We start from the raw sequence: 57671 nt of genomic DNA on the forward strand, positions 1-57671 counted from the left end.
AGCGAGCGAGGAACGAGCGAGACGAAACGCCCACGGTTCGCGATGCGGCTGAGGACGTTTCGTCTCGCAAGCTCGCTCAACGACCGGAATCGACGACCGCCGGCAAGGTGTGGCTCGTCGGCGCCGGACCCGGCGACGCCGGACTCCTCACCCTCAAGGGGCTGCGCGCCCTCGAGGCGGCCGACGTCATCGTGGCCGACCGCCTGGGCGCCCGCGCCGTGCTCGACGGCCTCGCCGCCGACGGCGTGGTGCTGCGCGGCGAGGTCGTCGACGTCGGCAAGCAGCCGGGTCACCACGCCGTGCCGCAGGACGCCATCAACGCCCTCCTCGTCCAGCTCGCCCAGGACGGCAAGACCGTCGTCCGCCTCAAGGGCGGCGACCCGTACGTGTTCGGCCGCGGCGGCGAGGAGCTCGCCGCCTGCCAGGAGGCAGGAATCGCCGTCGAGGTCGTCCCCGGCATCACCAGCGCCATCTCGGTGCCGGCGATCGCCGGCATCCCGCTCACCCACCGCGGCGTCGCGACCGCCTTCACCGTCGCGACCGCCCACGACCAGATCGCATCACTCAGCGGCGGCCGCGACCACACGGTGGTCCTGCTCATGGGGATCGCCACGCTCGCGAACTCCGCAATCATCCTCGCCCGCGGCGAGCGCGGCGGTGACTGCCCCGTCGCTGTCGTCGAGGACGGCTTCGGCCCGCGCCAGCGGGTGACGGTGGGAACGCTCGCCACCATCGCCCACCAGGCGGCGGCTCGCGGCATCCGCTCTCCTGCTGTCGTGGTCGTCGGCGATGTGGTGCGGCTCAGCCCGTACGCGCCCGCCGCGCTGGCGACCCTCGATCTCTCCTCGTACGACCCCCTCGCTCCCGAGCGCAGCCCGCGCGCCTGACCGGCCGCACGCGCGCTCCGTCCCACGACCCGAAAGAACCCCACTGTGACTTCTTCGAGCCTCCAAACCTTGCGCGTCGCGATCGTCGGCGCCGGCCCCGCCGGGATCTACGCCGGCAACATCCTCACCAACTCCCTTCGACAAGCTCAGGGACCGGATGCTGAGCCTGTCGAAGCACGCATCGACCTGTTCGAGTCGCTGCCGGCGCCGTACGGCCTCATCCGGTACGGCGTCGCCCCCGACCACCCCCGCATCAAGGGCATCGTCAACTCGCTGCACGAGATGCTGGATGCCGGCACCACGCGGTTCATCGGCAACGTCGAGGTCGGCCGCGACATCTCGCTCGCCGAGCTGCAGGAGCGCTATGACGCGGTGATCATCGCGACCGGAGCCATCCGCGACGCGGCGCTCGACATCCCCGGCATCGACCTGCCGGGCTCGTACGGCGCCGCCGACTTCGTGGCCTGGTTCGACGGCCACCCCGACGTACCGACCGAGTGGGCCCTCGATCAGCGCGAGGTCGCCGTCATCGGCAACGGCAACGTCGCGCTCGACGTCGCCCGGGTGCTCGCGAAGCACGCCGTGGACCTCCGCTCCACCGAGATCGCCGACAACGTGCTGGCCGGCCTCGAAGCATCCGCGGTCACCGACGTCCACGTCTTCGGCCGGCGCGGCCCCGCCGACATCAAGTTCACGCCCATCGAGCTGCGCGAGCTCGGCGAGGTGCCGAACGTCGACATCGTCGTGCACGACGAGGACTTCGTCGACGCCGACCCGGCGAACGCGGCCAACAACCAGCTGAAGGTCATGCTGCGCGTCCTGAACAGCTGGCGCACGCGCGAGTCGACCGGTGCGCCGCGGCGCCTGCACCTGCACTTCTACCACTCGCCCGTCGAGGTGCTCGGCGAGGACCGCGTCGAGGGTCTGCGCTTCGAGCGCAACGAGCCGACCGGCGACGGCCGTGTGCGGGGCACCGGCGAGTTCCGCGAGATCGCCGTGCAGCAGGTGTATCGCGCGGTCGGCTACTACGGCACGCCCGTCATCGACGCGCCGTTCGACGAGAGAGCCGGCGTCGTCTCGAACGTCGAGGGCCGGGTCAAGAACACGGCGACGACGGGCGACGACGACGCCCCGGTGATCCCGGGCCTCTACGCCACCGGCTGGATCAAGCGCGGCCCGGTCGGCCTCATCGGCCACACGAAGTCCGACGCGATGGAGACGATCGCCCATCTGGTGTCGGATGTCGAGGCCGGGCGGCTCTCGGCCCCGACCGTCGACGGCGACGTGCTCGACCTGCTCGACGAGCGCGAGGTCGCCTACACGACGTGGGACGGCTGGCTCGCCCTCGACGCGCACGAGCGCGACCTCGGCGCCAGCCACCTGCACACCCGCGAGCGCGTCAAGGTCGTCCCGCGTGACGAACAGGTCGGCATCTCACGGGGAGTGCTCGTCCGGTGACCTATGTGATCGCCCTGCCGTGCGTCGATGTGAAGGACCGCGCGTGCATCGACGAGTGCCCGGTGGACTGCATCTACGAGGGAGAGCGGTCGCTGTACATCCACCCCGACGAATGCGTCGACTGCGGCGCCTGCGAGCCGGTCTGCCCCGTCGAGGCGATCTACTACGAAGACGACCTGCCCGAGGAGTGGCAGGACTACTACAAGGCCAACGTCGAATTCTTCGATGACATCGGATCGCCGGGCGGCGCAGCCAAGACCGGCGTCATCGCGAAGGACCACCCTGTCATCGCGGCACTTCCCCCTCAAGGAGACGGCCATGACTGACACCCCTTCCGCGGCCGATCCGACGGTGCCGTCGAGCACCGAGGTCGACGTCGTCATCATCGGCGGCGGTCCCGCCGGGCTCTCCGCCGCCCTCAACCTCGGGCGCGCCCGTGCCTCGGTCGTGCTCGTCGACGCCGGGCGGCCGCGCAACGCCGCCACGCTGCGCTCGCACGGCTTCCTCACGCGTGACGGCGTCTCGCCGCTCGAGCTGCGAAAACTCGCCCGCGCCGAGCTGGGCGCCTACCCGAACGTGCGCGTGCTCGATCGCACCGTCGTCACGGCGCTCCTCGAGAACGACGGCGACGATGGGCTGCGCTTCATCGCCGCCCTGCAGGGCCGGGGATCCGGCATCCCGCCGGCCGTCGCGGCGCGATCCGTGCTCGTGGCGACCGGACTGCGGGAGACCCTGCCCGACATCCCGAGCCTGCGCGCGTTCTACGGCATGACGATCTTCAGCTGCGCCGCGTGCGACGCGTGGGAGCTGCGGGACCGCCCGCTCGCTCTCATCGGCGAGACGCCAGACCTCGCCACCCGCGCCCGGCTCATCGCGCGCTGGACCGACCGGCTGACCGTCTTCACCCACGGGTCGGACGCCATCGACACGGTCGAAGAGGCCGAGCTCGCGGCATCCGGAATCGTCGTCGAACGCCGCGCGATCGACGACCTCGAAGGCGACCGCGGCACCGTGTCGGCCGTGCGCCTCGTCGACGGGACGCGCGTCGAGATCGAGGGCGGGTTCGTACGGCCGCAGTGGCACCCGGCACTCGACTTCATCGGCGGCATCGAGCTCGACCGCGACGCGTTCGGCAATCTGGTCACCGATCGCTCGGGACGCACGTCGCTCGCGGGGCTGTACGCGGCAGGGGATGCCGCCTCCCCCGGTCCGCAGCAGCTCATCGTCGCCGCGGGCCAAGGGGCGCGGTCCGCTGCCGTCATGGTGCACGATCTCGTCGGCGTGCGCACCGCGCACTGAGCACGGCGTCGACCAGGGGCGGAGTGTCACCCGCCGTGGCACTCCAGACGGGTCCTCACCGACTCCTTACGAAGTCCTTTCGCGCTGATGGGAAGGCGCCCCGATCGGTGCGAGGGCTTCGCCGCGGACCTATCCTGACCACGTGAGCACGGTGCTGGTCGTCGACGACGATGAGGACGTCGGCGATGTCGTCGCCGCGTACCTCCGCAGCGCCGGTCACACCGTGCGGCGGGCCGCGGACGGGATCGACGCGCTCCGGTCCGTCGTCGCGGATCGTCCCGACATCGTCGTGCTCGACGTGATGCTTCCCGGCATCGACGGCCTCGAGGTCTGCCGCCGGCTGCGGCAGCGGTCGCCCGAGCTTCCGATCGTCATGCTGACCGCGCGGGGCGAAGAGGACGACCGCATCCGCGGGCTCGAGGTCGGCGCCGACGACTACGTCACCAAGCCCTTCAGTCCGCGGGAGCTGGTGCTGCGCGTGCAGTCGGTGCTGCGGCGCAGCGCCTCGCTCGACGCGGAGGTGTCCATCCCCGCTGAGCTGCCCGACGTCGCCGTCGACGGAGACCTGGTCCTCGACCGGAGAGCCCGCCGGGTGCTGCTGGCCGGGAGCGAGCTGCCGCTCACCGTGCGCGAGTTCGACCTCCTGTCGTGGCTGGTCGCCCACCCGGGCGACGCCCTGCGCCGCGACGACCTGATGCGCGACGTGTGGGGCTGGGACTTCGGCGACCCGTCGACCGTGACGGTGCACGTGAGCCGGCTGCGCGACAAGATCGAGCACGATCCTGCCGCGCCCCGCCGGCTCGTCACGGTGTTCGGCGTCGGATATCGATGGGATGCCGCACCATGAGCGTCTCGACGGACGCCCTGCTCTTCTCCGCCGGCGCCGCGGCGGCGACCGGCATCGTCGGCGCGGCGCTGGTGCTGGCGCTCGCGCGCGTGCGCGTGGCAGCGGCCGCCATCGTCGCCCCGCTCGTGGTCGTGCTGTCGATCGCGGTGGGCGTCGTCGTCGGCGCGGCGTCGATGCTGCTGACCGCCGGCGACATGACCGGCCTGCTCCTCGTGCTGCTCGCGAGCGTGCCGGCCGCCCTGGCCGCGGGCATCGTGATCGCCGCCCGCATCCAGTCGGCCGCACGCGCCGCCGAGCGGGCCGCCGCGGCGGCCGAGACCGAGCGCCGGGTCGAAGGACAGCGGCGCGACCTGGTCGCATGGATCTCGCACGATCTGCGCACGCCGCTCGCCGGCATCCGTGCGACCGCCGAGGGAATCCACGACGGGGTGCTCACCGACGCCGGCGCGGCGGCCGTCACGATTCAGCGGAACGCCCAGCGGATGAGCGACATGGTGGACGACCTCCTCACGCTCTCGCGGCTGCAGGCGCCGTCGGTCGTACTGGAACGCACCGACGTCGACGTCGGAGACCTCGTCTCCGACGTCGTGGCGTCCCTCCGCCCTCTCGCCGATGCCGGCGGTGTCACCCTGTCGGGGAGCGCCGAGACCGGGGCGCGTGCGCGGGTCGCCGCCCCCGAGCTGCGCCGGGCCGTGACGAATCTGGTGGCCAACGGCATCCGTCATTCTCCGCCCGGCTCCACGGTCGAGACGACCGTCGAGCTGCGCGACGGCTCGTTGCGGATCGCCGTCGCCGACGCCTGCGAAGGCATCGCCCCCGATGACCTGCCGTACGTCTTCGAGACCGGATGGCGTGGCAGTGCGGCGCGGCCGACAGATGCCGGGGCCGGACTGGGTCTCGCGATCGTCCGCGGCGTCGCCGACGCCCACGGGGGATCCGCCACCGTCCGCAACGCCACGCGCGGCTGCGTGTTCGAGGTGACGCTGCCGTTGCGCTCGGACCCGTGACCGGGGTTCGGCCGCCGTCGGGCCGTCAGACCTCTTCGGGCGTCAGGCTTCCTCGGGTGGCAGGGCGTCGCGGCCCGCGGCGAGCATCTCGCGCACCTGGTCGCCGTGCGTCGTGGCGGGGCTCACGGTGTCGGGCCACGACGCCAGGTGGGCCTCCGCCCACTCCGTCCAGGCGACGATGTGCTCGTAGTGGCCGACCATGAACGTGTTCGCGAGTGCGAAGAGGTGGCGCCGCTCCGGGAACGTGCCACCGGTCGTGCTGATGTACGCGGCGTAGCGTGCGAACACCTCGCGCTGTGCGAGCGCCTGCTCCCTCGTCCGCGCGAGCGTGGCGCGCAGGTCGTCGAGCGAGCCCTGGTCGGCCAGCAGCACGCGCACCATCCCTTCGAACTCGAGGGTCGGCGGCCGCACCGGAGTGCTGAGCCAGGTCGCGAGGGCCGCGCGCCCCGCCGGAGTGATCGCGTAGATCGTGCGGGCGCGCTTGCCGGTGTGCTCCTGCCGGGTCGCGACGAGGCCGTCGTCGCTGAGGCGATTGAGCAGCGCGTAGCGCCCCCGATCGGCCGACGGCCAGAGCTCCGCCACGCCGCGGCCGAGCTGCTCGGCGAGCTGATACGCCGACCAGTCGTGGTCGGCCAGGAGGCCCAGGATGAGATAGCCCGTGGTCGAGAGCTCACGGTCGGCCACGGCGTCCTCCTTCTTCGGGTCGGTGCGGTGCGCGTGGAACGTAAAAGAGTACCCCGACGGGACCGCATCGACTATATACTGCGAAATGCAGTATGCATGGGGGCGGAATCCGAGTGGGGACGAGGGACCGTCGCTGCAAGGCAGCCGAGTGCGGGGGTGCCGGTTGTCTCGCGGCGGGCGATCTGAGGATCGCCCGCCGCACATCCCGCCTCGCGCCGCTGCCGGCCACGATGGCCCTGCCGCAGCCACGTGAGGTCGCTCTCGTTGCGGTGAGGCAGGATGGGCTTCGATGTCACTGCCGACCGACCCTCCGCTCGACGAGCTGCGCGCACTGCGCGAGCGCGCCTACGGTCGCGATGCCGACATCCAGGACGACCCGCAGGCGCTCGCGCGCCTTCGTGAGCTCGAAGCCCAGTCAGCGCGGACCTCCTCTGCAGACGACACGACCCCGAGCGCGCCGGCGGGCGCGACGCCGTACGATTCCGGCGGTGCCGGCCGGACCGGCGGTCCCACCGCGACGGGTGCGGGGGACGACGAGCCCAGGCGGTTGCCGTACGGCGGTGGGGTGACGGATGCCGCCACCCTCCGCAGCGGCATCGCCCCGGTCGGCGTGGCCTCGGCCCTCGACGACGCCGCCGCCGGCGCGGCGGTGAGCTCCGACCTGCGCGCGGCGACCTCGGACGAAGACGCCCACCGAGCAACGAACCCGGTGGGCCTGAGCGCAGAGGCGGAACCAGCGTCGAGGAGAGACGCCGGCGCGGATGGCGCGGCCCTGCAGCCCGACCCCCTTCGCACCGACCCGCTCCCCACCGAACCCGCCGCCGCTGGCGACAGCGCGAGTGCGGCCACCGGCACCTCTTCACGCCGACCCTGGTGGCGCCGGCGCCGGGCGCTGCTCTGGGCCGCGTCCGTGGTCGCGGGGGTCGTGGTGGGCGTGAGTGCGACCTTGGCGATCCAGGCCGCCGGTGCCGGCAGGATCGCCACGCTTCAGGTGGACGCGGACGCCGCCTGGCCCGACGCGTTCTTCGGCGAGCGCCCCGAGGACGCCCAGGTGTTCGACGAGTTCTACGGCCTCACGGTGCTGGTCTTCTCACAGACATCGAGAGAAGCGGGAAAGCAGAACTGCCTCTACATCCTCGTCGCCGAGGACTCCTTCGGCGGAGGCAGCTGCTCTTCGGGCTCGTTCGCCGCCAACGCTTCGGTGCAGGTGCTGCCGCGGTCGCCCGCCGAGCTCCGCGAGCGCTTCCCCGCGGGCACGTCTCTGGGATTCGTGGTCGAGGGCTCCCAGGTGCGGGTCTACGCGCGCGAGCCGAGCATCCTCGAACCGACGCCCTGAGGGCGCACGCGTCGCGGCTCGCCGCGGGATCCGCCCGGCGGAAGCCTCCGTGCGATGCGCCGGGAGCGGGTCACGCCGTCGGGGCGGCGGCGTCTCCGACGTCGGTGCGGTGGAAGTTCTGGAACGAGCGGGATGCCGTCGGCCCCCGCTGCCCCTGGTACCGGTTGCCGTAGGTGCCGGAGCCGTAGGGGTTCTCGGCGGGTGAGGTCAGCCGGAAGTAGCAGACCTGTCCGATCTTCATGCCCGGCCACAGCTTGATCGGCAGGGTGGCGACGTTCGAGAGCTCGAGGGTGACGTGGCCGGTGAAGCCCGGGTCGATGAACCCGGCGGTGGAGTGCGTCAGCAGGCCGAGTCGGCCGAGGGACGACTTGCCCTCGAGCCGGGCGGCGATGTCATCGGGCAGCGAGATCTTCTCGAAGGTCGATCCCAGCGCGAACTCGCCGGGGTGCAGGATGAACGGCTCGCCGGGGTCGACCGCGATGAGGCGGGTGAGCTCGGGCTGGTCCTCGGCCGGGTCGATGAACGGGTACTTGTGGTTGTCGAAGAGGCGGAAGGAGCGGTCGAGCCGAACGTCCACGCTCGACGGCTGCACCATCGCCGGATCCCACGGGTCGAGCCCGATGCGCCCCGCGTCGATCTCGAGCCGGATGTCGCGGTCACTGAGCAGCACGCGGCCAGCCTATCGGGGCGGCATCCGTCCGGCTCGAACGTGACGTCCACCCGCCTCGGGACGACGACGGATGCAGCGGCAAGAGCACCGCATCGTGGCACGGAGAGCGGGCCGCGGCTGCGGCCGTCGAAGAGCGCGGCGATCGTCCCGTAGGTTGTCAGTGAACGTCAGCGTCGAGCGAACCGCGGAGGACCGAGCCCATGCCCGATCGCCGCGCGCTGTCGTCGGCGCGACTGCTGCGCCGCCGCAGCGGTGCGCGGGCGGGACTCCTCGCGAGCGGGGCGGCCACCGTCGCCGTCGCCGTCGCCACGGTGTCGGTCGTCCTGGCCTGGCTCGCGCGTGCCGTCACGGTCGCGGGCGACCCGCCGCCACCGGGGCTCGCACCCGACGAGGTGGCCGAGCAGGTGGAGGCCGGTGGCGTCGCCCTCGCCTCGGCCACTCCCGCGCTCGTGCTGATGGTCGCGATCCTTGCGGGCACGGCCGTCGCGCAGCTCGCACGACTCGTCGCCGCGGCGCGCGAGCACGAGACCTCGACCGTCCGTGCGCGCGGGTTCTCACGCGCACAGGCATGGACCGCCGATGCCGCGGAGGGCGCTGTCATCGGGCTCGCGGGCGTCGTGGTCGGCGCGGGCGCGGCAGCAGCGATCGCGTGGATCGTCGGCTGGGCGCCGGCGAGCGCACTCGCCGCGTGGCCATGGGCGCTCGCGACGGCCGCCGTGCTGGCCGTCGTCTTCGCCGTCGCACTCCGACGCGGCGAGCGCGCCCGCACCAGCACGCGCGCCGGGCGGGCGACGACGGCTGCCGTCGTCGTCGTGGTGCTCCTGGCCGGCGGCCTCGTCGTCTGGCAGCTGCCGTTCGCGCGGGGAGCAGGGTTCGATCCCATCGTCGCGGTCGCTCCCGCGGTTGTGCTCATGGCCGGCGCGCTGGTCGCGCTCGCGGTGTTCGGCGCGGCAGCGGTGGCCTGGTCGCGGCCGGCCGCCGCGTTCCCCTCGGTGCAGCCGGGCTATCCGGCGCGACAGGTGGCCCGCCGCATCCCGATCTACGCCGTCGCCGTGCTCCTCGTCGCCCTCACCGTCGCGCAGGCCGTCTTCGCCTCGGCATACAGCGCGACCTCGACGGCGATGGTCACCGATTCCGCCGCGGTGCGCGCGGGCGCCGATCTGAGCGTCGACATGTCGCCGCAGTCCGCCGACCCGGGCGACGTGGCGGCGGCAGCTGCGATCGACGGTGTCGACGCCGCGGCACCGGCCCTCGTCGAAGCGATCGAGATCGGCGACGCGGACGCGCAGCTCGTCGCCGTCCCGGCGTCCGCGATCGCCCCGGTCGTGACCTCGGCCGGCGGACTGATCGACAAGGCCGCGCTCGAGGCGCTGGCCGGGCCCACCCAGCCCGCGGGAACGGCCGCCGCTGATCCCCTGCCGCTCGGCGAGGGTGCCAGCGGACTGCGGGTCACTGCACGCGCCGAGTCGCTCGGCGAGCTGCTGCCCCGTCCCACCATCGCCGCCGTGCTGCTCGACGCCACCGGCGCACCCACCGTCCTCACCCTCGCCGGCGATTCGCGGCCGAACGCCGACGGCTCCGCGACGGTCGTGGCCGAGGCGGCGCTCCCGACCGGGACCGCGCCGTGGCGACTGCTCGCGATCGGCGCGGACCGCGGGCGATCCTTCAGCCGCGCGACGATGCAGCTGACGCTCGAGACGGTGGATGCCGTGGGCAGCGGCCCGCTCGACATCCACGCCGAGAGCGAGCTTCCCGGCAGCGGCGACCAGGTCGTCCTCTGGCTCGCCGACGACGGGCAGACGACCCCCGGCGAAGGTCCCGACGACGACGCGCCGCCCGTCGCGGCCGTGATCACCGACGGCCTGGCGCAGCACCTGGGCATCGGCGAAGGCGACGTGTTCGAGTTCCGGTATGCCGGGACGGGCCGCCACGGCGACGCGGTCGTCTCTTCCATCGCCGAGGTGGTGCCCGGCGCCTCCTCGCCGCTGGCCCTGTTCGCGCCGATGGAGAACCTGCTGGTGTCGCAGCTGCAGCGCGGCACGTCGATCGTCGCGCCGAACGCGGTGTGGGCGGCGGGCGACCCCGACGCCGACGCCGATCTGAGCGCCGCCCTGGGCGACCGCCCGGTCGCCACGGCGGCGCCGGGCGTAGCCGCCGGCGTGGTCGGCGCACTGGCGCCAGGATGGTGGATCGCGACGGCGGGGGCGATCGCGCTGTCGCTGGTCGCCGCGTTCGCCATCGTGCAGACCCTGGCGATCGCGCGGCGCCGGGAGCTCGGCGTGCTGCGGGCCCTCGGCATCGGTGCGGGCGCTCAGGGACGCATGCGCGCGGCCGAGCTGGGCGGCGTCTTCGGCGCCGCGCTGCTGCTGGGCGCGGTCGCCGGCGGGATGGCGTCGTGGCTGATCGTGCCCGAGCTGGTGCGGGCCGTGACCCCCGGCATCCTTCCCGTCGCGGGCGGGATCTCGTTCGACCCGGCGCCCCTCGTACTGGCCATCTCGGTCCTCGTCGCCGGGCTCGGGGCCATCGTCATCGGCGTGGCCGTGAGCGTCTCGCGCGCCGCACGCACTCAGACCGTGGGCGAGGAGTCCCGATGAGCCGCCGCGTCTCGACACGCGCCCTCGTCGCGCACCACGTGCGATCGCACGCCGGCGGCGGCGCCATCGTCGCGCTGCTCGTCTTCGTGCTCGCGGTCCTCGCGGCCGCTGCGCCGGTCGCGCTGAGCGCGCTCGGCGATGCGACCCTGCGCGATCGGCTCGACTCCCTGCCGGCCACGGTGCGCGACGTCGCATCCGACAACGTCGGGAGCAGCGCCTTTCCGCAGACCGGCACCGCCCCCTTCACCGAGCCCCGGACGACGGAGCAGGTGTGGGGGTCGTTCTCGGCATCCGTCGATCAGATCCGCGAGGACGCCGGCCAGCCGCTCCCCTCCGTGCTGGGGCCGGGACGCATGGTGACGCGAAGCCTCCAGAACCAGATCCTCGAGGGCGACGGCACTCGTGCGGCGACCATCGCCTTCGACCCGGCCTACGAGGACGAGATCCGCATCGTCGACGGACGGATGCCGCAGCCCGCCGCCACCTACCTCACCGGCGCATCGACCGGCGCGGGTGGCGCACCCCTCGGCAACCGCATCGAGGTCGTCCTGTCCGCCCCGTCGGCCGAGGACCTGGGATGGGCGGTCGGAGAGGTGCGCACCGTGGGCGACCCGCGGCGATTCCCCGTGGAACTGGAGCTCGTCGGCCTGTTCGAGGCCGTCGATCCCGCGTCGGAGTACTGGGACCACGTCACCTCGGTGCTCGAGCCGTTCGTGTTCGACGACGGCAACGAGCCGCGTCGCGTCACCGGCACGGCGTACGCCCACCCGGCATCGCTGGTCTCGGAGGGGCTGAGTGAGGAGTGGTCGACGCTCGTCTGGTACCCGACCGACACCGGGCGCATCGACGGCGGCAATGCCGAGGACGCCATCGCCGCGCTCCACAAGCTGACCGCCGTCTCGCACACCATCGGCACCATGGCCGATGGTCCCGGACTGCTCAGTCTCGGATTCGACGCCGACATCACGGCCACCATCGAGAACGCGCTCGCGCAGCAGCGCGCGACCGCCGGCGTCATCGCGATGCTCCTCGCAGGCCCGATCGGGGTGGCCGCCGCCGTGCTGGTGCTCGGCTGCCGGCTGATCCTCGAGGGCCGGCGCTCGAGCCTGCGGCTGCTGTCGGCGCGCGGCGCCTCGCTCGGGCAGCTGCGCACGCTGCTCGCCACGGAGGGAGCGCTCGTCGGCGTCGTGCCGGCGGTGATCGGGGCCGGCGCCGTGATCCTGACGGCGGCACTGGTCTTCCACACGGCTCCGAGCGCCGGGGGTGTGACGACCGCGGTCCTGGCGGGATTCGCCCCCGCGGTGATCCTGCTCGTCCTCGCCCCGTCGGTCGCCGAGCGGCAGGTGCGCGCCGACCTCGGCCGGCGCGGGTCGCGGCTGCGGCTCATCGCCGAGGCGGTCGTCGTGGGCCTCGCGGCGACCGCGCTCGCGCTCCTCCTGGTGCGCGGATACAGCGACGGCATCGACCTGCTGCTTGCAGCCACCCCGCTGCTGCTGGCGCTCGTGGCATGTCTCCTCACGATCCGGCTGTACCCGCTGCCGCTCGCGGTCGTGCACGACCGCGCTCGCGCCGGCGCGAACCTCGACGCCTTCGTCGGGTCGGCCCGCGCGCTCCGCGAACCCACGCTCGGCGTGACACCCGTGCTCGCGCTGGTGGTCGGGGTGTCGGTGGCGATGTCGTCGGGGGTGCTGCTGTCCACGCTGCAGTCCGGTGTCGACGAAGCCTCCCGGGCGCAGGTCGGCGCCGACATGCGGGCGCAGGGTTCCCTGTTCACGCAGGACCAGCTCGAGAGCGTGCAGCAGATCGACGGCGTCGAGCTCTCGACAGGCATCTCGGGCGCCGAGGTGGCGACGCTCGACATCGACGGCGTACGAGAAGGCACGTCGGTGTTCATCGTCGACGCCGCCGCGCTGCGCGCCGTGCAGGGGGACGGACCTGGGATGCTGCCGCCCGGCGTCTCGCTCGAGCCCGTCGCCTCCGGGCCGATGCCGATGCTCGCCTCGAGCGACGCCGCGGAGCTCATCGGCGACATCGAGAACCTGACGCTCGACGGCGTCGACGCCCAGCTGGTGGGCGTCTCGCGAGGCCCGGTCCCGATCGGCGGCCGCGAGAACTGGGTGGCGATCGATTCGTCGTACGCCGACGAGGTCCTCGGTCGCAACCAGAGCGCCGGCACCGTGCTCCTGACCCTCGATCCCGATGCCCGGACGGATGCTGTCGAGGACGCCCTGCACGAGGTGCTGGGTCAGACGGTGCGCATCGACACAGCCGAGCAGGTGGCCGCCGACATCCAGTCCGGGCCCGCCGTGCAGGGCGTGCGCTGGGCTCTGCTCCTCGCCACCGGCGTGGCGGCCCTCCTGAGCGCGCTCGCGATGGTGATGACGCTCAGCCTCGCCGCCGGATCGCGGGCCCGCGTGCTGGCCCTGCTCGGCACCCTCGGTGCCCCCCGACGCTCGTCGACCTCGCTCGCCGTCTGGGAGATCGGGCCGCCGGCCGCCGCCGCCGTGATCGCCGGAACGGTGTTCGGCGCCCTGGTGCCGCTCGTGGTCATGGTCGCCGTCGACCTGCGGCCGTTCACCGGATCGTCGGTGGCGCCGGCCTACGCGATCGATCCGACGATCCTGCTCCTCACCCTCGGCGGATTCGCCGTGCTCGCCGTCGTACTCACCGCGATCACCCTGCTCCTCTCGCGCCGTGTGCGCGCCGCGGGCGCACTGCGCACCGTGGAGGAAGGATAGAACCATGGCCGTTCGACAAGCTCACCGACCGGGAACGGCGCCGGACGCCGACATCCTGTGCACCGATCTCGTGCGCATCTTCAAGGTGCAGGCCGCGAACGGCGCCGGTGTCGAGGTGCAGGCGCTGCAGGGGCTCAACCTGCGCATCGACCAGGGCGAACTCGTCGCGGTCGTCGGCGCGTCGGGATCGGGGAAGTCCACCCTGCTGTCGATCCTGTCGAGCCTGGATCAGCCCACAGCGGGCGTCGCGTGGGTCGCCGGACACGACCTGCTCACCATGAAGGAGAAGGAACGCGTCGAGTTCCGCCGGCGCAGCGTGGGCTTCGTGTGGCAGCAGACCTCGCGCAATCTCCTCCCCTACCTCTCGGCGAGCGAGAACGTCGCCGCGGCACTCGCGATCACCGGCTCCTCGCGGGGGACCGCCGCCCGTCGGGCGCGGGTGACGGAGCTGCTCGACCTGCTCGAGGTCTCGCACTGCGCCGACCGGCGACCTGCCGAGATGTCCGGCGGCGAGCAGCAGCGCGTCGCCATCGCCGTCGGCATCGCGAACAGCCCGCGCGTGCTGCTGGCCGACGAGCCGACCGGCGAGCTCGACGATCTGACGAGCGCCCATGTGCTCGAGGCCATGCGCTCCGTGAATCGGGAGCTGGGCGTGACGACCCTCATCGTGACCCACGATCCGGCCGTGTCGGAGCACGTCGCCCGCACCGTGCAGATCCGCGACGGCCGCACCTCGACCGAGGTGCTGCGCTCGACACGCGTGGACGAGCACGGCGCCGAGGAGCATGTCGCCGAGGAGTACGCCGTGCTCGACCGCGTCGGCCGGCTGCAGCTGCCCGACGACTTCGTGAACGCGCTCGACCTCCGCGAGCGCGTCCGCCTGGCCCTCGAGCCGGACCACGTCGGCGTGTGGCCGGGGCAGCGCGCCGCGACGCCCGCCGGCGACGGCAGCTCCACGACGCCTGCCCCTGCACCGGACGGGGACCACCAGGTCGCCGCGCCCGCCGAGGCGCCCGTGCCCCCGGCATCCGTCGACCCGACCGAGGAGCCGTCATGACCCCTGCGCTGCGCGGCGAGAAGCTGACGCGAACCTTTTCATCGCCCGCGGGCGACGTGCACGCCTGCATCGACATCGACATCGAGGTCGCCGCGGGCGAGCTCGTGGTCGTGCGAGGCGCGTCGGGTGCCGGCAAGACGACGCTGCTGAACCTGCTCGGCGGACTCGATCGGCCGACGTCCGGCACCGTCTGGCTCGGTGACGTGGAGGCGACCTCCCTCGACGAGGACGCCCTCGCCGCCCTGCGCCGCGAGCGCCTAGGCTTCGTCTTCCAGTCGTTCGGCCTCATCCCGATCCTGTCGGCGGCAGAGAACGTCGAGCTGCCCCTGCGCATCGCGAAGACCCCGCCCGCCGAGCGCGATCAGCGCGTCGCCGAGGCGCTGCGATTGGTCGGCCTCGACGGCCACGCCGCCCAGCGCCCGGGAGAGCTGTCGGGCGGCCAGCAGCAGCGCGTGGGCATCGCGCGGGCGATCGCCGCCCGGCCGCACGTGCTGATCGCCGACGAGCCGACCGGTCAGCTCGACTCGCGCACCGCCGCGACGGTGATGGACCTCATCGGCGACCTGGTGCACTCACAGGGGCTGGCCGCGGTCGTCTCGACGCACGATCCCCTGCTGGTCGAACGCGCCGACCGCGTTATCGAGCTGCACGACGGGCGGCTCACGTCCATCGACGGGCGACCGGTTCCCCGGGTCGTGGCGGGGGCCGACGACCCGAGGTGATCCCCCGGCGGGCGACGCCTCCCGCGGGTGGGACCGCGGTCAGCTGCCGTCGCGCAGGTCTGCCGGCGGGTCCGCGGAGAACGTGATGGCGTCGAAGGTCGCCACGCACGTGTCGCCCTGGGGCGCCTGGGCAAGGAACCCGACCCGGAGGGGCCCGTCCCACTCGAGCCGGAACAAACGGACGAAGTCCCAGTGCTGTCCGTCCGCCGAGGAGTGGAACGCCCACGCCCGGTCGCTCAACCGCGACACCCGCAGGTGGACGTGAGGGTCGACGACCACCGTGGAGTTGCAGTCGTCCGACCAGACGTTCGTCACGACCGAGACGACCATGGCCTCGCCCTGCGGCGAGTACTCGAAGCAGATCTTGGCCCAGTGGTCCCGGTCACCCCAGATCGCGAGGGCTGCCGCGTCGAAGGTGGTGCGCGGCGCCGAGGCGACGCCGGCACGGGCTGACAGGGCGAAGCGTCCAGGCGCCTCGAATCCCAGCATCGCCGCCGCGTGCTGCGCCGGGCCGCCGAGGGCGTCGTTGGTCCAGTCCGTGCCGGCCGCGGCGGTGACCTCGAGGCTTCCGCCCGGGTGGAGCTCCACCCTGCCGGCGCCGACGGCCCAGTCGAGGGCGGGAAGGTCGGGCAGAACGGGCAGGGAGCGGTCGTCGGTCAGCACGCCGCCAGCCTAGCGGCGCGGCATCCCGGGCCCCCGACATCCGTCACCGCCGCAGCGCCGCCCTTCCGGCGTGCCCGGCGAGGGCATCGGCCGCTCGCACCAGGGCCAGGTGGGTCAGCGCCTGCGGGGTGTTGCCTGCCTGGCAGTGGCGGCCGACGTCGTACTCCTCCGAGAGCAGGCCCACGTCGTTGGCGAGTCCGACCAGATCGGCCATCAGGGCCTGGGCGTCGTCGACGCGCCCGCAGCTGGCGTACTGCTCGACCAGCCAGAACGAGCAGGCCAGGAAGGGGTTCTCATCGCCTGCGAGCCCGTCGACGTCCGCTTCCGTGCGGTAGCGCCGCACCAGCCCGTCGCGCAGCAGGGTCCGTTCGATCTCGGCCACCGTGCCGAGCATCCGCGGGTCGTCGTAACCGCAGAAGCCGACCTGCGGGATGAGGAGCAGCGACGCGTCGACCTCGGTGGAGCCGTAGTACTGCACGAAACAGCCCCGCTCGGCGTCGACGCCACGCGCTTCCACTTCGGCGCGAACACGATCGCGCAGCCTCTCCCACTGCTCGACGTCGCCGTCGAGGCCGAACTCGCGCACCGCACGCACACCGCGGTCCAGCGCCGCCCAGATCATGACGCGCGAGTGCGTGAACATGCGAGCCTCGGCACGGATCTCCCAAATGCCGTGGTCGGGCCGGTCGATCCACTCCACCACCTGGGCGAGCAGGGCCCGCTGCAGCGGCCACGAGAACGAGTCCTCCTCGACTCCTGCCATCCGAGTGGCCTCGAGCGCCACCATCACCTCGCCGATCACGTCAGCCTGGTACTGGCTGACCGCGCCGTTGCCGACGCGCACCGGCGTCGCACCTCCGTAACCCGGGAGGCTGTCGATCACCCGCTCGGCGAGATCGCGCTCGCCCGCCGCGCCGTACATGATCTGCACGTCCGCCGGGTCGCCGGCGATCGCCCGCAGCAGCCACCCTCGCCACCGCTGCGCGGCGAGGGTGAACCCATGCTCGATGAGCGTCTCAAGGGTCAGCGCGGCGTCCCGGAGCCACACGTACCGGTAGTCCCAGTTCCTGGTGCCGCCGAAGTCCTCGGGCAGGGATGTCGTCGCCGCCGCGACGACCCCGCCCGTGCTCTCGTGCGTGAGCGCCCGCAGCACCAGGAGCGACCGGACGACAGCGTCGTGATGCGGTCCGTGATGGTCGATGCGGTCCGCCCAGTCCTGCCACCACGCGCGCGTCGCGGCGAGGGAGACATCGACATCCAGCGGATCGGGCACCTCATGATGCGACTTGAACCAGGTGAGCGAGAGGTCGACCGTCGCGCCGGCGCCCACGGTGATCTGTCCCGAGTGGGTGTGGTCCACCGGCTGCAGGGCCGCGCCACGGAGCACCACCGCGTCGGGTCCCGCGATGCCGAGAATCGTGCGCGGCGTTCCAGGCAGCTTTCGCATCCAGGGCATCGCCCGGGCGTAGTCGAAACGCAGCCGTACCGTCTCCGTGAACTCGACCGTGCCCGAGATGCCGATGATCCGGCGCACGAGATCGACGCGGTCGCCGTCGACGGGCATGAAGTCGTGCACCTCAGCCACTCCCCCGGCTGTCTGCCAGCGAGTGACGAGGATGAAGGTGTCGCCGTCGTAGCGGCGGGTGCTGCGCGCCTCCGCGTCCTTCGGGCGCAGGATCCAGCATCCGTGGTCTTCATCGCCCAGGAGGGCTCCGAACACCGAGGGCGAGTCGAAACGTGGCACGCACAGCCAATCGATGCTGCCCTCGCGAGAGACCAGCGCCGCCGTGCGGCAGCTGCTGAGCAGCGCGTAGTCCTCGATCGGTGCCGGCATCCGTCGATTGTCGCAAACGGCGACGGCCGACCGGCAGCCCTGCCGCCCGCAGCGACCGCGGGGTGGGGTCACGCCTCGCGATTACCGGCGGCGAGGGTCGATCGGCGCGCGTCCACGCGAGCAGAGTAGGTATGCTGACATGTGGTGCGGGCAGTCGACGCACCACCCGAATATGCACCTTGATGGGTGCAGCGGGACGTGACAGGGATCCTCGATCTCTGTCTCTTCCCGGCCTCGGGGCTGTAGTTCAATGGCAGAACTTCTGCTTCCCAAGCAGACAGCGCGGGTTCGATTCCCGTCAGCCCCTCCGATGCAGAATGAGGCGCGGCCGCCGGCCGCGCCTCATTCTGCGTTGGAGGGGCTGATGTCGGAGCTGATCCGCCTCGGGGGGTCCCGCTCCGCCGGAGGCTCCGCGCGACGCGCCAGCGGCGCGTGGAGGGGCGGAGTGGCCGATTCCCGTCAGCCCCTCCGATGAAACCCCCTCTACGGAGGGGGTTTCGCCGTTCCCGCGGGGACGCCGGTGGCACGCCGATCCCGCCTGCGACGGGGATTCTGCCGGTCCGACGCGGCCGGCTCGAACCATACTGGGACATATGCCCGCCATCGCCGCCCACGAATACTCGCCCTGGGACTTCTGGCGCGAAGCCTCCGTCGATGACCGCGAGGCGCAGCTCGCGATCCAGCACGCGCTCGTCGACGGCCGCGCCGATCATTCGCTCGGCGAGCAGTGCTTCATCTCAGAGCTCGCTTCGATCGACAACGACTCGCTGCGGCTCGGCGACCGCACCTACGTGGCCGCCGGCGCCTACCTCACCGGCGACCTCCTCACCGGCGCGGACTGCAGCATCAACCCGTACACCGTCATCCGTGGGCGCGTCACGATGGGCGATGGCGTGCGGATCGGCGCGCACACGTCGATCCTCGGGTTCAACCACTCGATGGAGTCCGGCACGCCGGTGTTCCGCCAACCGCTCACCTCGAAGGGCATCGAGATCGGCGACGACGTCTGGATCGGCTCCCACGTGGTGATCCTCGACGGCGTGCGTGTCGGCTCGCACGCGGTGCTCGCGGCCAGCGCCGTTGTCACGAAGGACGTGCCCGCCGGCGCCGTCGTCGGCGGCAACCCCGCCCGGTTCATCCGGTGGCGCGTCGAGCCGGACGACACCGGCGTCGCACCGGACGCCGCGGCGGACGCGGCGGCACGCGCAGAGGATGACGCGGAACCCGCGGCTGGCTCGATCGCCGAGACAGCGGATGCTCCCGCGCTCGGCCTCGTGCCCGCACTGGCCGGCCCTCACCCGCGCAGCAACCAGGCGGGGGCGTCGCAGGATGATCTCGGTGACGTCGATGCCGGAGACGCGGCGGGCGATGCCGCGGGTGGGTCAGACCGCACAGACTCGGCGGTCGACGCGGGCTACCAGCCCGGAATGCTCCGGGATGCCGCGGCGAACGCCTCTGACATTGGCACCGACACCGCGACGGGCAACGGCTCCGCCGGCGACAGCACCACAGCCACCGGCACCGCTGGCGACAGCACCACAGACACCGGCACCGACACCGCGGGTATCGCCTCCCCCACTGCCGCAGCCGGGCCGCGAGACGTTGGCGACCCACGCGCCACAGCCGGATCCAGCCGCGGCGTCTCTGGTGCTCCTTCCCTCCCGACTTCGGCGGCCGGCACGTCCGCGGACGACGCCGGCGTGGGCGCGCGCGCAGGCCTCGCCGAGCGCGTGGCCGACCTGGCCGAGCGCGCGAGGGACGAGGCATCCGCTGTCCTTCAGCGCGCGTGGAACGATGACCTCGGACTGTTCGCCGACCGCCCGGGCGCAGCGCCCACGGTGCGCGCGCAGGGCGATGCCGTCGAGATCGCGGACCTGCTGCTCGGCACGGCACCGGCGCAGGCGTGCGCCGCTGACCAGGTCCGGCGGTTGCAGGACTGGCAGGATTCCGCGACGGGTGCGGTCGCGCCCCTCGGTTCCGACGGTCGTCAGGAGGCGGGCCTCGGATTCTCGCACGGCGATGTCGCGTACCACGTGCTGAGCGTGGGGTACGCGCTCGATCTGCTCGGTTCGGCGTTTCCGGCTCCTCTCACGTGGGTGACCGCGGCCACACCGGAGCGCGTGGTCGAGTTCTGCGAGAGTCTGCCGTGGGCCTCCGACGCCTGGAACGCCGGACACCACATCGACGGCTTCGGCACCGCGATTCTGTGGACACGGCGGGCGGGGCATCCGATTCCGGCAGGTGTGGAGGAGGCGCTGTTCGGCTGGCTCGTCATGAACGCCGACCCGCACACCGGGATGTGGGGTGCGCCGACTGCCGACGGCGGCGTGCTTCCGCTCGTGAACGGCTCCTACCGCGCCACGCGCGGCACCTTCGCGCAGTTCGGGATGCCGCTCCCCTACCCCGAACGCGTCATCGACACCGTGCTGCGGCATGCGCGCGACCCGCGATGGTTCGCCGCCGGCGCGCGCAACGCGTGCAACGTTCTCGACGTGGCGCACCCGCTATGGCTCACGCGCGCGACGGGTTATCGCGGCGAGGAGGTGCGCGCTCTCGCGGCACGCCTGCTGTCGGATGCGGTGTCGACCTGGGTTCCGGGCGCGGGCTTCTCGTTCCGCGAGCCGACGCCAGCCACTCGCGGCCTGAGCGAGACCGAACCCGGCCTGCAGGGCACCGAGATGTGGCTCGCGATCCTCTGGTACCTCGCGGATCTCGCCGGCGTGTCCGACGCGCTCGGCTACCGCCCGCGCGGAGTTCATCGCCCCGAGCCGGCCGCGACGCTTCGGTAGACGGCGCGGGGTCGCGGCAGGGTCAGAAGCCGGCTGCCGCACGCGTCCGACAACCCAACGTCGTGGTGCGAACGCGAGGTGTCGCGACGCTAGGGCAAGCGACCCAAGCTGGCGGCCACGTCGGAGGCCGACGCCGCGTCGGCAGTCAGCCCGAGACAGCGGCCAGGTCGGAGCCGGCCGCCGCGCCACCGAGACCGTCACCGCTCGGCATGAACGCAAGGTCGTCGCGGCATCCTGCCGCATTCTCCGCGCGCTCGCGGCGCCGATGAGCGAGGCAGCCGCGCTGCGAAGCCCGCACGCGGACGCACTCCGCTCTCAGGGCGCGGCTCGCTGCTCGACCGGTGCCAGCACCACCATCCAGGAGGAGTAGTGCTCGGTGACGGTGCCACCCAGCTCGTTCACGGCGGCGACCGCCCGCTCCACCTCGCCGGGAGACCAGTCGCTGAACGTGCGGAAGAGACGCCCGATCGCCGCCGCATCGAGCTCGAGCGTCCACCGGTAGGTCGAGGCATCCGTCACCTGAAACAGGCCCGAAGCCGTCAGAGCCTCGATCGTCGCGTCGAGGTCCTCCGCCGGTGGGCCGGGGCGCGGAGGCGCCCGGCGATCGTCGACGATCTCGGCGATCCGCACGCGAAACGGCGTGACCTCGGCGTCGGAGTCTCCGAAGACGTTGCGCCATACGGCGAATCGGCCGTGCGGTGTGAGAATGGTACATAGCTTCGATAAGAGGATTTCGAGATCCATCCAATGGATCGAGGTAGCCGCGACGACGAGATCGAAGCTCGACGGCGCGAACTGCATGTCTTCTGCCCGACAGATGCGCACGTCGGCGGTGGGATGCGCGGCGCGAAGGAGCGCTGCGAGGCGCGCGCCGGGCTCGATGGCGGTGACGCGCAGGCCCGCATCCAGCAGCGGGCCGGTCGCCTGGCCGGTCCCGGCACCCAGATCGAGCGCGCGACTTCCCGGCCGCAGGAGCCCGAGCGTCCGCAGCCTCTGCCACAGTTCGGCGGGGTATGGCGGCCGAGCCCCGGCATAGGCATCAGCGTTCGCCTCGAAGTGCATCGGGTCCACCACGGGGTCGAGCGTATGCCCATCGCGCGGCGGCGTCGAGGCGCGAGCGTGTCGCAATGTCGGAAGTGCTTCGTATATTTGTTCTATGAACTTCTCGGTGCCGATGCCCCCGGCGATGCGGTTGACGGATGCCGTCGCCCGCGTCGCACAGCGGCTCGGCGCCGACGGGATCGGGGTCGAGAGGCTCGACGACGACCAGCTGCTCGAGTTGCTCAGCGATACGACGGAGGCTCGCAAGGCCCTGGAGCTCGTCATGGCGAGCGCGTCTGCGGAGGTGTCCCGGCGATCGGGACGCGACCGGGGGTACGGCGGGCTCGCGCAACGCAAGGGAATGCGCACCGGCACGGCGCTCGTGCAGCAGATCACCGGGCTCGCGCGCGGTGACGTCGCTCGGGCGGTGCGTGCGGGGGAAGAGCTCGCGCCGCCGGTCCCTGTTCCGGCTGAACCGGTCAGACCAGGAGCGGATGCCGCTCCCCGGGCTGCGATCGCGCCGCCGCCGGATGTGCCTGAGTGGCTGCAACTGGTTCGGGGTGCCCTCGCGGCCGGCGCGCTTTCGCAGGCGCAGTTCCACGCGATCCGCTCCGGTCTCGGCGAACCTCCCGTCGAGCGCTATCCCGAACTGGACCCGGAGTTCCTGCCGCAGGCGTGGTCGCGCGCGGTGAGGCTACTGCTGGATGAGGCGGCGACACTGGCGGTGGAAGACCTGCGCAACCAGGCGCGCATCGCCCGCGACCGCCTCGATCCCGTGGGAGTGACGCTGAGGTTCGAGGAGCGGTTCGCCGCACGCTCCTTCCGCCGGTGGATCGACGAGAGCGGACAGCATCACGCCCACATCCTGTTCGACGACGAGGCGGGCGCGTGGGTGGATGCGCTCCTTCAAGCCGCCCTGCGGCCGCGGCGTGGTCCGCGGTTCGTCGGCTCCGGTGCCGCCGAGAAGGCGCGCGAGGCCGAAGCCGACGATCGGACGAACGAGCAGCTGCAGTACGACACGATCATGGCGGTGCTCCGCACCGGCGCCGACGCCGACCCGCAGCAGGCATTCGGTGATCGGCAACCTGGTGTGCGGATCCTCGTCGAGTCGGGCGCGATCAGCTCTATCGGCCAGCGTGGAGAGGCGCGGGTGACCGGCGTCGGTCATCTCGAGGACGGTGGACACGCCTTGCCCGGCGGGGTCGTAGAGGCGCGCTTGTGCGACGCGGGCGCGATCCCGGTGGTCTGGGATGCCGACGGTCGGCCATTGGATGTCGGTCGCGAGTTGCGGCTGTTCAGTCGCAAGCAGCGGATCGCGATCGCGGCCCGCGACGGCGGGTGCATGTGGCCATCGTGCAGTGCGCCGATCTCTCAGTGCGAGTACCACCACATCGATCATTGGTGGGATCACCAGGGCCGGACCGACGTCGACGACGGCGTTCCGTTGTGCCGAAACTGCCACCTGCGCCTGCACAACCAGCGATGGCGCATCACCCGCGACCGAGATCCGGTCGGCGCGGCGGACACATACTGGCTGCATCCGCCGCCCGACCCGGTGACGGGCGAGATCGGTGATCCGGTCATGCTCAGGTCGAAGTCGCCCCGACGCTTCGGCGCCGCATGAGGTCGGGCCCCGGTACGGCAGAGGGACCGCTGCCGTTCGCGATGCGCTGTGCAGGCCGAGCGGAAGGGCGAAGGCAGTGCCGTGCGGCCGAGGGAAGGCGGTGGTGTGCGGGTGCTGCCTGCCAGCAGGGCGGGGCAAGGATGCGAGGTGCCGGCACTGCCTGCCGACACGGTCGAGGGAAGGCGGTGGTGTGCGGGTGCTGCCTGCGCCGGCAGGGCGGGCAAGGCTGCGAGGTGCCGGCACTGCCTGCCGACACGGTCGAGGGAAGGCGGTGGTGTGCGGGTGCTGCCTGCGCCGGCAGGGCGGGCAAGGATGCGAGGTGCCGGCACTGCCTGCCGACACGGTCGAGGGAGAGCCGTGAGGTGCGGGCGCTGCACGAGACCGAGCCACATGCAGAAAGCGCCGGGCTTTGCCCCCTTCGTCGCCCTGTCAGGCGACCGTCGTAGAAGCGAGACGGCCATGGGGCCGTTGGGGGCAGTACGGATGCGAAGCTTGTCCTCGTGGGTGTGACCGTCGTCCCGTACTCCACGGAGTGGCCGGAGCAGTTCGCGCGCGTGGCTGGGGACCTGAAGCGAGCGCTGGCGGATGTTCGTGTGCACTCGATCGAGCACGTCGGCTCGACGTCGGTACCCGGACTGGCGGCGAAGCCCGTCATCGACATCGATGTCGTCGTGCGGCGGGAGGATCTGCCGGCCGCGATCGCGGCGCTCGTCGCCGCCGGCTACACGCATCGCGGCGACCTCGGTGTCGCCGACCGGGAGTCGATGGCCGCACCCGACGACGATCCGCGGCGCAACGTCTACGTCTGCGTCGAGGGCACGCTGCACCTGCGCAACCACCTCGCGATGCGCGCGATCCTTCGCGAGCGGCAGGACCTTCGAGACCGCTACGGCGCCGTCAAGACAGAACTCGCCCGCGATCCGGCGATGGACATCGAGCGATACATCGCCCTCAAGTCGCCCGTACTTCAGGAGGTGCTGGCCCTGTCGGACCTCACCGACGCCGAAATGCGGGCGATCCTCACCCTCAACACGTCAGCCGACCACACCAGCCGACCGCGTTTCCCCGCCGCGGCTCACGAGACCTCTCCCCCGCCGACGACCGCCGATACGGTGGACCGGTGAGCTTCGATCCCCGCGACACCGCCGCGTTCGCCGACTTCGTTCGCAGGCAGGGCCGCGCCGTCGTGGCCACCGTCGCACAGTCCGGTGCACCCGAGGCCGCGCTCGTCGGAGTCGCGGCGCTCGACGACGGGACGCTGATCTTCGATACCCGCGACGACTCCCGCAAGATCCACAACCTTGGACGGAACGGCCGGGTAGCCATCGTCGTCGGCACAGAGGGCGACGTGACGGTGCAGGTCGAAGGCGTCGCCACGATCGCGTCAGGCGCATCGCGCGATCGCCACGGCACCGCGTACAACGAGCAGTTCCCGGGCTCGCGGGCGCTCGATCAGGGCTTCGCCGTCGTGGTCGTGCAGCCGGAGTGGGTGAGGGTCTACGACGCCTCGGCGAGGCCGGCAGTCGTCACCGAAGCGAACTGGTGACGCCCGCGCCTTCGCCGACAGCGGGGTGCAGATGCTCGGACGACAGGGCGACGACCGCCTGACGGGCGCCGGCGGCGAGGCATCCGTTCAGATCCGCCCCGGCGAAGGACGCCGCCAGGAAGCGGCGAAGAACGCAACCGCCGCATCGTTCGTCGCCAGCCGTCGTCACCGAAGCGCGCTGGTAACTCCCGCGGCTTCGCTGCCGACAGCGGGGTGCAGATGCCCGGACGACAGGGCAACGACCGCCTGACGGGCCCCGGCGGCGAGGCATCCGTCCAGATCCGCCCCGGTGAGTGATGCGGCTAGGAAGCCGGCGAAGAACGCAACGCACGCATCGTTCGTCGCCGGCCGTCGTCACCCAAGCGCGCTGATGACGCCCGCGCCTTCACCGACAGCGGGGTGCAGATGCCCGGACGACAGGGCGACGACCGCCTGACGGGCCCCGGCGGCGAGGCATCCGTCCAGATCCGCCCCGGTGAGTGATGCGGCTAGGAAGCCGGCGAAGAACGCATCACCCGCACCGTTGGTGTCGACCACCGTGACCGGCTCCGCGGCGATGGTGGCGCGCTCCCCCGACGCGGCGAGCGCCACCGCACCGCGTGCACCGAGCGTGCAGACGGCCAGCCGGGGTCCCCGGTCGAGGCAGCTCTGCATCAGCGCCCACGGATCGTCCGTCGCGTCGTCGTTCATGAACACGACATCGGCGGCGCGCAGGAAGGGCTCGTGGAACTCCGCCGAGCCGTCATAGTCGTGCAGGTCGGTCCAGATGGGAGCGCCTTCCGCACCGGCGAGCCGGCCCTCGACGATCGCGACACCTGCCGTACTGAGGTCGACGACCGCGAGATCTGCCGTCGCCACGGCGGCCGCGATCTGCTCGAGGGCATCGACGGATGCCGCGGTCGGCGTCGCGAGGTAGAGGCTCACCCGCTCCCCCGCCGGTGTCATGAGGTTCGCGTGACGTTCCGTGCGCTCCGAGGGGTACGCCTCCACGGCCACGCCCGCTGTCGTGAGTGCGTCCGCTACCCGGCGGCCGTCCTCGTCGGCGCCCAGGAACGCGTGCAGCGTGACGTCCACGCCGAGGTCCGCGAGATGCAAGGCCTTGCCCGCGGAGGTGCCGCCCACCGTGTGCCGATCACCGGCGGCGAACTGCATGTGCGGCACCGGCTCGGGGAGCCGATCGAGGAGGATCAGATGGTTCCACGAGGCGGGTCCGCAGACGGCGACCCGAGCGTCACGTGCGAGAGGCATCCGCCCAGTCAACCAGCCCGCGACCGTTCTCCACACGCGCCGGTCGCGCCGACGCGTGGGCTCTAGATTGGTCTGGTGCTTCGCCGCCTCGCGCCGCTCCTCCTCGCCGCCGCGCTCGTCCTCGCCGGCTGTGCTGCCGAAGTGCCGGCACCGGCCACCACGACCTCCCCGTCCCCCGCGGCACAGCCCAGCGCGACGCCGACGCCCACCCCGACAACGGCCGGCGCGATCGCTCTCGGCATCGAGGGCCTCGCGTTCACCGAGGGCGGCACATCGGAGACGTTCTCCTTCGACGACCCTGAACCGCTGCTCGCCTTCGTCGAGGAACTCACCGGAGAGCCTCGTACCGGCGAGGACTTCCCAGACCCCTGGGGCAACGGCGACCCGTGGGGAACCCTCTACACCTGGGATGACATCACGGTGTCCGTGCTCAAGGACGGTCCCGCGAGCGTGACCATCCTTGCGCCGGCCGTCGGCGGCATCCCCGTCCGCACCGCGAGCGGCATCGCGATCGGATCCGCGCGTGACGCTGTGCTCGCGACGGGCGGGTGGGACGAATGGGATGCCGACGGCGACGGCCAAGCGGACTACCTCGGCGTGGAGGGGCAAGAGGTGGAAGGCGTGGAATCGCTCAGCCGCCCCGGCCAACCCGGGCGGCAGTTCATCCTGGTGACGCTGGACGGCGACCTCGTCACCGAGCTTCAGAGTCCCTCGAACGACTTCAGCGACATCTGACCGCTATCCGCTCAGGCGCGCAAAGGCCGCGCATAGAGCTTCCTCCCCCGTTGGCGGACCACCGGCTGCCCGCCGACTACTCCTCGCTCGGTCCGAGCTCCGGCTCGGCAACGAAACGGGCGACGGGGTCGGTGACACGATCGAGCTCGATCACGACGATCGAGTTCTCCCCCGCGTGCACCGCAGCGGCCGGCAGGTACAGCGTTCGCTGGGGACCGCTGCGCCAGTACCTCCCGAGCAGGAAGCCGTTGACGAGCGCGTAGCCCTTCCCCCACCCTGCGGTGTCGAGGAACAGGTCGGCGGGTGATTCCAGCGCGAACGACCCGCGCAGGAGGAACGGGGCCACCGTCATACCGGCCACGTCCGAAGACGCGGCATCCGCCACCGCTCCACCCAAAGCTGCGACATCGATCGGCGTCGCGGCCCAGCCGGTCACCGGCACCCCGCCGAGGGTCACGGGGCCGACGAGGCCCTTGGACTCGCCCAGACGTGTGTCGTAATTGACCCGGCCCTGCTCCTCGACGAGCACACGAACGCGGCGTCCGTCCGGCACGACGAGAGCGTCCTCGTGGCGCGTGCGCGACAGCGTGCCGACCGACACCCCGTCGACCGACACCCACGCATGGTCGCGCACCTCGCCGAAGCGCAGGACGCCACCCCGACCCCCGGGAAGCTCAGCCTCGTAGGAGACGAGCGCACTGAGGTGTCCGAGTTCCTCGAAGCTCGGCGGAGTCTCGTGTCGCACCTCGGCCGACGCGGCCGGTGCAGCCGATCCCGCCGACGCGGCCGGCGCCGCCACCGCCGTGAGAGCCACCTCGAACGCGGGAGCCGGGCCGCTGGCCTCGGGCACCTCGTCGGTCACGGGCGCGTAGCGGGCGATCACGTCACGGAACGCGAAGTACTTGTCGGTCGGGTCGCCCCGCTCGTCGAGCGGAGCGTCGTAGTCGTACGACGTCACGATGGGGAGGTATCGGCCCTTGTCGTTGGCGCCGTTGGTCAGGCCGAAGTTGGTGCCGCCGTGGAACATGTAGAAACTCACGGATGCCCCGGCCCCGAGCAGCGCGTCGAGCTCGGCGGCCGACGCGGCCGCGGGGGTCGTGTGGTGGGCGTTGCCCCACCAGTCGAACCAGCCGTCCCAGAACTCCGCGCACATGAGGGGGCCGGTCGGCTGGTGGCGGCGGAGCGTTGCGAGCCGCTCCGTGGCGCGGGAGCCGAACGAGCCGGTCATGTGCGCCCCGGCGACACTCCCGTCGCTCAGCATCTGATCGGTCGGCTGGTCGATGGTGGTGAGCGGAACGGTGATGCCGGCATCCTTCGTCACGCGGACGAGATGCTCGAGATACGCGGTGTCGCTGCCGTACGCGCCGTACTCGTTCTCGATCTGCACGAGGACGACCGGCCCCCCGCGGTCGATCTGGCGGGGAGCGACGATGTCGTAGACCCGCTGGAGGTACGCGGTCACCTCAGCAAGGTAGAGCGGCTCGGAGCGACGCAGCCCGATGTTCGGCATCCCGGTCAGCCACACCGGTAGACCGCCGTTATGCCATTCGGCGCATATGTAAGGGCCGGGCCGCACGATCGCATGCATACCCTCGGCTGCGACGAGGTCGAGGAAGGCGCCGAGGTCGTTCCAACTGGTCGCATCCCACTCGCCCCGTACGGGTTCGTGGGCGTTCCACGCCACATATGTCTCGATGGTGTTGAGCCCCATCAACCGCGCCTTGCGGATGCGGTCGGCCCACTGTCCGGGGTGCACGCGGAAGTAGTGCAGGGCCCCGGCCAGCACTCGGAACGGCTCGCCGTCGAGGAGGAAGTCGGACTCGCCGATCGCGAACGAGCGGGCGTCGGCCGCCGTCATCGGGCGGCCGCGCGCGTGCGGAGCACCTCGGCGAGGCGCTCGAGCTGCGCGGCGTCCTCGAGGGCGGAGCCGACCGCGGCGACGCGTACGCCGGCGTCGAGGAACTCCTCGACGTTCGCCGCGTTCAGGCCGCCGGTGGCGACGAAGCGCACCTGCGGGAACGGGCCGCGGATGTGCGAGAACCACCCGGTGCCGAGCCAGGTCGCCGGGAACGCCTTCAGCCACGTGAGCCCGAGCGAGACCGCCAGCTGCACCTCGCTGGGCGTCGCGACGCCGGGAAGGATCGGGATGCCGGCATCCTGCGCCGCCCGCACCACGACCGGGTCGAGCCCCGGCGAGACGAGGTACGCAGCGCCGGCGTCGGCGGCCAGCGCCACCTGCTCCGGCGTGATGATGGTGCCCGCGCCGACGCTCTTGCCGCGGGCGGCCGCGAGGGTGACGACCTCGCGCAGCGCGCGCTCGTCCTCCTGGGTCTGCAACGGCACCTCGACGGAGTCGATGCCGAGGTCCCACGCCGTCTGCGACAGACGCGCCGAACGCTCGACGCCCATGCCGCGCAGGATCGCCATGAGCGGCGCGCCGGCGAACGCCGTCTCGAACCAGTCGCCGCCGTTCGCGGCATCCATCGTGGTCGTCATGAGTGTGTCCTTCTGCGGGAGCGGTCGATGGTGGTGTCGGGTTCGGGGCGTGTCGCGAGCATGTGGGGCGCGCGGCGCGCGCCCCGAACGTGCGGGATGCGCCCCGAACCGATCATGTCGGGATGCCGGGGGCCGGCGCGACAGGCGCAGGCTCGTCGATCGAGTCGGTGGTGGTCTGCAGGGTGCGCGCAGCGCGCGCGTGCCCCGCGCGCAGGCGGTCGGGCACGGGGGCGCCGGAGAGGCGTCCCGCGAGGTAACCGCCGGCGAACGCGTCCCCGGCGCCGACGGCCTCGACGACCTCGACGACCAGGGCCGGCTCGAACACCTCGTCGGCGTCGGCGAACGCGGTCGCGCCGATGTCGCCGTCCTTGACGATGAGCTCGGCGACGTCCGGCAGCAGTGCGCGCACCTCGGCGGCGGTGGCGGTGCCCCACAGGGTCTCGGCCTCGTCGCGGCCGACGAGCACGACGTCGGCGCTGCGGGCCAGCTCGAGCAGCACCGGGGCGGCGGTCTCGGCATCCCACAGCGGCGCACGGTGGTTGACGTCGAACGACACCGGCACGCCGTTCTCGCGGGCGCGAGCCATGACACGTGAGAGGAACGACGACGCGGATGCCGAGATCGCGGCCGTGATGCCCGACACGTGCAGCAGATCGACGCCGTCGAACGACACCGCATCGGCGTCGGCGTCGGTCAGGTGCGCGGCCGCGGAGCCGCGGCGGTAGTAGAGGACCCCGTTGCCCGGGTCCTTCACGTACAGCCCGGTCGGGTGCGCGCCGTCGAACACGACCCGCGACACGTCGACGCCGCGGGCGGTCAGCTGCCGTGCGATGCGGCGGCCGAGCGCGTCGTCGCCCAGGCGGCTGAACCAGACGGCGCGGTGACCGAGCGCGGCCACGTGGGCGGCGACATTGGACTCCGCGCCGCCGGCGTCGAGCAGGAACGCGTCGGCATCCGTCACGGGCGCCGCGACGACCGGTGTCACCATCGCCATCGTCTCGCCGATCGCGAGCAGAGTGCGGGGCATCCCGCCAGCGTAGTCAGGCCGCGGCATCCGTACCCTCACCAGATTCGGAGATCGCGCAGAATTCGGACGCCTGCGGGGCATCCGTCCGAACCTCGGCGGATCCCCGAGTTCCCCGCCACGCACTCCGGCCAGCGGCAGACGTCATCGCAGGTCGGTGACGGGCGCGGCGTCCATGTCGTCGAAGGCCTGGTTCTCACCGGCCATCGCCCAGATGAACGTGTACGACGACGTGCCGACGCCGGAGTGGAGCGACCACGACGGCGAGATGACGGCCTGACGGTCGGCGATCACGAGGTGACGCGTCTCTTCGCGCTCGCCCATGAGGTGGATGACGCGAGCGTCCTCGGGCAGGTCGAAGTACAGGTAGCACTCGGTGCGGCGGTCGTGCGTGTGCGCCGGCATGGTGTTCCACATCGAGCCCGGGTGCAGCTCGGTGACGCCCATGACGATCTGGCAGCTCTTCACGCCGTTCTCGTGGATGTACTGGTTGAGTGTGCGCCGGTTCGAGGTGAGCTGGTCACCGAGCTCGCGCACGGTGCCCTCGCCGGGCGACACCAGCGCAGCGGGGTAGGCGGTGTGCGCCGGCGCAGAGAAGAGGTAGAACTGCGCACCCGATTCCTCGTCTGCGGCGTCGGCGAACGACACGGAACGGATGCCGCGGCCGAGGTACAGGCAGGCGCCCTTGACGAGCGTGTAGACCTCGCCGTCGGCCGTGACCGTGCCGGTGCCGCCGACGTTGATGATGCCGACCTCGCGGTGCTCGAGGAAGTAGTCGCTGCGGATCTCGGGGTAGCCGCCGAGCTCCAGTACGCCGCCGGCGGGCACGGCGCCGCCGAGCACGATGCGGTCGTGGTGCGTGTAGGTCAGACGGATCTCGCCCGGCACGAAGACGTCGGGGATGAGGTACGTGTCGCGCAGGTCCTGCGTCGTCATGCCCGGGATCTGTGCGGGGTTGGTCGCGTAGCGCTGCGGGATGTTCGTCTGGGTCACGGTTCTCTCCTGGTTCTGCGTGGATCTGTGAGGCGGGTCGGCGTCGCGGGTCGGCGCGGGTGTCAGCGGACGAGCCAGCCGCCGTCGACGGGGATGACGGCGCCGGTGACGTAGGCGGCGGCGTCCGAGGCGAGGAAGACGAAGACACCCTGCAGATCGGATGCCGCGCCCCAGCGTCCTGCCGGGATGCGCGAGAGGATCGATGCGGCGCGATCCTCGTCGGCGCGCAGCGGCGCGGTGTTGTCGGTCGCCATGTAGCCGGGGGCCACGGCGTTGACCGTGACGCCGGCGGCGGCCCACTCGTTCGCAAGCGCCTTCGTGAGACCCGCGACGGCGTGCTTGGACGCGGTGTATGCCGGAACGAGAATGCCGCCCTGGAACGACAGCATCGACGCGACGTTGATGATGCGCCCGCTGCCCTGCGCCAGCATGTGGCGGCCGGCCGCCTGCGACAGGTGGAACACGGCATCGAGGTTGACGGCGAGCACGTCGTCCCAGTCGCCGGCCGGGTACTCCGCAGCCGGCGCGCGGCGGATGGTGCCGGCGTTGTTGACCAGGATGTCGAGACCGCCGAGTTCGGAGATCACCTCGTCGACCGCCGAAGCGAGGTCGTCGGCCGAGGCCGAGACGAGATCCCGCTGCACGCGGTGCACCCGCCGGCCGGTCGCCGCGATGAGGTCGGCGGTGGCCGACGCGTCGCCGCGGTCGAGCAGGGCGACATCGGCGCCCGCTTCGGCCAGCGCGACGGCGGCACCCTGGCCGAGCCCGCGGCTCGAGCCGGTGACGAGCGCGACCTTGCCGTCGAGGCGGAACGTATCGAGGATCATGCGTTGTCTCCTGTGTTGTCGCCGGTCGTCGAGCGGGCGCCCTTCGTCTCGGTCGCTGGCGCTCCCTCGCTCAGGGACCGGAACGAGCGAGACTCGACGGCCGGGTCTTCGGCGACGAATCGGGTGGTGAGCTCGCCGATGCCCGAGATCCGCACCGTGACCGCATCGCCGTCGGCGAGCGGGCGGTGCGCGTCCTGGGCGGCGGGCAGCTTCTGCGGGGTTCCGGTCGAGACGATATCGCCCGGCTCGAGCGTCAGCACCTGGCTGAGGTGATGGATGACGTACGCCACGCTGAAGATGGTGGTCGACGTCGACTGCGACACGGTGACGAGGCCGTCGCGGACGACCTCGACGAGGAGGTCCTGAGGATCTCCCACCTCGTCGGGCGTGACCACGCACGGGCCGAGCGGCGCGAAGCCGTCGGAGCACTTGCCGAGCGCCCACTGGCTCTGCCGCCGCTGCCACGCGCGGTCCGACACGTCGTTGAGGATCGTGTACCCGCCGACGTGGTCCAGCGCGTCCTCCAGGGACACCCGCTGCGCACGCCGGCCGATGACGACCGCCACCTCGCCCTCGTAGTCGACGTCCGTCGCGCCCGGAGGGATCACGACGGGCTCGTTCGGGCCTGCCAGCGTGTTCGGCGTCTTCACGAACACGTCAGGGTACTCGGGGTCGTTCGCGGTCGGATCGACACCGTCCGGCACGTGCCCGCGGTAGTTGTAGCCGAGGCACAGGATCTTGCCCGGCGTCACGGGGGCGCGCAGCGCCGCCTGGTCGAGCGCCGGCAGCCGTGCCGGGTCGGCGTCCGCCGCCTGAGCCCGCGCAGCCGCCAGGGCCGCGGCATCCGTCAGCAGCCCCTCCACCGAGCCGGCGAGATCGCCGAGGTCCAGCAGCCGGTCGCCGTCGACGCCCGCCACCACGGCCGCAGGGCGCGCACCTTCCGCGCCGGCGTACGTGACGAGCCTCACCAGTACTTCCTCCACTCGGGGCGCGCCACGCGCATCAGGGCCTCGAGGTAGAAGTAGTCGCCCCACAGCGTGCCCTCGTCGACGCCGTTGTCCTTCGGCAGGTCGTACACCGAGTGCAGGATGAGCGCGTCCGAGTCCTCGGGTGCCGCGGGCGTGTAGCCCGCGACGAGCGACGCGAGGATCGAGTGCGCGCGAGCGGTCCACTCGGCCGCGCGCGCGGCATCCGTCTCGACCTGCGCGAGCTCCAGCAGACCGCACACCGCGATGGCGGCGGCCGAGCTGTCGCGCGGGGCGTCGCTGCCGTCGGTGTAGACCAGGTCCCAGAAGGGCACCTCGTCGGCCGGCAGGTGGCGCAGGAAGTACTCGGTGCAGCGACGGGATGCCTCGAGCAGGCGCTCGTCCCCGGTCACGGCGTAGTTCATGGCGAAGCCGTAGATGCCCCACGCCTGGCCACGTGCCCAGCACGACTCGTCGAACGCGCCCTGCTCGGTCGCGCCGCGCAGCGGCTCGCCGGTCTCGGCATCCCAGTAGAACGTGTGGAACGTCGAGTCGTCCTCGCGCAGGATGTGCTCGCGGAGCTGCGCAGTGTGTCGCGTGACGGCGTCGGCGAAGCGCTCCTCGCCGGTCTGCTCGTGAGCCCATGTCAGCAGCGGCATATTCATGAGGCTGTCGATGATGGTGCGGCCGCGCTGAGTCGGGTCGGAGAGGTCGCCCCACGCCTGGATGATGCCCGCGGGCTCGAGGAAGCGGCGCATCAGGTGCTCGGCGGCGAGCAGGGAGGCCTGCCGCGCGTCCTCGTCATCGACCAATCGCCAGGCAGCGACGGTCGACAGTGTGTAGAGGAATCCGAGATCGTGGGTGTCGAGGTCCTCCTCGGCACGCACGCGGCGCTCGAAGTCGCCGGTGTCGACCAGCGCCGCCTCCCGGTACGCGTCGTCGCCGCTGAGCTCCCACGCGAGCCACAGCATGCCCGTGCGGAAGCTGGTGGTCCACCCGCGGTTGCCGCCGACCGGGATGCCGCGCTCCGCCGGGCGGAGCCGGTAGCGGTCGTCCACCGTCGTGTCGTCGGGGTACGCGCCCCCGAAGGTCGCGATGTTCCGGCGGATCGTCGTGAGTGCGGCCGCGATGGCGGCGTCCGTCGGAACGGCGGGAGCGGGCGCGTCACCGGACGTGGCTCGGGTGCCCGCAGCGGGCGAGGTGGACGTCATGGGAGGGAATCCTTCGGAAATAGAAGTCTGGAACGGATGCTTCGTCCCGCGCCGTGTGGGCGCGGGTACCGCGGCCTCAGGCCGGCGCAGCCGCCATCTCATCGAGATCGAGTACGGGTCGGAGCGTGTAGCGGGAGTTGGTCCACGCGAAGAAGAGCGCCGCGGATGCCGTCAGCCCGAGGCCGAGCGCGGGTGCGGTGGCGAACACGGCGATCTGCGCGGCGAGCGCAGCCAGCGAGACGGCCGTGAGGTACCAGCGCCGCAGGCTCAGGTAGAGGCTCGCGCGCACCACGTCGCGCAGGCGGGCGCCCGGCACCTCCGCGACCGCGACGAGGGCGACGAGGCCCACCGCGATCGCGACCAGCGCCAGCACCGCGAGCAGCGGCACCGTGATGACGGCCGCGGCGGTGTTCGACAGCATCCGCACGTCCACGAGCAGCACCACGATCGCCACCGTGACGGCCGCGCCGATCACGAGCGCGTGGCGCCACGTGTCGCGCAGGCCGGCGAGGAACGCGCGGATCGGGCCGAGCCCGCCGGCGCCGTGCTCGCGGAAGGCGCGGAACGCGGCCGCGATGCCCGGCGCGGTGAGCGGCGCGGCGAGGGCGAGCAGCGGCCATGAGTACGCCGGGTCGGTGGTGATCAGCAGCACCACCATCGGCAGGCACGCCACGACCAGCAGGAGATTCACGATCAGCGCGAGGTAGATCATCCCGATGAGGGACGCCCACGTCTCGTGCGAGACCAGGCCGTTCAGCCGGCTGAGTGCATTGGGCTTGTTCATGGTGTCAGCCCTTCAGCCCGCTCGTCGCGATGCCCTCGACGAAGTACTTCTGGCCGAGCAGGAAGATGATCGCGATCGGGATGACCGAGATCGTCAGGCCCGCGAACAGCAGCGCGTAGTTGGTGTCGAAGAGGTTCGAGACGAAGCTCTTGAGACCCAGCTGGATGGTCCACAGATCGGGGTTGCGCAGGTAGATGAGCGGCCCGAGGTAGTCGTTCCAGGTGTTGACGAAGGTGAGCAGGGTCAGCGATGCGAGGGCGGGGATCGACAGCGGCAGCATGATCTTGCGCCAGATCGCGTACTCGCTGAGGCCGTCCAACCGCGCGGCCTCGGAGAGCTCCTCGGGGATCGTCTCGTAGAACTGCTTCATCAGGAAGACGCCGAACGCGCCGAACGCCTGCAGCAGGATGATGGCCCACAGCGTGTTGGACACCTTGAAGTTCGACAGCAGGATGAACTGCGGGATCATGTACGACTGCCACGGGACGGCGATCGTGCCCACGTACAGCAGGAAGAGCACGTCACGCCCCTTGAAGCGCATCCGGGCGAAGCCGTAGGCGGCGAACGAGCCGGTGAGCACCTGCAGGAACGTCACGACGACGGCGAGGAACAGCGTGTTGCGGATCCACACCAGCATGTTCGACTCGGTCCAGATGTCGACGTAGTTCTGCCAGACCCACGTCTCGGGGAGCCACTTCACCGGCACCGAGAACACCTCGTTGGCCGACTTGAACGAGCTCAGCACCATCCAGGCGAACGGCGCGAGCAGCGCGATCGCGAAGATGATCAGGCCGACGTACATCGCGATGCGTCCGACGCGGCGGCCGGGGGTGATCTTGTCGCCGTCGGCCGCGCGACGCGGCTTCGGGTCGGAGAGCTTGCGGAGGTTGCGCACCGCAGCGGTCGGGGGCGTGAAGTCCGAGACCAGCTGGTCCGCAGCATCCTTCTCAACTTGCTGGGCCATCAGCTGCTCCGCTTCTTGTTCCAGAGGAACTGCACGATCGTGACGAGGATGCACATGAAGAACAGCGCCACCGCGGCGGCCGACGCGTAGCCGAACTGGCTCTCTTCGAAGCCCTTGCGGTAGATGAACTGCGACATCACGAGGGTGGACTGACCCGGGCCGCCGTCGGTCATGACGAGGATCAGGTCGAAGATCTTGAACGAGTTGATCGTCAGCATCACGGTGACGAAGAACATCGTGGGACGAAGGCACGGCAGCGTCACGTTGACGAACCGCTGCCAGACGTTCGCACCGTCCACGCGCGCCGCCTCGTGCAGTTCACGGGGCACGGTCTGCAGGCCCGCGAGGAACAGGATCATGTAGTAGCCCATGTCGCGCCAGGTGCCGACGATCACGACTGCGGGCATGGCCCACTCGGGCGAGGTCAGCCAGCCGGGAGGGTTCTGGATGCCGATGAACCGGAGGAACTCGTTGATCGGGCCGTACTCGGGGCTGAAGAGCAGGTTCCACACGACGGCGATCGCAACGATCGACGTGATGTACGGGAAGAAGGCGGCGGTGCGGAAGAAGGCGACGCCGCGGAGCTTGTTGTTGAGCAGCAGCGCGAGGCCCAGCGAGACGAGGATCGTCAGCGGGATGTGCAGCGCCGAGTAGTAGAGGGTGTTGAGAACCGAGATGCGGAAGCTGCCGTCGCCGATGAGGCGCTGGAAGTTCGCGAGGCCGACCCAGTCGGCCTTGCCGAACACGTTCCAGTTCGTGAACGACATGTAGAACAGCACGATGATCGGGATGAGGGTGAGCAGCCCGAAGCCGATGAAGTTCGGAAGGATGAAGCTCCACCCGATGAGGGTGTTGCGCAGCCGCAGCTTCGAGCGGCCGCGGCGCACGGGCGGCGGCGCGGTGCCGGCCTCTGTGGCGGTGATGGTCGCCATGGCGGACCTCCAGTGGGGTGGATGTGCGGGGGTGCGGTGACCGGCCGCCGGCGGGGAGCGGGCCGGTCACCGGGTGTCCGGGTGTCGGCGCTCAGGCGCCGCGGATCGGGATCCTCCCGGCAGGCTCGCGATGAGCCGCGAGCCTGCCGGAAGGTGCTGGAACGGGTCGGAAGAGCCGCGGCTCAGTCCGTGCCGACCTCGTTGGCGACGCGGTCCTGCGCCTCCTTGATGGCGTCGGTGACGCTCTTGGAGCCCGACATGATCGCGGTGTGCATGTCGCCGAGGATGCCCTGGACCGCGGCCGCCTTGTTCGAGGTCGGGTTCTCCGGGTGCACCTCGTGGGTCGAGTACGCGAACTTCGACAGGTCGTCCGACGGTGCGCCGTCGACCGAGAAGTACGTCTCGACGACCGGGTCGGTCAGCAGCGCCGGCGTGATGCCGATGCCGGCGAGCACCTGAGCGCCCTCCTCACCCGCGGCGAACGCGAGGAACTTCTTCGCGGCCGCGACCTTGGACTCGTCGATCCCGGCGTTGATGCCGAAGCCGGTCGGGTCGCCGAAGGTGACCGGGGTGTTGTCCAGACCGGCCGTCTTGGAGTCGACCTGCGGGATGGGCGCGATGCCCCACTCGAAGTCGTCGGCGTCGCCCGAGGCCTGCTGCGCGATGAGCGTCGCGACGAACCACGTGCCCATCTGCAGCATCGCGGCGTTCTGCTTGCCGAACTCGCCCTGGTACGTCAGCTGGTTGGCCTTCGCCGTGTTGTAGTCGACCTGGTCGCCTGCGTCCTGGAGCGCGAGCACGTTGTCGTAGAAGGGCTCCATGTACTCGTAGTCGCCCGCGAGGATGTCGCCGTCGGACTGCGCGTTGGCGAAGCCCTGGACCGTCGACTGCCAGTTGTGGAGGTAGGCGCCCTTTGCGGAGCTGCCCGCCGCGGCGAGGCCGTCGGTCAGCGCGGCGGCGGCGTCGCTGTAGTCGTCCCACGTCCACGAGCCGTCCGGGTACTCGACGCCGGCCTGGTCGAAGAGGGCCTTGTTGTAGTACAGAACCCACGAGTCGTTGCGGTAGGGCACCGCGTACGCGGTGCCGTCGAGCTCGTACGACTTCGCACCGCTGATGCCGTCAGGCAGCTCGACGTCCGACACGTCGAGGAGCTGGCCGCCCTCGGCGAAGGTCGGGAGGAACTTGACCTCCTTCTGCGTGATGATGTCGGGGCCGGAGCCGGCGGCGAGGTCGGCGGTGACGAGCGTGTTGTACTCGGTGGCGTCGTAGCCCTTGACCTCGACTGTGATGTCGGGGTTCGCCTCGTGGAACGCGTCGGCGAGCGCCTGGAACTCCGGCGTCGTGTCGATGCTCCAGCCGGAGAGGCTCAGCGTGACCGGACCCGAGGACTCCTCGGGCGCGGCTGCGTCGTCGCCTCCGCCGCTGCAGCCGGCGAGAGCGAGCGTTGCGACCACGGCGATGCCGGCCGCGGCAGCGAATGAGCGCTTCATTCTGGGGGTACTCCTTTGTGATTGCGGACCCGTCTTCGGGCCCATCGGGTTACCGGTTCGCGACGGACGCGGTTCCGGGGTGTGCGAGGCGACTGGTGGTCGCCGTTCCGTCGGGCCAGGTGACCGTGACGGTGGTCTGGTCGCCGTCGGACGCGAGTGCGACGGCGGCCGCCGCATCGGCGGGCGATGCGAGGTCTTCGGTGGTGAGTTCGACGAGCGTGGCGTTCCACTGCCCAGGTGCGACCGGGTAGGCGACGAGCGGAACCGCGGCGACAGGCCCGAGAGGGCTGGCGTCGTCGCGGGTCTCGATGGTGGTCTCGCCGTCGCCGAGCAGGGGACGGATGCGGGAGCTCAGCCCGTTCGCGATCACCGAGGCCGCGGCATCCGTGTTCTTCGACTCCACCGCGGCGTCCTCAGTTGAGGACGAGGCCCGAGTTGAGGAGCCAGGTTCGGCGTTTCGGACCTCAGCTGCGCGCAGCTCCTCAATCGAGGACGAGGGCTCTTCGTCGGACGCGAGGGCCCAGCCGCCCACGCGGAGGCGCAGCGACGCGGCGTCAATGCCGGGCTCGAGCGAGTCGACGCGCGCGAGGCGCACCTCCCACGGACCGCGGACGAGCGAGTGCACCTCGACGACGCCTGCGACCTCGACGTCGCCGTCGACGCCCGAGCCGTGGCGCTGGGCGGACGGACGCACGGTGATCCAGTGGGCCCGTGAGACCGATGCGGCGATGCCGACACGGCCGCCGTCGTCGTCCTGCACGCGCACGTCGATCAGGTCCATCGCGGCACGGTGCGTCGCGCGACCCGCCGGGTCGACCAGGGCGACCGACTGCTCGAGCGGCTCCGACCACGCGCGCTGGTTCGCGAGCGGGCCGGCGGCGGTCGAGTAGCCGATGCGGGCGTACAGCGGCGAGTCGCCGACGAGGCTGCCCTCGGCGGCGTGGTCGGTGCCGTGGTTGGCGATGCGGACGATGCCGTCGGCGCGCGTACCCGAGATCACCCACCCGGCCGGGCGCACCGCGCGCAGCTCGTCTCCGGCCTCGATCGGCAGCGGTTCGCTCTCGGCGGCCCACACCGGGTGATCGGCGGGGAGCGAGATGCCGAGCAGGCCCTTGACCGCCCAGTACGGCGAGCCGGGACCCGAGTACGACTGGGCGAGCTCGCGCCATTCGCCGTGCCAGCCCATGGTGAGGACGCCGTCCTCGCCGGGGGCGCCGTGCTCGGTGAAGTGCGCGACCACGGCGTTGGCGGCACGCCGCAGCTGCCCGAGCGGGACGGAGGGGACCTCTGCGATCGCGCCCACCCAGAACGGGGCGGCGGCCGCGAAGCGGTAGATGAGGCTGCGGCCCTGCACGAGCGGCGAGCCGTCGGCGCCGACGAGGGTGACGGCATCCTGCAGGAAGCGGTCCAGACGCACGATGTCGCCGGCGGTACGGCCGTTCGCCAGCTCGTCGGCGCCCTGCATGCGCGACCACAGCACCGGATACGTGTGCAGTGCCCAGCCGACGTAGTGGTCGTATGAGCGCTCGAAGCCGTCCGAGATCCAGCCGTCCTCGCGGACGAGGCTGTCATGCAATGCCAGGTCGTCGACGACGTCCTCGGCCGACCACGGGCCGCCGACCGAGCGCAGGAACGTCTGCACGACCAGGCGGAACCACAGCCAGTTGGTCTTGGGATAGGTGGAGTCCCCCACGACGGGCGCGAGGTAGGCGATCACGCGCTCCTGCGTGAGGGCGTCGAGGCGGTCCCAGATCCACGGACGCGTCATGTCGAGCACGAGCGCGAGCGACGCGGCCTCGACCTTGGCCTGTGCGTGCTCGTCCAGGCGCACCCAGCGGTCCTCGGCGTCCGGATCGACGCCGGTCACGATGCCGCGGCGGTAGAAGTCTGCGAGCTCCTCGGTGCCCTCGCCGCGCGCACCGGCGATGCGGAACCCGGCGAGCAGGAACGTGCGGGCGAAGCCTTCGAGCCCGTCCACCGCGTGACCGTAACCGCCTTCGGCCCCCGGGAAGTGGATGCGGCCGGCGGCCGGCGACGCATAGGTGCGGGCGGTGTCGAGCAGGAGATCTGCGCAGGCGACCCACTCATCGCGGGTCCACTCCCGCGCAGCCCAGGCGGCACCCGTCGCGTTGCGCGTCGACCTGGTGGGCTGCTGGACCGTCACGGGGATCTCCTTCGATGCCTTCTTCTTGCCGCTGTGTTCGTGGTGCGGGTCTCTCTCCGCGTGCTCAACGGAAAGCGAACGTTTGGGACTGTATCAACCCGATTCGTTCATTGCAAGACTGTTTGAGATTCGTTATGATCGTTTGTGATCGGTTCGATCTCGAATGTGCCCCGAACCGACGCGACGCCCACCGATGGTGAATCAACGAGGAGGAACCTTGACCACCCCGACGGTCCCCGGGTCAACTGCAGGAGCCTGCCACACCACTCCTGACAGGTCGCCCGAAGCGACCTTCCACGGTGCGCTGTCGGCCGTCTATCTCGCGCACGCGGGCGTCGACGCCGCCGGTTTCGAGGCCGCCCTCGCCACCCTCCTCGCGTCCCCCGATCACGCGCTGCCCGTCCCGGCATCGGACGACCGGGACGTCTGGGGCCCTCACGGCAGCGCCGACCCGATCGCCGTCCGCGACGTGCTCGCACGGGCAGCTGCCGACCGGTCGACCCCGTGGCCCGTGCCCTTGGCGACTGCCGTCGCGCGCCTGCACGACGACGGCGACCGCGAAGGCTGGGAGAGCATCGTGTTCGAGCGCCAGCGGCGCCTCGCACGCGCCGCGATCGCCGCCGCGCACCACGCCGACGACGGCGAGACCGGCGCCGGGTGGCTCGCGGACGTCCTCGACGGGGTGTGGCTCATCTGCGAGCAGAGCTCCTGGTGCTGGCCCGCCCACGACGACGCGTTCCGCGAGCGGGGCTCGGTGCTCCCGACAGTGACCGCGCCCTACCTCGACCTCGGCGCGGGGGAGGCGGTCGCGCTGCTGACGTGGGTCGATCAGCTCCTCGGCGAGCGCCTCGAAGCCCGGTACCCCGGCATCCGCTCCCGTATCCGCCACGAGGCGCGCGTGCGCGTGTTCGAGCCGTTCACGCGCCGTCGCGACTGGCACTGGCTCGGGCTCGACGGCGACGTGCACAACTGGAACCCCTGGATCCACGGCAACGTGCTGCTCGCCGCGCTGCGCCTGCTCGACGGGCCCGACGAGGCCGGCGAGCGCGCGGCCATCGTGGCGCTCGCGATCGAGGGCATCGACCGGTACGTCTCGGTGCTGCCGGCCGACGGTGCGATCGACGAGGGCTACGCCTACTGGTGGAACGGCGCCTGCCGTGCACTCGAGGCGCTCGACCTCGTACGCCACGCGACCGGGGGAGTGCTCGACGCCTCCGGCATCCCGGCGTTGCGCGAGACCGTCGCCTTCCCCCACCGGATGCACCTCGGCGGCGACTGGTACCTCAACCTCGCCGACGGGCAGGCCCGCGTCACCGCCGTGCAGCCGTGGCACGCACTGCACCGTGCGGCCCTGAGTGCGCAGGATCCGGATGCCGCGGCCCACGCCGCATCCCACCGCATCGCCGGCACCCCCGCCGCCACCGAGCACGAGGGCTTCGGGCGGCTGCTGCGGGGCATCACCGACCCGGCGTGGGTCGACGCGGCCGAGGCGACATCGCCTTTCCCGCGCGACGTGTGGCTGCCCTCGACCGAGGTGCTGCTCGCCCGCGAGCACGGCGGCACGGGCCGCGGGCTGACCCTCGCCGTCAAGGGCGGACACAACGGCGAGCACCACAACCACAACGACGTCGGCTCGTTCGTGGTCGCGTCCGATGGCGTGCCCGTGATCGTCGACGCCGGTCGTCCGACGTACACGCGGCAGACCTTCGGTCCCGACCGCTACGACATCTGGACGATGCAGAGCGGCTGGCACAACGTGCCCGTGATCGGCGGCGTCGAGCAGAGCCCGGGCGTCGGGTTCGCGGCATCCGATGTCGAGGTGTCGCTCGGCGACGACGTGGCCGCCCTCGCACTGGAACTCTCCGGCGCATACCGCGCGACCGGCCCGTGGCAGCGCTCGGTGCGGCTCGATCGACCGATGCGCCGGGTGGTGATCGAGGACGCCTGGCAGCCCTCGATCGCAGACCGAGCAACGCACGACGAGGGTGACAGCGCCGAGACGCCCACGCAGGTGCGGATGCTGCTGGCCGGCGAGGTGCGCCGGGATGCGGCATCCGTCGTCGTCACCCCCCTCGAGGGTGCGGCGCCGGTGCGCATCTCCTGGCCCGAGGGGATCGCGGCCGGCCTCGTCGTGCGCGAACTCGACGACCCCGTGCTCTCGAGTGTGTGGGGCACCCGACTGACCCGGCTGGATCTGGACGTGACGACACGCGACAGCGTCACCGTCACGGTAGAACTGGAACCGACGAACCCGGAGGACGCCCGATGACCGACCAGACACCGGCACTGCTGGCCGCAGAACGGCGGGCGCACGTGCTGGCGACGCTCGAGCGCGACGGCGCCGTACGGGTCGCGCAGTTGATGGACGAACTCGGCGTCGCCCCGGTGACCCTCCGGCGGGATCTCGCGCAGATGGAGCGCGAAGGGCTGCTCGTGCGCGTGCACGGCGGCGCGGTTCCCGCTGCCGGCGCCTTCGACGACGTCGAGCCGGGGCATCCGGTCTCCGCCGCTCGCGCCGGATCGATCGCGATGCTCGTGCCGTCGCTGAGCTTCTACTGGCCGAGCGTCGTGCGCGGCGCCGAGACCGAGGCCACCCGTCACGGCCTGCGCGTGGTCCTCCGGGGCGCCTCCTACGAATTGCAGGACGAACGACCGGTGCTCGAGCGTCTCGTGCATGCCGACGGCGTGCGAGGGCTCGTGGTCGCTCCCAACACCGACACTCCCCACGCGCAGGATGTGGTGCAGTGGCTCGCCGACTGCGGCGTGCCCAACGTGCTCGTCGAGCGCGACGCGGTGGTGCTGCCGGGCGGCAGCCCCGTCGAGAACGTCACGACCGACCACGCTCTCGGAGCAGTGCTGGCCGCGCGCCACCTCGCCGCCCTGGGCCATCGCCGGGTGGGCCTGATCATCGCGCGGGATTCGCCGACGTCGCGCAAGATCGCCGCCGGATGGCAGGCCGCCTGCATCGAGCTCGGTCTCACGCCGTCCGATCACTTCGAGACCAGCCTGCCGCCGCGCACCAGCCCGGACTTCTCGGCGGTCGTCGACGCGACGCTCGATGCGGCGCTCGCGAACTCGGTCACCGCGATCCTCGTGCACTCCGACCCCGAGGCGATGGCCTTCGTCGACCTCGCGCTCAACCGCGGCATCTCGGTGCCGGGGGACCTGTCGGTCGTCGCCTACGACGACGAGGTGGCCGAGCTGTTCACCCCGGCGCTCACGGCGGTCAGCCCGCCGCGCAACTCCGTCGGGCGCGCGGCGGTCGACCTCCTCGCGCGCCGCATCGAGGATCCGACCCGCCCGGTTCACCGTGTCGTGCTGAACCCGACGCTGAACGTGCGCGGGTCCACCGCCCCGCCCCGCGGCGCCTGACGGGGAGCGCGACAGGGGAGACCACCGCGCGGAAGACGGATGCCGCGGCCCGCTGTCGCCGACGCCGCCCGTCTCGTCGGCCGGCGCCGGCCGCGCAGGGGTGCCGGGCAGGAGGGCGGGCAGGAGGCCCGGGCCGTCAGTCGGCGAGTGCGGCTGCGCGCCAGTCCGTGAGCACGCGCGCGGCGGCACGTGTGTGCGACCACGGCATCTGGGGCACTTCGAGCCGGCCCTCGGCGAGGGCGAGCGACAGCGCGTCGGCCTCGGCCGCCATGGGCTGCACGACCGGCACCTCGATGAGCTGCTCCTCCCCGCCGCGGCGAACGGTCAGCGTCGATGAGCTCTCCGTTCGACTGCCCCACGCGTTGGGGAGCACCACCTCGGCGTCCGCGAACTGCAGTACCGCGGTCCGGGGGAGGTCCTCGACGATGGACGTGGCGATCGCCGCGGTCACCGCGCCGAACGCGATGACCGCGGATGCCGAGCCGTCCACGCCCGACACGAGCTCGGCCTCGAACGCGCGATAGTCCGGCGTATCGATGGGCTGCCCGGCCGCTGCCGCGAGGTCGATCGCCAGGGCGAGCGGATAGCAGCCCACATCGAGGATGGCGCCGCCGGCGAGCGCGCGGTCGAACAGCCGTCCCTCGTGGACGGGTGCCGCGAACCCGAACGCGCCCTCGACGCGCTCGAGCGGGCCGAGCTCGCCACCGGCCACGAGCGCTCGCAGCGCATCGGCGAACGGCCCGAAGCGCGTCTTGAACCCCTCGAGGAACGGTCGCTGCGCGCGCTCGGCGGTCGCGAGGATCCGCTCGACCTCCTCGAGCGTCGGGCTGGCGGGCTTCTCGCACAGCACGGCCTTGCCGGCCTCGAGCGCGCGGATCGCAAGTTCGGCGTGGGTCGTGTGGACGGTTCCGACGTACACCGCGTCCACGTCGTCGCGGGCCAGGATCTCGTCGTAGGTGCCGGATGCCGCGGCACCGTGCTCGGCGGCGAAGGACGCCGCGCGCTCGGGCGACGAACTGCCGACCGCGTGCAGCACGCCGTACCTCGACGCACGCAGTCCCACGACGAAGTCCCTGCTGATGGCTCCGGGGCCGAGCACGGCCCATCTCGTCTGCACCGTGTCGTCCGCCTGAGTCATGGCCCCGATCGTATCGAGCCCGCCGGTCGTGCCGCCGCACGCCGGCCGCGGCATCCCTCCCCGCCCCCGCGCGCCGGTTCACGCCACCGAGCGGCAGACATCCACCGCCCGCCGAAGGTCGAGGCGCCGCGTCAGGCGATCGGCTCGGCCGCTTCGCGGGCCGCGCGAGCGGAGGAGCGCACCGCGCCGATGCTCGCGGCGATGACGAGGGCGATGCCGGCGATCTCGAGCCACGTCATATGTTGCCCCAGGAATATGAAGCCGGCGAGGGCCGCTGTGGCCGGGGCGAGGCTCATCAGGATCGCGAAGACGGCAGCCGGCAGTCGACGGAGAGCCACCAGCTCGAGGGCGTAGGGGATGGTCGACGAGAGGATCGCCACCGAGGCCCCGAGCGCGACGATCTCGAGGCGCAGGAGGGAGGCTCCGGCATCCGCGATGCCGAAGGGAAGCGCGATGATCGCACCGACCGTCATCGCCAGCGCCAGGCCGTCGAGCTTCGGGAACGCCCGGCCCACCCGCGCCGACGCCAGGATGTAGAACGCCCAGCTGGCCGCGGCGCCGAGCGCGAAGAGCACGCCGAGCGGATCGAGGCGGTCCCACCCGCCCCCGCCGAGTGCCAGCACGCCCGCCAGAGCGACCACCGCCCAGAGCCACGCCGACGCACGGCGGGCAGCGACGATGGACAGCACGAGCGGTCCGAGCACCTCGATGGTCACCGTCACGCCGAGCGGCAAGCGCTCCAGGGCGAGATAGAACAGGCCGTTCATCAGCGCGAGCACGAGGCCGAACAGCGCCACCGCGGTCCAGTCGGCGCGGGAGTGTCCACGCACGCGCGGCCGCGCGATCAGCAGCAGCACGATCGCCGAGAACACCAGCCGCAGCATCACCATGCCGAGCGGGCCCACCTCGGGGAACAGCAGCACCGCGATCGAGGCGCCGACCTCCTGGCACGCCAGGCCGGCGATGACCAGCGTGATCGCGGGCGTGCTGCCCGGTGCGCCGGCCCGGCTCGCCGCTGCGTTCCCTGTCCCGCCCGAGCCTGCTCCGACCGTCACTGCGGCGCGGGCGGCGTGCACACGGCCGCGCCGGCGATGGCGTCGTGGTACTGCTCCGGCGTCCAGGGCAGTCCGGCTTCGGGCACCGTCTCACCGGCCGCCGCGGGTGCCTTCGACGCGATCGCGGCGAGCTCCCATGCGAGGTACTCGCCCACCGCGCCGTCGGCGGCGGAGTTGTTGAGCACGACGGCGACCGCCAGGCCGGTCTCCGGATCGGCGAAGGCGGCGGTGATGTACCCAGGCACCTTGCCCGCCTGCCCGACGAGGGAACCCGCGAGGAGCGCACCGCCGCCGGCGGTGTACCACGAGGGTCCATCGGCGGCGACGGCGACGGGAGCGGCGAAGCGGTCGTCGTCCGGAACGAGCGCGCCCGAGGCGAGCGCCTGGACATAGCGGCCGAGGTCTTCGATGTCGGTGACGGCGCCGGCGTCCGTGAAGCCGCTGCTCGACGACGCCGCGGTGAGGTCGATCGGAGCAGCGCAGTCGAGCGCTCCCTCGGCGTTGTTGACCGACTGCCCGCCCTTCAGCACGCCCTCGGTGGGAAGGTCGCCGAGAGCGGTCGCGTCCAGGCTCAGGGGATCGGCGACGTATGTCTGGATGAGGTCCGCCGCGGACATGTCGGTGGCGCGCTCCAGCGCGAGACCCAGCAGCACGTAGCCGGAATCGGAATCGCGGTAGGCCAGGCCCGGCGCCGCCGAGCGCGGCTGACCGAGCCCGAAGCTCGCGAGGTAGCGCGGATCCCAGTCGCGCGCCGGATTGGTGATCCACGACGAGTACAGCTGGCCCGCGTACGAGCCGATGCCCGACGTGCCGTCGCAGAGCTCGAGCAGGGTGACGTCGGCGAGGTCGGGGACCCCCGAGACGTAGTCCGTGACGCTGTCGTCGAGGTCGACCTTGCCCTGCGCGGCGACCTTGAACAGCACATCGCAGGTCATCGCCCGGGTCATCTTGCCCGCACGGAACGTCAGGTCTGCGGTCACGTCTCCGCCGCCGTCAGGCCGCTGCGTGCCGAGACCGGCGACCCAGCTTCCGCTCCACGGGGCCCAGACGCCCACGATGGCCCCGGACGACCCCGTGGTGCCCATCGCGTGGGTGACGGCATCCGTCAATCGCTGGACCGTCTCATCGGGAAGGGATGCCGCGGCCTGGGGTGGCAGGTCGGGGTCGACCTCGCCGCCGAACGAGCACCCTGCGAGCAGAAGAGCGGACGCGACGGCACCGGCGATGACCGCGATGGCGCGGCGACGTGTAGACCGGGTCCGCATTCTCACCCCCCGACGATCGTGCAATGCATTCAAACACACCCCGGTGCCTTGCCGTGAACGGCGATCCGTAGGCTGAGAGCATGACGCACCTCTTCGACGACGATGCCCTGACGGGCGTGCTCGGCCACATGAACGGCGACCATGGTGATGACAATCTTCTGATCGCACGTGCTTTCGCCGCAGATGCGGGCATCGAGGACGGCGAGATCACCGCCTCGATCATGACGGGGTTCGACGGCGATGGCGGCGTCTGGCAGGCGACGCTCGCCGATGGTTCCACGGCCGAGGTCGCCGTCCCCTGGCCGGCCGGTCCGATCTCGGAGCGTCGCGAGGTGCGCCGCGAGATCGTCGCACTGTACGACGAGGCGTGCCGGCGACTCGACCTCGAACCGCGACCGCACGCCTAGGCCGGCCTCCCCCCGAAAAGTCGGTAGTTAGGTTTGCCTTATCTTCAGTTACCATGAAGGTATGAGCGACCCGATTCCGTTCTCCACCGCCCTGCGCGAGCGCTCGAGCAGCTCGCACTCTTCGAGCGAGCACTCCGGTTTCATGGCCGACCTCATGCGGGGGGAGGGCACGCGCGAGGACTACGTCGCGCTGGTCGCCCAGCACTGGTTCATCTACGAGGCGCTGGAACGCACCGCCGGTCAGATGCGCAACGATCCCGTCGCGGCGGTCTTCATCAGCGACAAGCTCACGCGCCTGCCCGCGCTGGAGGCCGACCTCGACTTCCTCGTCGGTCCCGACTGGCGCGAGCGGATCGAGCCGCTGCCCACGACGCAGCGCTACGTCGATCGCATCGACGAGGTCGGCGCGACCTGGGCGGGCGGCTTCGTGGCCCACCACTACACCCGCTACCTGGGCGACCTGTCCGGCGGCCAGTTCATCGGCCGGCTGATGGCCCGCCGCTTCGGGTTCGACACGAACGGCATCGGCTTCTACCTCTTCGACGACATCGCCGACCCGAAGGCCTTCAAGGACGTCTACCGCGAGCAGCTCGACGCCGCCCCGTGGGATGCCGCGGAGCAGGAGCGCGTGATCGACGAGGTGCTCCTCGCCTACCGCTTCAACACCGACCTCTTCGACGACCTCGCCCACGCGAAGGCCGCCCAGGTGGCCTGACCGCCGAAAAAGCGCGCCGCGACCGAGATCGTCAGGATGCCGCGGACCCGCGGACGGCGGACGACATGAAACGCCGCACGTCGGGGTCGACCTGGATGTCGCGCGGTCGCAGGGGGCGCGAGAGGTACAGCCCGTCGAGCGAGGTCAGCCGCGACAGCGCCACGTACGTCTGGCCGGGCGCGAAGGCCCCCGATCCCAGGTCGATGATCGCCCGGTCGTAGGTCTTGCCCTGCGACTTGTGGATCGTCACCGCCCACGCCAATCGCAGTGGGAACTGCGTGAACTCCGCCACGATGTCGCGCGTGAGCGTCTTGGAGCCGGGGTTGTACGAGTAGCGGTACTTCTCCCAGACCGACGGCTCGACGTCGAACTCCTCGCCCTCGACGTCGACGCGCACCGTCTCGCCGGCGATGCGCGTGACCGTGCCGATCGTGCCGTTGACCCAGCGCGGCGGCTCGCCGAACGAGCCGGTGTCGTTGCGCAGGAACATGACCTGGGCGCCGACCTTCAGCTTGAGCTCGAGATCGGCGGGGTACGCGGCATCCCCTCGTCCGAAGTCGCCGCTCACCTCTGCCATCGCCGTCTGCTCGCGACCGACCAGCTCGGCGAGGTGCCGCCGGTTGATGTTGTTGACGATGTCGTTGCGCGTCGCCAGCGTGATGATGGGGTGTTCGCCGTCCACGGGGTCGGGCGGGGTGCGGGCGCCCGTGTCGTTGAGCACCTGGGCGATGTCGGCCGTGACGTGGCCGTGCCGCACCGCATTGAGCATCGCCTTGAAGGTGGGATCGGACTGCCGGTGGATGTCGACCAGCTCGCGGATGTTCAGCTCGGCGCCGTACGAGCCGACGTCGAGGATGCCGTCGGTCGCCGCCTCGCCCACCCAGACCTTGGCGTCGAAGAACCAGAACGAGCGGTAGTGGTCACGGACGTAACGGAGCTCATCGCCGCGGGGCGGCACGGGCGCCAGCTGGTACGGATCGCCGAACATCACGATCTGCGCGCCGCCGAACGGCTCGGACCGCCGGCCTCGCGCCTTGCGCAGCGCGCGGTCGATCGCATCCATGAGGTCGGCGTTGACCATGGAGATCTCGTCGATCACCAGCGTGTCGATGGCGTTGAGCAGCTTGCGCGTGGCGTCGGACTGGTCCTCGTCGTGCGCGCCGATGATGCCGAGCGGCAGCTTGAACAGCGAGTGGATCGTCTGCCCCTCGACGTTGAGCGCGGCGACGCCCGTCGGCGCGCACACGGCGATCTGCTTGCTCGTGTTCCAGGCCAGGTGCTGCAGCAGGGTCGACTTGCCGGTCCCCGCCCGCCCGGTGACGAACACGTGCTCGCGGGTGTCTTCGATGAGCCGGAACAGCGCCTCCTGCTCGGCCGACAGCGCGAGGCCGGCAGGGGAAGGCGTTGTGGTCACCGGTTCATGCTAACGAGCGGATGCCGCCTCCCGGCCGTCCGCGCCGTGTTCGGTGGAGTGCGCACCGTTGTCCACAGGCGTCTGGGCGCCGATCTCAGTCAGCCCTTGACGGCCCCCGCCATCACGCCGGCCACGAGATGCCGGCCCGCGAGGACGAGGACGAGGAGCAGAGGCAGGGCGACGAGGAACACCCCGGCCATCACGAGTCCGGTGTCCGATGTGAAGGCGCCGCGCAGCTGGGGCACCACCAGCGGCATCGTCAGCTGCGAGCGCATGACGACGGAGGGCCAGAAGAAGCTGTTCCACGAGCCGATGAAGGTGAACAGCGCGAGCGTTGCCGCTGCGGGGCGCGCCGCCGGCAGCGCGATCGACCAGAAGGTGCGGAACATCGAGGCGCCGTCGACCCGTGCGGCTTCGATGAGCTCGTACGGCAGCGCTTCTTGCAGGTACTGCGTCATCCAGAACACTCCGAAGGCCCCCACGAGTCCGGGGACGATCAGCGCGAGCAGCGAATCGATCCAGCCGAAGTCGTTCATCATGATGAACAGGGGGATGGTGCCGACCTGCGCGGGGATGATCAGCGTGGCGAGCACCGCGACGTACAGCGCCTGACGCCCCGGGAACCGCAGCTTCGCGAAGCTGAAGCCTGCCAGCGTGGAGAAGAAGACCACCGAGGCGCTGACGGCTGCGGCGACCAGAAGAGAGTTCCCGAAGGCCAGCCAGATGCTGAACTGCTCGGAGGCGAAGACCTGGCCGAAGTTCTGCCACAGCGTCGCCGTGGGCAGCCACCGCGGCAGCGTTCCGACCGCGCGTGAGATCTCCGTCGTGCTGGACGAGCCGTACATGGCGGCGGCGTAGAGCGGGAACACCGAGAGGACGAAGACGACGGCCAGGATGCCGTAGGTGACCAGCCCCGGCCGGCGGCCCGTGGAACTGTGCGTTGCGACCGGCCTGCCGCGCGCCGCGCGCTTGGCCGCATACCTCGCCGCTCCGCGGCCGGCGGTGTTCTCGATGAGTGCCGTGTTCACAGCGGGGTTCCTTCCATCGCGTCGCCGGCGGTTTCGCGTGCGACCGCCGATCGGGTGGGGACGTCATCCGCGGCCCGGCGGGGCCGGCGGCGGCGAGGACCTCGCGGCGCGGCATCCGACGAAGAGATGCGCCGGGTGAGGGCGAAGTTGAGGAGAGAGATGACCAGGATGATGAAGGCGAAGATCCACCCCACGGCCGCTGCCTGCCCCAGGCGGTCCTGCCACTGACCGAAGCCGAGGTTGAAGAGGTACAGCATCACGGTGGTCCACTGGTTGTCGGTGCCGCCTTGACCACCGCCCGTGCCGCCGCCGTCGAACAATCGGGCTTCGTCGAAGATCTCCAGGCCGCCGATCGTCATCGTGAGGATGACGAAGATCAGGGTCGGACGGATGCTCGGGATCGTCACCGAGAAGAACTGGCGGGCACGCCCGGCGCCGTCGACGGTGGCCGCCTCGTAGAGATCACGCGGCACCGCCTGCATCGCCGCCAGCAGGATGAGGGCGTTGTAGCCGGTCCAGCGGAACACCACCATCGAACCGATCGCGATGTGGGACAGGAACCGGTCCTGGAAGAACGGCGAGCTGCTGTCGGTGAAGAGTCCGAGCGCGTGGAGGTTCGGGACGAGGATGCCGAACTGGCCGAACACCTGGCCGAAGATCATCGACGTCGCGACCGGCATGACGACGAAGGGGATCAGCACGCTCATCCGCCAGAACGTCCGTGCGCGCAGGTTCTGGTCGAGGATCGCCGCGATGAGCAGCGCGAGGATCAGCTGCGGGATCGCGCCGAGCAGGAAGATCGAGACGGTGTTCTCCAGCGAGCGCCAGAACAGCGGCTGCTGCAGCACCCACGAGAAGTTGTCGAGGCCGACGAACTCGCCCATCCCGGCACGCCGGTGCCAGTCGTGGAGCGCGACGACGACGTTGAACAGCAGCGGGAACGCGCCGAACACCGCGAACAGCAGGAAGAACGGCGAGATGTACAGGTACGGCGAGAGCTTGACGTCCCAACGGGAGAGCCGCTGCCCCCAGCCGAGGCGCCGTACGGGGCGCGGCGGCGCTGAAGTGAGAGCCATCGTCGGCTCCTTCCGTGTTGATGCCATGTCGGGCGATCGCAGCCCGGCCCGTGCGTGTGCGCTGAGCCGGGCTGCGATCGGGGATCAGTCGGCGGTGTCGAAGCCGAGGGCGTCGAACTCGCTCACGACCGAGTCCCACGCCTCCTGCGCTGTCGCGCTGCCCGACTCCACGAGCCGGATGCCGTCGGTGACGAGAGTCTGGATGCCCGCGAAGTTCTCACCGCGGTAGCCGCCCGCTGCGGCATCCCCCGCGGCTGCCGCCAGGTCACCGTAGGTCTGACCCAGGCGCTGCCCGCCGAAGAACTCGTTCTCGGTCTCGGCGATGTCCGGGCTGGCGATGGCCTCCAGCTGCGAGGGGAACTGTCCGGTGGTGTGGAACCACTGGACGGCCGCCTCGGGGGAGGTCAGATAGTCGGCGAGCTTGACGGCCCACGCGGTGTTCTCGCCCGTGGCCGGCACCGAGAAGAAGGAGCCGCCCCAGTTTCCTCCCCCATCGGGGAAGGTGCTCGACACGCGCCAGCCGGGCACGCCGTCGGCGTTCTCGGCGATGATGCCGGCCATCCAGGCGGGGGTGACCACGGTCGCCCACTGGCGGTTCTGGAAGCCCGCTCCCCAATCAGCGTGGCCGATCGGGATGCCGGCGGAGATGCCGTCCTCCGCCGCCTCGGCGAACATCATGAACAGCTCTTCGATCTGGTCGTTGTCGGCCATGTCGTACGGCTTGCCCGATTCGGGGTCCTCGAAGGCATCGGGCAGGAGGTTGACCGCGGCCTGGAACGCGCTGGAGAGGGAGTCGATGTAGTAGTTGTCGGCGGTCGCGACGTACTCGCGGCCCGCGTCGAGGAACGACTGCCACGATGCGGCGTCGCCGCCGATGAACTCACCGAACGAGTCGGCGTCGGTCGCAACGCCCGCCGCGGCCATCATCTCCTCGTTGTAGGCGACGCCCAGCGGCCCGATGTCGGTGCCGTATCCGGTGATGACGCCGTCGACGGACCCCTGCGTCACCTTCCAGTCCACCCAGCGATCGGGGATCTCCGGCAGCTCCACCCAGTCCTCGGGAACCGCCATCATCTCGGTCCACCAGTCCAGCTCGATCAGATGCACGTCCGACAGGCCGGCGCCGTCGGACGACAGTCCGTTGCGCAGCACCGTCTGCGCGGCGGCCCCGTCGGGGAACGAATCCACGACGACCTCGATCCCGTACTCGTCCTCGAAGGACGCGAGGAGGTCGGGCGGGAAGTCCATCCACGCCGCGACGGTGAGCTTGTCCGGCTTGTTCTCTTCGGTCGCTTCGCCGGCGTTGCTGCCGGCTGTGCCGCCTCCCCCGCAGGAGGTGAGAGCGAGGGCGGCCAGGGCGGCCGAGGCGATGACCGCTCCGGCGCGTGTGGTGATCTTCATCATGGATCCTTTCGTGACGTCGTTGTACGCGGATGTCGTGGGTCAGGGGGTGGTTCGTGAGATCGACATGACGGCCCACGGCGCCAGGGTGATGTCGATCGCGAAGACGCCGTCGGCGGGAACGGTGAGCGAGCGGCGGTCGAGGCCGTCGGCGATCGCCGTGAGTTCGGCGACCTGCGGGAGGCTGAGGTTGAGGGGCTCGCCGAGCTGGTGCCACGCCTCTGCGACGTTGCCGTGCTCCTGGTCGAGGATCTCGACGGTGTAGACGTCGCCGGGCGCGAGTCCCGCGACCGTATGTGCGATACGACGCGTCGGACCTTCAGCCGCCAGCCGGTGCGTCTGCGCGTACCGGGTGGCGCCGCCGACCGAGCGTGAGCCCATCGAATCGGGGTAGTTGAAGAACACGGCGGCGACGGCATCCTCTGCCGTTCGCGTGATGATGCCGTGGTCGGTCTGCAGGGCGATGCGATCCCCGAGCCGGTTCAGCGCGGCCATGGCGTGGAACGTCGGCTTGTGGATGCCCTGCTCATTGACGAAGCCGAAGCCGCCGTGGAACGGGCCGATGCCGCCGCCGCCCTCTTCGAAGACGTCGGTGAACGTCCAGTACGAGATGGAGTCGGCGAGACTGTGGCACTGCAGGAGGGCGCGTGCGATGTAGGTCGCGGCGTACACCGTGTCGTGCATATGGTCGCGGCTGGACGGCGACGTGGACCACTCGGTGACGTGGAGCTCCGCTTCGGGGTAGGGGGAGTCGGCGATCACCCGGCGCATGACCTCGAGGTCGTTCCGCGTCGCGTCGCGGTCGCGGCTGATCGACTGGCCGACCCCCTGCGTGTCGAAGGCGTAGTCGGTGGGATAAAGGTGCGTGGAGAGGAAGTCCAGCGGAAGGTCGCGTTCGGCGCAGTAGGCGATGAGCTCGTGGATCCACACCGGCTTCCACGGCAGTGCGTCGGGGTCCGCCGCCTCCGCCGTCGCGGCCTCCACCGACCTGTCGTGGTATTCGCCGTCATAGCGGGAGTCGGGCACGAAGACCGATGACGAAGGACCACCGACCTTCAGTTCCGGATCGATCGCCTTGAGCGCCTTCGCGGTGGCCTCGTACAGCTGGAAGTACTCCGTGCGTGTGCCCGTCCAGAAGTGCGGGACGAGGTTCGGCTCGTTCCAGACCTCGAACGGCCAGGTGCGCACCTCGTCGATCCCGTACCGCTCGATCCAGTGCTGGACGGTCGCGGTGACGAGGTCGACCCAGGCCCCCATGTCGGTGGGAGGGCTGCAGTGGGCCTTCCACCAGAACAGCGTCTCGGTCTGCGTCGCGAGCTCGCGAGGCATGAAGCCCAGCTCGACGAACGGGCGGGCGCCGGCGGCCAGGATCGCGTCGAAGACCTTGTCCACGTAGGCGAACGTGTACACAGGTCTCTCCAGCGGCGTCGGCGGGCCGAAGCCGCCACCGTTCGACGCGCGGTACACGAACATGTCGTCGTGGAACAGTCCGTGGAAGCGGACATATCGTGCACCCAGCGTTCCCACGGCTTCGCGGAAATGGCTCTGCCAGTCCGCGCGCAGCGCCTCGTTGGCGCGGCCCGCTCCGAGGCACACGCTCCACACGTGATGCAACGGCGCCTCAGCAGAGGCTCGGCCGTCTACGGTGAAAGCGGGCGACGTATCGACGGACAAGAACGACCTCCGTTGGTCATGGTCGAGTGGTTCGAATCGGTTGCGAAAATGTTTCGCAACGTGTTACGCTTGTCAGGCTAGACAATGACGGCACAGCTGTCAATTCTTCGTTCGCTTTTGAGGCTGCATGGGATCACTGATGGTGCACCAGATCGAAACTTGTTCGAGAGTCCGGGGTCGTTCGTGAGTGGGCCTGTCGCGCATCGCGCCACGCTGGCGGACGTCGCGACGGCCGTCGGGGTCTCCCGGGCGACCGTGTCCAAAGCACTGAACGGCCGCGGTGACATCTCCGACGAGACGCGTGAGCGCGTGCTCGCCGCAGTGGCCGAACTCGGCTACCGGCCGACGACCGGCCTCTCACAGGGTTCACGCCGCCGTTCGATCGCGGTCGTCTTCGACATCCCCGCATCGCCCTACATCGTCGGCGTGCTCCAAGGCGTACTCGCCGCGACGACCGAGTCCGGTGCCGATCTGCTCACGCGCCTGGCACCCGACCGGTCCTCGCGCACCCAGCGGGCGATCGCCCGCGAGTGGATCGCCGAGCAGCAGGCGTCGGGTGTCGTCGGCATCATCGGGCTGACGCTCTCCCGCCCGGACGGACTGCTCGAGGCGGCGAGCAACGCCAACCTGCCGTTCGTGATGGTCGACCCGGTCGACGCGCACCATCGTCAGATGGTGAGCGTGGGGTCGAGCAACTGGGCCGGCGCGCGGACCGGCGCCGAGCACCTGCTCGCCCTCGGACACCGCCGCATCGCGTGGATCGGCGGCCCCGAGACGTCGGATGCCGCGCGCGACCGGCTGTACGGCTATCAGGCCGCGCTCGACGCCTCAGGAGTGGAGATCGATCCGGCGCTGATCCGTGCCGGGCAGTTCGCCATCGCAACGGGAGCAGAGTTCGCGCGCGAGATGCTCACCTCCGCACACCCCCCGACCGCGATCATGACGGGCGATGACGAGATCGCCGTCGGCGTTCTCGCGACCGCGCACGAGCTCGGCGTCTCCGTGCCGGAGGAACTCAGCGTGATGGGCTTCGACGACACTCCGCAGGCCGCGTGGACGACGCCCCCGCTCACCACTGTCCACCAGCATCTCGAGGGCATGGGCGCCATGGCTGTGCAAACGATCCTCGTCATGGCGGATGGACACCAGCCCTCGTCGCCGCACGTCGAACTCGCGACCTCGCTCAAGGTGCGGGACAGCACGGCGCCCGCCCCCTGACGGGCCCGCCCGGCGAACGCCGGGCAGCGATCGTGGGCCTGACCTGGGCGAACGGTCACCCCCGGCTCAAGAGACGGGGAGTCCACAATGTTGCGGTCCACAGCGGCCTCCCGGCGAGTCTTTCCTAGACTGGCCGGGTGGACCAGGGGGCGTCGGACACGGCATCCGGTCGCGCAAGCGCGCCTCCGGCCGCCTCGGCGACCCCGGCGCCCGGGCCGGATGCCGCCGAGGGACCGCTCATTCAGCCGCCACGCAAGCCGCGCGGCGGCCGGCGCCTCGCCCTCGACCTCTCGCTTCTCGGCCTCGTCGGCGTCCTGCTGATCGGCGCGGTGTTCGCCGCGTGGGGAGTGATCGAGCGCCAGTTCTACAGCCCTGCCGCCTTCGTCGAGCGCTACGTCGATCTGCTGGCCGAGGGGCGCGCGGCCGACGCGCTGACCGTGCCGGGCGTGGACGTGACCTCGGCCGAGCTCGACGCCGCCAACCTGCCGTCCACGGCATCCGAAGCCCTGCTGCGCAGCGCCGCGCTCGCCCCGATCAGCGACGTGGAGGTCGTGTCCCAGGAGCAGGACGGCGACATCACCCGCGTGACCATCGAGTACCGCGCCGGCGGCTACGAGGGTCGCACGACGTTCGCCGTGGAGCGCGACGGCTCGATCGGCCTCGCCCCGACCTGGCGCTTCGCGAAGAGCCCGCTCGCCGTCATGAACCTCGGCGTCAGCGGATCGATGGCGTTCGATGTGAACGGCTTCGAGATCGACAAGCGTCAGGTATCACCGGACGGAGCGGATGCCGACCCCGCCGCACCGGTCTCGCTGCTGGTCTTCTCGCCGGGGCTGTACTCCGTGTCGGTCGACACGGCGATCGCGAGCACACCGGGTGTGGCCGTGCTGTCGGACAGCCCGTTTCGTGCGATCCCCGTGAACGTGCAGGCGCAGCCCACAGAGAAGTTCCTGAGCGTCGTGCAGGAGAAGGTCCAGGAGTTCCTCACGGCGTGCGCGACCCAGGAGGTGCTGCAGCCGACGGCATGCCCGTTCGGCTTCTTCGTTCAGGACCGCATCGCCTCGCTGCCGAAGTGGTCGATCGTGCAGCAGCCGACCGTCGCCGTCGAACCCGACGGTGCCCAGTGGTCGATCCTCGCCGCCGACGCCGTCGCACACATCGACGTCGACATCCGTTCGATCTTCGATGGCCGGGTACGGCCGCTCAGCGAGGACGTGCCGTTCATCGTCAAGGGCACGATCACCGTCCAGCCGGACGGCACCGCGTCGATCGTCGTGAC

Annotated in this window: 48 protein-coding genes and 1 tRNA gene (1 of these 49 running past the window's edge); 23 read left to right on the top strand and 26 right to left on the bottom strand. The window is 71.2% G+C overall.

Annotation, left to right across the window (positions count from 1 at the left end; all coding sequences use genetic code 11):
- Window positions 1–107: 107 nt before the first annotated feature.
- From cobA to NCG93_RS12460, 6 genes are all read left to right on the top strand, one after another.
- Window positions 108–887 carry a uroporphyrinogen-III C-methyltransferase gene (gene cobA / locus NCG93_RS12435; RefSeq protein WP_194413702.1) on the top strand — a complete coding sequence of 260 codons (780 nt, stop codon included), beginning with the start codon at window positions 108–110 and terminating at the stop codon, window positions 885–887.
- 69 nt (window positions 888–956) lie between these two features.
- Window positions 957–2345 (top strand): FAD-dependent oxidoreductase, encoded by a 1389-nt coding sequence (locus NCG93_RS12440; protein ID WP_206687279.1) that lies wholly within the window; start codon window positions 957–959, stop codon window positions 2343–2345.
- Window positions 2342–2671, top strand: a complete 330-nt coding sequence (gene fdxA / locus NCG93_RS12445) for a ferredoxin (protein WP_192633222.1) — start codon at window positions 2342–2344, stop codon at window positions 2669–2671. The genes NCG93_RS12440 and fdxA overlap by 4 nt, the downstream gene beginning before the upstream one ends.
- A complete protein-coding gene (locus NCG93_RS12450) occupies window positions 2664–3644 on the top strand; it encodes an NAD(P)/FAD-dependent oxidoreductase (RefSeq protein ID WP_194412324.1) in 981 nt (326 codons plus the stop codon). The genes fdxA and NCG93_RS12450 overlap by 8 nt, the downstream gene beginning before the upstream one ends.
- A gap of 142 nt (window positions 3645–3786) precedes the next feature.
- Window positions 3787–4491: a response regulator transcription factor gene (locus NCG93_RS12455; RefSeq protein WP_194412323.1), complete on the top strand. Its 705-nt coding sequence runs from the start codon at window positions 3787–3789 to the stop codon at window positions 4489–4491.
- Window positions 4488–5498 (top strand): sensor histidine kinase, encoded by a 1011-nt coding sequence (locus tag NCG93_RS12460; protein WP_194412322.1) that lies wholly within the window; start codon window positions 4488–4490, stop codon window positions 5496–5498. Before NCG93_RS12455 ends, NCG93_RS12460 begins: the two co-directional genes overlap by 4 nt.
- 42 nt (window positions 5499–5540) lie before the next feature.
- Here NCG93_RS12460 and NCG93_RS12465 read toward each other — a convergent pair whose 3' ends face one another.
- Window positions 5541–6182 (bottom strand): PadR family transcriptional regulator, encoded by a 642-nt coding sequence (locus NCG93_RS12465; protein WP_194412321.1) that lies wholly within the window; start codon window positions 6180–6182, stop codon window positions 5541–5543.
- Between the two features lie 289 nt (window positions 6183–6471).
- Between NCG93_RS12465 and NCG93_RS12470 the strand changes: the two genes are divergently transcribed.
- Window positions 6472–7518, top strand: coding sequence for a hypothetical protein (locus tag NCG93_RS12470; protein WP_194412320.1), 1047 nt, complete (start codon window positions 6472–6474; stop codon window positions 7516–7518).
- A gap of 70 nt (window positions 7519–7588) precedes the next feature.
- On the opposite strand, the gene dcd is transcribed toward NCG93_RS12470, so the two are convergent.
- Window positions 7589–8188: a dCTP deaminase gene (gene dcd / locus NCG93_RS12475; RefSeq protein ID WP_194412319.1), complete on the bottom strand. Its 600-nt coding sequence runs from the start codon at window positions 8186–8188 to the stop codon at window positions 7589–7591.
- Window positions 8189–8388: 200 nt separating this feature from the next.
- Here dcd and NCG93_RS12480 point away from each other — a divergent pair, with 200 nt between their 5' ends.
- Genes NCG93_RS12480 through NCG93_RS12495 form a run of 4 tightly spaced genes read left to right on the top strand, consistent with a single transcriptional unit; the run spans window position 8389 to window position 15299 of the window.
- Complete coding sequence (locus NCG93_RS12480; protein ID WP_194412318.1) at window positions 8389–10782, top strand: FtsX-like permease family protein; 2394 nt, start codon at window positions 8389–8391, stop codon at window positions 10780–10782.
- Entirely contained in the window at window positions 10779–13520 is a 2742-nt protein-coding gene (locus NCG93_RS12485; RefSeq protein ID WP_194412317.1) for an ABC transporter permease, read from the top strand. Before NCG93_RS12480 ends, NCG93_RS12485 begins: the two co-directional genes overlap by 4 nt.
- 4 nt (window positions 13521–13524) lie before the next feature.
- Entirely contained in the window at window positions 13525–14577 is a 1053-nt protein-coding gene (locus tag NCG93_RS12490) for an ABC transporter ATP-binding protein (RefSeq protein WP_194412316.1), read from the top strand.
- Window positions 14574–15299, top strand: coding sequence for an ABC transporter ATP-binding protein (locus NCG93_RS12495; RefSeq protein WP_194412315.1), 726 nt, complete (start codon window positions 14574–14576; stop codon window positions 15297–15299). The genes NCG93_RS12490 and NCG93_RS12495 overlap by 4 nt, the downstream gene beginning before the upstream one ends.
- A 39-nt stretch (window positions 15300–15338) precedes the next feature.
- Here the strand turns inward: NCG93_RS12495 and NCG93_RS12500 are convergent, their stop codons facing one another.
- Together NCG93_RS12500 and NCG93_RS12505 are read right to left on the bottom strand one after the other, a co-directional pair.
- The gene (locus tag NCG93_RS12500; RefSeq protein WP_252787543.1) at window positions 15339–15962 is read right to left on the bottom strand and encodes a DUF1349 domain-containing protein; all 624 of its coding nucleotides are present in this window, start codon (window positions 15960–15962) and stop codon (window positions 15339–15341) included.
- 43 nt (window positions 15963–16005) lie between these two features.
- Entirely contained in the window at window positions 16006–17796 is a 1791-nt protein-coding gene (locus tag NCG93_RS12505; protein WP_194412314.1) for a glycoside hydrolase family 15 protein, read from the bottom strand.
- A 236-nt stretch (window positions 17797–18032) separates the two neighbouring features.
- Here NCG93_RS12505 and NCG93_RS12510 point away from each other — a divergent pair.
- Both NCG93_RS12510 and NCG93_RS12515 read left to right on the top strand, forming a co-directional pair.
- A tRNA-Gly gene (locus tag NCG93_RS12510) sits at window positions 18033–18103 on the top strand.
- A 286-nt stretch (window positions 18104–18389) separates the two neighbouring features.
- Window positions 18390–20585: an acyltransferase gene (locus tag NCG93_RS12515; RefSeq protein WP_206687278.1), complete on the top strand. Its 2196-nt coding sequence runs from the start codon at window positions 18390–18392 to the stop codon at window positions 20583–20585.
- Between the two features lie 315 nt (window positions 20586–20900).
- On the opposite strand, the gene NCG93_RS12520 is transcribed toward NCG93_RS12515, so the two are convergent.
- Complete coding sequence (locus NCG93_RS12520; RefSeq protein WP_194412313.1) at window positions 20901–21659, bottom strand: class I SAM-dependent methyltransferase; 759 nt, start codon at window positions 21657–21659, stop codon at window positions 20901–20903.
- 82 nt (window positions 21660–21741) lie between these two features.
- On the opposite strand from NCG93_RS12520, the gene NCG93_RS12525 reads away from it, so the two are divergent.
- From NCG93_RS12525 to NCG93_RS12535, 3 genes are all read left to right on the top strand, one after another.
- Window positions 21742–23250: an HNH endonuclease signature motif containing protein gene (locus NCG93_RS12525; RefSeq protein ID WP_194412312.1), complete on the top strand. Its 1509-nt coding sequence runs from the start codon at window positions 21742–21744 to the stop codon at window positions 23248–23250.
- Between the two features lie 500 nt (window positions 23251–23750).
- A complete protein-coding gene (locus tag NCG93_RS12530; RefSeq protein WP_194412311.1) occupies window positions 23751–24374 on the top strand; it encodes a GrpB family protein in 624 nt (207 codons plus the stop codon).
- Window positions 24371–24796: a pyridoxamine 5'-phosphate oxidase family protein gene (locus NCG93_RS12535; protein WP_194412310.1), complete on the top strand. Its 426-nt coding sequence runs from the start codon at window positions 24371–24373 to the stop codon at window positions 24794–24796. Before NCG93_RS12530 ends, NCG93_RS12535 begins: the two co-directional genes overlap by 4 nt.
- Before the next feature lie 354 nt (window positions 24797–25150).
- Here the strand turns inward: NCG93_RS12535 and NCG93_RS12540 are convergent, their stop codons facing one another.
- Window positions 25151–26044 carry a carbohydrate kinase family protein gene (locus NCG93_RS12540; protein ID WP_194412309.1) on the bottom strand — a complete coding sequence of 298 codons (894 nt, stop codon included), beginning with the start codon at window positions 26042–26044 and terminating at the stop codon, window positions 25151–25153.
- A gap of 75 nt (window positions 26045–26119) precedes the next feature.
- Between NCG93_RS12540 and NCG93_RS12545 the strand changes: the two genes are divergently transcribed.
- On the top strand, window positions 26120–26779 hold the full coding sequence (locus NCG93_RS12545) for a hypothetical protein (RefSeq protein WP_194412308.1): 660 nt from the start codon (window positions 26120–26122) through the stop codon (window positions 26777–26779).
- A gap of 76 nt (window positions 26780–26855) precedes the next feature.
- Here the strand turns inward: NCG93_RS12545 and NCG93_RS12550 are convergent, their stop codons facing one another.
- The 12 genes from NCG93_RS12550 to NCG93_RS12605 form a co-directional block, all read right to left on the bottom strand.
- Complete coding sequence (locus NCG93_RS12550; RefSeq protein WP_194412307.1) at window positions 26856–28637, bottom strand: glycoside hydrolase family 35 protein; 1782 nt, start codon at window positions 28635–28637, stop codon at window positions 26856–26858.
- The gene (locus tag NCG93_RS12555) at window positions 28634–29275 is read right to left on the bottom strand and encodes a bifunctional 4-hydroxy-2-oxoglutarate aldolase/2-dehydro-3-deoxy-phosphogluconate aldolase (protein ID WP_241741553.1); all 642 of its coding nucleotides are present in this window, start codon (window positions 29273–29275) and stop codon (window positions 28634–28636) included. The genes NCG93_RS12550 and NCG93_RS12555 overlap by 4 nt, the downstream gene beginning before the upstream one ends.
- A gap of 112 nt (window positions 29276–29387) precedes the next feature.
- Window positions 29388–30302 carry a sugar kinase gene (locus NCG93_RS12560; RefSeq protein WP_194412306.1) on the bottom strand — a complete coding sequence of 305 codons (915 nt, stop codon included), beginning with the start codon at window positions 30300–30302 and terminating at the stop codon, window positions 29388–29390.
- A gap of 141 nt (window positions 30303–30443) precedes the next feature.
- A complete protein-coding gene (kduI, locus tag NCG93_RS12565) occupies window positions 30444–31292 on the bottom strand; it encodes a 5-dehydro-4-deoxy-D-glucuronate isomerase (protein WP_252787544.1) in 849 nt (282 codons plus the stop codon).
- A 62-nt stretch (window positions 31293–31354) separates the two neighbouring features.
- Window positions 31355–32119, bottom strand: a complete 765-nt coding sequence (kduD, locus tag NCG93_RS12570; protein ID WP_206687277.1) for a 2-dehydro-3-deoxy-D-gluconate 5-dehydrogenase KduD — start codon at window positions 32117–32119, stop codon at window positions 31355–31357.
- Complete coding sequence (locus NCG93_RS12575; RefSeq protein ID WP_194412305.1) at window positions 32116–33087, bottom strand: fumarylacetoacetate hydrolase family protein; 972 nt, start codon at window positions 33085–33087, stop codon at window positions 32116–32118. The genes kduD and NCG93_RS12575 overlap by 4 nt, the downstream gene beginning before the upstream one ends.
- Window positions 33084–34295: a glycoside hydrolase family 88 protein gene (locus NCG93_RS12580; protein ID WP_194412304.1), complete on the bottom strand. Its 1212-nt coding sequence runs from the start codon at window positions 34293–34295 to the stop codon at window positions 33084–33086. Before NCG93_RS12580 ends, NCG93_RS12575 begins: the two co-directional genes overlap by 4 nt.
- A gap of 76 nt (window positions 34296–34371) precedes the next feature.
- On the bottom strand, window positions 34372–35079 hold the full coding sequence (locus NCG93_RS12585; protein ID WP_194412303.1) for a ferredoxin-NADPH reductase: 708 nt from the start codon (window positions 35077–35079) through the stop codon (window positions 34372–34374).
- A gap of 4 nt (window positions 35080–35083) precedes the next feature.
- Window positions 35084–36043 carry a carbohydrate ABC transporter permease gene (locus tag NCG93_RS12590; protein WP_425563543.1) on the bottom strand — a complete coding sequence of 320 codons (960 nt, stop codon included), beginning with the start codon at window positions 36041–36043 and terminating at the stop codon, window positions 35084–35086.
- Window positions 36043–36975, bottom strand: a complete 933-nt coding sequence (locus NCG93_RS12595) for a carbohydrate ABC transporter permease (RefSeq protein WP_194412302.1) — start codon at window positions 36973–36975, stop codon at window positions 36043–36045. The genes NCG93_RS12590 and NCG93_RS12595 overlap by 1 nt, the downstream gene beginning before the upstream one ends.
- A gap of 182 nt (window positions 36976–37157) precedes the next feature.
- A complete protein-coding gene (locus NCG93_RS12600) occupies window positions 37158–38465 on the bottom strand; it encodes an ABC transporter substrate-binding protein (RefSeq protein ID WP_194412301.1) in 1308 nt (435 codons plus the stop codon).
- A 49-nt stretch (window positions 38466–38514) separates the two neighbouring features.
- Complete coding sequence (locus NCG93_RS12605; protein ID WP_194412300.1) at window positions 38515–40629, bottom strand: DUF2264 domain-containing protein; 2115 nt, start codon at window positions 40627–40629, stop codon at window positions 38515–38517.
- A gap of 217 nt (window positions 40630–40846) precedes the next feature.
- On the opposite strand from NCG93_RS12605, the gene NCG93_RS12610 reads away from it, so the two are divergent.
- Both NCG93_RS12610 and NCG93_RS12615 read left to right on the top strand, forming a co-directional pair.
- Window positions 40847–42898 carry a heparinase II/III domain-containing protein gene (locus NCG93_RS12610; protein WP_241741552.1) on the top strand — a complete coding sequence of 684 codons (2052 nt, stop codon included), beginning with the start codon at window positions 40847–40849 and terminating at the stop codon, window positions 42896–42898.
- Entirely contained in the window at window positions 42895–44001 is a 1107-nt protein-coding gene (locus NCG93_RS12615) for a substrate-binding domain-containing protein (protein WP_194412298.1), read from the top strand. The genes NCG93_RS12610 and NCG93_RS12615 overlap by 4 nt, the downstream gene beginning before the upstream one ends.
- Before the next feature lie 136 nt (window positions 44002–44137).
- On the opposite strand, the gene NCG93_RS12620 is transcribed toward NCG93_RS12615, so the two are convergent.
- From NCG93_RS12620 to NCG93_RS12630, 3 genes are all read right to left on the bottom strand, one after another.
- Complete coding sequence (locus NCG93_RS12620) at window positions 44138–45139, bottom strand: Gfo/Idh/MocA family protein (RefSeq protein WP_194412297.1); 1002 nt, start codon at window positions 45137–45139, stop codon at window positions 44138–44140.
- Window positions 45140–45270: 131 nt separating this feature from the next.
- Window positions 45271–46215: an EamA family transporter gene (locus NCG93_RS12625; RefSeq protein ID WP_372495990.1), complete on the bottom strand. Its 945-nt coding sequence runs from the start codon at window positions 46213–46215 to the stop codon at window positions 45271–45273.
- Window positions 46191–47459: a serine hydrolase domain-containing protein gene (locus NCG93_RS12630; protein WP_194413695.1), complete on the bottom strand. Its 1269-nt coding sequence runs from the start codon at window positions 47457–47459 to the stop codon at window positions 46191–46193. The genes NCG93_RS12625 and NCG93_RS12630 overlap by 25 nt, the downstream gene beginning before the upstream one ends.
- Window positions 47460–47539: 80 nt before the next feature.
- On the opposite strand from NCG93_RS12630, the gene NCG93_RS12635 reads away from it, so the two are divergent.
- Both NCG93_RS12635 and NCG93_RS12640 read left to right on the top strand, forming a co-directional pair.
- Window positions 47540–47866 carry a DUF2470 domain-containing protein gene (locus NCG93_RS12635; protein ID WP_194412296.1) on the top strand — a complete coding sequence of 109 codons (327 nt, stop codon included), beginning with the start codon at window positions 47540–47542 and terminating at the stop codon, window positions 47864–47866.
- 61 nt (window positions 47867–47927) lie between these two features.
- Entirely contained in the window at window positions 47928–48581 is a 654-nt protein-coding gene (locus NCG93_RS12640) for a biliverdin-producing heme oxygenase (protein ID WP_194412295.1), read from the top strand.
- A gap of 31 nt (window positions 48582–48612) precedes the next feature.
- On the opposite strand, the gene NCG93_RS12645 is transcribed toward NCG93_RS12640, so the two are convergent.
- The 5 genes from NCG93_RS12645 to NCG93_RS12665 all read right to left on the bottom strand — a co-directional run bounded on the left by NCG93_RS12645 (window position 48613) and on the right by NCG93_RS12665 (window position 55174).
- Complete coding sequence (locus tag NCG93_RS12645) at window positions 48613–49995, bottom strand: ATP-dependent DNA helicase (RefSeq protein WP_194412294.1); 1383 nt, start codon at window positions 49993–49995, stop codon at window positions 48613–48615.
- A gap of 98 nt (window positions 49996–50093) precedes the next feature.
- Window positions 50094–51023, bottom strand: a complete 930-nt coding sequence (locus NCG93_RS12650) for a carbohydrate ABC transporter permease (protein WP_194412293.1) — start codon at window positions 51021–51023, stop codon at window positions 50094–50096.
- A complete protein-coding gene (locus tag NCG93_RS12655; protein WP_241741551.1) occupies window positions 51020–52099 on the bottom strand; it encodes a carbohydrate ABC transporter permease in 1080 nt (359 codons plus the stop codon). Before NCG93_RS12655 ends, NCG93_RS12650 begins: the two co-directional genes overlap by 4 nt.
- Window positions 52100–52183: 84 nt before the next feature.
- Complete coding sequence (locus tag NCG93_RS12660; protein WP_194412291.1) at window positions 52184–53500, bottom strand: ABC transporter substrate-binding protein; 1317 nt, start codon at window positions 53498–53500, stop codon at window positions 52184–52186.
- A gap of 42 nt (window positions 53501–53542) precedes the next feature.
- Complete coding sequence (locus tag NCG93_RS12665; protein ID WP_194412290.1) at window positions 53543–55174, bottom strand: GH39 family glycosyl hydrolase; 1632 nt, start codon at window positions 55172–55174, stop codon at window positions 53543–53545.
- Between the two features lie 183 nt (window positions 55175–55357).
- On the opposite strand from NCG93_RS12665, the gene NCG93_RS12670 reads away from it, so the two are divergent.
- Window positions 55358–56392 (top strand): LacI family DNA-binding transcriptional regulator, encoded by a 1035-nt coding sequence (locus NCG93_RS12670; RefSeq protein ID WP_252787546.1) that lies wholly within the window; start codon window positions 55358–55360, stop codon window positions 56390–56392.
- A gap of 239 nt (window positions 56393–56631) precedes the next feature.
- On the top strand, window positions 56632–57671 hold the 5' portion of the coding sequence (locus NCG93_RS12675) for a hypothetical protein (RefSeq protein WP_194413694.1). The gene runs 19 nt beyond the window's last position; only the first 1040 of its 1059 coding nucleotides appear in the window; it begins with the start codon at window positions 56632–56634; its stop codon lies off the right edge, out of view.

The organism is Microbacterium yannicii, assembly GCF_024055635.1.
In the GTDB taxonomy this organism is placed as follows: domain Bacteria; phylum Actinomycetota; class Actinomycetes; order Actinomycetales; family Microbacteriaceae; genus Microbacterium; species Microbacterium yannicii.

What these genes read in the sequence shown, in the direction of transcription:
- NCG93_RS12540 (WP_194412309.1), bottom strand. Translation starts at nt 26,044, where the DNA reads ATGCCTCTCGCACGTGACGCTCGGGTCGCCGTCTGCGGACCCGCCTCG.
- NCG93_RS12660 (WP_194412291.1), bottom strand. Translation starts at nt 53,500, where the DNA reads ATGAAGATCACCACACGCGCCGGAGCGGTCATCGCCTCGGCCGCCCTG.
- NCG93_RS12490 (WP_194412316.1), top strand. Translation starts at nt 13,525, where the DNA reads ATGGCCGTTCGACAAGCTCACCGACCGGGAACGGCGCCGGACGCCGAC.
- NCG93_RS12580 (WP_194412304.1), bottom strand. Translation starts at nt 34,295, where the DNA reads ATGACGTCCACCTCGCCCGCTGCGGGCACCCGAGCCACGTCCGGTGAC.
- NCG93_RS12525 (WP_194412312.1), top strand. Translation starts at nt 21,742, where the DNA reads ATGAACTTCTCGGTGCCGATGCCCCCGGCGATGCGGTTGACGGATGCC.
- NCG93_RS12505 (WP_194412314.1), bottom strand. Translation starts at nt 17,796, where the DNA reads ATGCCGGCACCGATCGAGGACTACGCGCTGCTCAGCAGCTGCCGCACG.
- NCG93_RS12600 (WP_194412301.1), bottom strand. Translation starts at nt 38,465, where the DNA reads ATGAAGCGCTCATTCGCTGCCGCGGCCGGCATCGCCGTGGTCGCAACG.
- NCG93_RS12515 (WP_206687278.1), top strand. Translation starts at nt 18,390, where the DNA reads ATGCCCGCCATCGCCGCCCACGAATACTCGCCCTGGGACTTCTGGCGC.
- NCG93_RS12460 (WP_194412322.1), top strand. Translation starts at nt 4,488, where the DNA reads ATGAGCGTCTCGACGGACGCCCTGCTCTTCTCCGCCGGCGCCGCGGCG.
- NCG93_RS12655 (WP_241741551.1), bottom strand. Translation starts at nt 52,099, where the DNA reads ATGGCTCTCACTTCAGCGCCGCCGCGCCCCGTACGGCGCCTCGGCTGG.
- NCG93_RS12590 (WP_425563543.1), bottom strand. Translation starts at nt 36,043, where the DNA reads ATGGCCCAGCAAGTTGAGAAGGATGCTGCGGACCAGCTGGTCTCGGAC.
- NCG93_RS12560 (WP_194412306.1), bottom strand. Translation starts at nt 30,302, where the DNA reads ATGCCCCGCACTCTGCTCGCGATCGGCGAGACGATGGCGATGGTGACA.
- NCG93_RS12635 (WP_194412296.1), top strand. Translation starts at nt 47,540, where the DNA reads ATGACGCACCTCTTCGACGACGATGCCCTGACGGGCGTGCTCGGCCAC.
- NCG93_RS12615 (WP_194412298.1), top strand. Translation starts at nt 42,895, where the DNA reads ATGACCGACCAGACACCGGCACTGCTGGCCGCAGAACGGCGGGCGCAC.
- NCG93_RS12595 (WP_194412302.1), bottom strand. Translation starts at nt 36,975, where the DNA reads ATGGCGACCATCACCGCCACAGAGGCCGGCACCGCGCCGCCGCCCGTG.
- kduD (WP_206687277.1), bottom strand. Translation starts at nt 32,119, where the DNA reads ATGATCCTCGATACGTTCCGCCTCGACGGCAAGGTCGCGCTCGTCACC.
- NCG93_RS12485 (WP_194412317.1), top strand. Translation starts at nt 10,779, where the DNA reads ATGAGCCGCCGCGTCTCGACACGCGCCCTCGTCGCGCACCACGTGCGA.
- NCG93_RS12450 (WP_194412324.1), top strand. Translation starts at nt 2,664, where the DNA reads ATGACTGACACCCCTTCCGCGGCCGATCCGACGGTGCCGTCGAGCACC.
- NCG93_RS12640 (WP_194412295.1), top strand. Translation starts at nt 47,928, where the DNA reads ATGAGCGACCCGATTCCGTTCTCCACCGCCCTGCGCGAGCGCTCGAGC.
- NCG93_RS12630 (WP_194413695.1), bottom strand. Translation starts at nt 47,459, where the DNA reads ATGCGGACCCGGTCTACACGTCGCCGCGCCATCGCGGTCATCGCCGGT.
- NCG93_RS12480 (WP_194412318.1), top strand. Translation starts at nt 8,389, where the DNA reads ATGCCCGATCGCCGCGCGCTGTCGTCGGCGCGACTGCTGCGCCGCCGC.
- NCG93_RS12470 (WP_194412320.1), top strand. Translation starts at nt 6,472, where the DNA reads ATGTCACTGCCGACCGACCCTCCGCTCGACGAGCTGCGCGCACTGCGC.
- NCG93_RS12585 (WP_194412303.1), bottom strand. Translation starts at nt 35,079, where the DNA reads ATGAACAAGCCCAATGCACTCAGCCGGCTGAACGGCCTGGTCTCGCAC.
- NCG93_RS12550 (WP_194412307.1), bottom strand. Translation starts at nt 28,637, where the DNA reads ATGACGGCGGCCGACGCCCGCTCGTTCGCGATCGGCGAGTCCGACTTC.
- NCG93_RS12620 (WP_194412297.1), bottom strand. Translation starts at nt 45,139, where the DNA reads ATGACTCAGGCGGACGACACGGTGCAGACGAGATGGGCCGTGCTCGGC.
- NCG93_RS12495 (WP_194412315.1), top strand. Translation starts at nt 14,574, where the DNA reads ATGACCCCTGCGCTGCGCGGCGAGAAGCTGACGCGAACCTTTTCATCG.
- NCG93_RS12555 (WP_241741553.1), bottom strand. Translation starts at nt 29,275, where the DNA reads ATGACGACCACGATGGATGCCGCGAACGGCGGCGACTGGTTCGAGACG.